39 protein-coding genes and 3 pseudogenes (1 of these 42 running past the window's edge) are annotated in these 42,157 nt (G+C 63.9%); 23 read left to right on the forward strand and 19 right to left on the reverse strand.

The window, feature by feature from the left end; translation table 11 throughout:
• The 5 genes from NL1_RS10810 to NL1_RS10830 form a co-directional block, all read left to right on the forward strand.
• Nucleotides 1-232: the 3' end of a GNAT family N-acetyltransferase gene (locus NL1_RS10810; RefSeq protein ID WP_084510471.1), read on the forward strand. It extends 428 nt beyond the left edge of the window; 232 of the gene's 660 nt are visible here — the last part of the coding sequence; its start codon lies beyond the left edge, outside the window; its stop codon occupies nt 230-232.
• Between the two features lie 287 nt (nt 233-519).
• Nucleotides 520-1,221, forward strand: a complete 702-nt coding sequence (locus NL1_RS36355) for a GNAT family N-acetyltransferase (RefSeq protein ID WP_067837317.1) — start codon at nt 520-522, stop codon at nt 1,219-1,221.
• 472 nt (nt 1,222-1,693) lie between these two features.
• On the forward strand, nt 1,694-2,248 hold the full coding sequence (locus NL1_RS38140; protein ID WP_162272712.1) for a hypothetical protein: 555 nt from the start codon (nt 1,694-1,696) through the stop codon (nt 2,246-2,248).
• A 163-nt stretch (nt 2,249-2,411) separates the two neighbouring features.
• On the forward strand, nt 2,412-3,980 hold the full coding sequence (locus NL1_RS10825) for an ISL3 family transposase (protein WP_245673181.1): 1,569 nt from the start codon (nt 2,412-2,414) through the stop codon (nt 3,978-3,980).
• A 47-nt stretch (nt 3,981-4,027) separates the two neighbouring features.
• Nucleotides 4,028-4,630, forward strand: coding sequence for a hypothetical protein (locus tag NL1_RS10830; protein WP_067837326.1), 603 nt, complete (start codon nt 4,028-4,030; stop codon nt 4,628-4,630).
• A gap of 4 nt (nt 4,631-4,634) precedes the next feature.
• Here the strand turns inward: NL1_RS10830 and NL1_RS10835 are convergent, their stop codons facing one another.
• Both NL1_RS10835 and NL1_RS10840 read right to left on the reverse strand, forming a co-directional pair.
• A complete protein-coding gene (locus NL1_RS10835; protein ID WP_067837328.1) occupies nt 4,635-5,816 on the reverse strand; it encodes a hypothetical protein in 1,182 nt (393 codons plus the stop codon).
• Nucleotides 5,803-6,765, reverse strand: coding sequence for a hypothetical protein (locus NL1_RS10840; protein ID WP_067837330.1), 963 nt, complete (start codon nt 6,763-6,765; stop codon nt 5,803-5,805). The genes NL1_RS10835 and NL1_RS10840 overlap by 14 nt, the downstream gene beginning before the upstream one ends.
• Before the next feature lie 219 nt (nt 6,766-6,984).
• Here NL1_RS10840 and NL1_RS10845 point away from each other — a divergent pair, with 219 nt between their 5' ends.
• From NL1_RS10845 to NL1_RS10860, 4 genes are read left to right on the forward strand one after another with little or no spacing between them, the layout of a single operon-like run.
• A complete protein-coding gene (locus NL1_RS10845) occupies nt 6,985-8,172 on the forward strand; it encodes an NAD(P)/FAD-dependent oxidoreductase (protein WP_067837333.1) in 1,188 nt (395 codons plus the stop codon).
• Entirely contained in the window at nt 8,169-9,272 is a 1,104-nt protein-coding gene (locus NL1_RS10850) for a DegT/DnrJ/EryC1/StrS family aminotransferase (protein ID WP_067837335.1), read from the forward strand. Before NL1_RS10845 ends, NL1_RS10850 begins: the two co-directional genes overlap by 4 nt.
• Nucleotides 9,273-9,285: 13 nt before the next feature.
• A complete protein-coding gene (locus NL1_RS10855) occupies nt 9,286-10,230 on the forward strand; it encodes an NAD-dependent epimerase/dehydratase family protein (protein WP_067837338.1) in 945 nt (314 codons plus the stop codon).
• Nucleotides 10,231-10,236: 6 nt separating this feature from the next.
• Nucleotides 10,237-11,844, forward strand: coding sequence for a carbamoyltransferase family protein (locus NL1_RS10860; protein ID WP_067837340.1), 1,608 nt, complete (start codon nt 10,237-10,239; stop codon nt 11,842-11,844).
• A gap of 38 nt (nt 11,845-11,882) precedes the next feature.
• Here the strand turns inward: NL1_RS10860 and NL1_RS10865 are convergent, their stop codons facing one another.
• Nucleotides 11,883-12,944, reverse strand: coding sequence for a dTDP-glucose 4,6-dehydratase (locus NL1_RS10865; protein WP_067837343.1), 1,062 nt, complete (start codon nt 12,942-12,944; stop codon nt 11,883-11,885).
• Nucleotides 12,945-13,118: 174 nt separating this feature from the next.
• Between NL1_RS10865 and NL1_RS39360 the strand changes: the two genes are divergently transcribed.
• Nucleotides 13,119-13,769: a hypothetical protein gene (locus NL1_RS39360; protein WP_245673182.1), complete on the forward strand. Its 651-nt coding sequence runs from the start codon at nt 13,119-13,121 to the stop codon at nt 13,767-13,769.
• Nucleotides 13,770-13,838: 69 nt separating this feature from the next.
• On the opposite strand, the pseudogene NL1_RS40160 reads toward NL1_RS39360, so the two are convergent.
• The 4 genes and pseudogenes from NL1_RS40160 to NL1_RS10880 all read right to left on the reverse strand — a co-directional run.
• Nucleotides 13,839-14,060, reverse strand: a pseudogene (locus tag NL1_RS40160) (type II toxin-antitoxin system ParD family antitoxin); the annotation flags it as partial.
• Nucleotides 14,061-14,099: 39 nt separating this feature from the next.
• A complete protein-coding gene (locus NL1_RS10875; RefSeq protein WP_067837348.1) occupies nt 14,100-14,540 on the reverse strand; it encodes an NUDIX hydrolase in 441 nt (146 codons plus the stop codon).
• A 15-nt stretch (nt 14,541-14,555) separates the two neighbouring features.
• Nucleotides 14,556-14,717, reverse strand: coding sequence for a DegT/DnrJ/EryC1/StrS family aminotransferase (locus NL1_RS37455; protein ID WP_156094794.1), 162 nt, complete (start codon nt 14,715-14,717; stop codon nt 14,556-14,558).
• A 154-nt stretch (nt 14,718-14,871) separates the two neighbouring features.
• Nucleotides 14,872-16,020 carry a helix-turn-helix domain-containing protein gene (locus tag NL1_RS10880; protein WP_067837351.1) on the reverse strand — a complete coding sequence of 383 codons (1,149 nt, stop codon included), beginning with the start codon at nt 16,018-16,020 and terminating at the stop codon, nt 14,872-14,874.
• Nucleotides 16,021-16,440: 420 nt separating this feature from the next.
• Between NL1_RS10880 and NL1_RS10885 the strand changes: the two genes are divergently transcribed.
• Both NL1_RS10885 and NL1_RS10890 read left to right on the forward strand, forming a co-directional pair.
• Nucleotides 16,441-16,875, forward strand: coding sequence for an NUDIX hydrolase (locus NL1_RS10885; RefSeq protein ID WP_067837354.1), 435 nt, complete (start codon nt 16,441-16,443; stop codon nt 16,873-16,875).
• A gap of 225 nt (nt 16,876-17,100) precedes the next feature.
• Entirely contained in the window at nt 17,101-17,775 is a 675-nt protein-coding gene (locus tag NL1_RS10890) for a nucleoside/nucleotide kinase family protein (protein ID WP_067837356.1), read from the forward strand.
• On the opposite strand, the gene NL1_RS10895 is transcribed toward NL1_RS10890, so the two are convergent.
• The 3 genes and pseudogenes from NL1_RS10895 to NL1_RS10900 all read right to left on the reverse strand — a co-directional run bounded on the left by NL1_RS10895 (nt 17,756) and on the right by NL1_RS10900 (nt 19,700).
• Nucleotides 17,756-18,637, reverse strand: coding sequence for a PfkB family carbohydrate kinase (locus NL1_RS10895; RefSeq protein ID WP_067837359.1), 882 nt, complete (start codon nt 18,635-18,637; stop codon nt 17,756-17,758). The two genes, NL1_RS10890 and NL1_RS10895, sit on opposite strands and share 20 nt — an antisense overlap.
• A gap of 102 nt (nt 18,638-18,739) precedes the next feature.
• Nucleotides 18,740-18,856: pseudogene (locus NL1_RS40165) on the reverse strand (NUDIX domain-containing protein); the annotation flags it as partial.
• A 313-nt stretch (nt 18,857-19,169) separates the two neighbouring features.
• Nucleotides 19,170-19,700 (reverse strand): tetratricopeptide repeat protein, encoded by a 531-nt coding sequence (locus NL1_RS10900; protein WP_067837363.1) that lies wholly within the window; start codon nt 19,698-19,700, stop codon nt 19,170-19,172.
• A 346-nt stretch (nt 19,701-20,046) separates the two neighbouring features.
• Here NL1_RS10900 and NL1_RS10905 point away from each other — a divergent pair, with 346 nt between their 5' ends.
• From NL1_RS10905 to NL1_RS38985, 3 genes are all read left to right on the forward strand, one after another.
• Nucleotides 20,047-20,763: a peptidase E gene (locus NL1_RS10905; RefSeq protein WP_067837426.1), complete on the forward strand. Its 717-nt coding sequence runs from the start codon at nt 20,047-20,049 to the stop codon at nt 20,761-20,763.
• Nucleotides 20,764-20,864: 101 nt separating this feature from the next.
• On the forward strand, nt 20,865-21,239 hold the full coding sequence (locus NL1_RS38980) for a class I tRNA ligase family protein (protein ID WP_281180812.1): 375 nt from the start codon (nt 20,865-20,867) through the stop codon (nt 21,237-21,239).
• Nucleotides 21,240-21,485: 246 nt separating this feature from the next.
• Complete coding sequence (locus tag NL1_RS38985; RefSeq protein WP_067837369.1) at nt 21,486-21,719, forward strand: hypothetical protein; 234 nt, start codon at nt 21,486-21,488, stop codon at nt 21,717-21,719.
• A gap of 161 nt (nt 21,720-21,880) precedes the next feature.
• Here the strand turns inward: NL1_RS38985 and NL1_RS36375 are convergent, their stop codons facing one another.
• Nucleotides 21,881-22,864, reverse strand: coding sequence for a GNAT family N-acetyltransferase (locus NL1_RS36375; RefSeq protein ID WP_084510476.1), 984 nt, complete (start codon nt 22,862-22,864; stop codon nt 21,881-21,883).
• 218 nt (nt 22,865-23,082) lie between these two features.
• Here NL1_RS36375 and NL1_RS40170 point away from each other — a divergent pair.
• Nucleotides 23,083-23,274: pseudogene (locus tag NL1_RS40170) on the forward strand (hypothetical protein); the annotation flags it as partial.
• 64 nt (nt 23,275-23,338) lie between these two features.
• On the opposite strand, the gene NL1_RS10930 reads toward NL1_RS40170, so the two are convergent.
• Entirely contained in the window at nt 23,339-24,481 is a 1,143-nt protein-coding gene (locus NL1_RS10930; protein WP_245673183.1) for a UDP-N-acetylglucosamine--N-acetylmuramyl-(pentapeptide) pyrophosphoryl-undecaprenol N-acetylglucosamine transferase, read from the reverse strand.
• A gap of 366 nt (nt 24,482-24,847) precedes the next feature.
• On the opposite strand from NL1_RS10930, the gene NL1_RS10935 reads away from it, so the two are divergent.
• Nucleotides 24,848-28,936 (forward strand): helix-turn-helix domain-containing protein, encoded by a 4,089-nt coding sequence (locus NL1_RS10935; RefSeq protein ID WP_084510477.1) that lies wholly within the window; start codon nt 24,848-24,850, stop codon nt 28,934-28,936.
• A 730-nt stretch (nt 28,937-29,666) separates the two neighbouring features.
• On the opposite strand, the gene NL1_RS10940 is transcribed toward NL1_RS10935, so the two are convergent.
• The 4 genes from NL1_RS10940 to NL1_RS10955 form a co-directional block, all read right to left on the reverse strand.
• The gene (locus NL1_RS10940; RefSeq protein ID WP_067837380.1) at nt 29,667-29,963 is read right to left on the reverse strand and encodes an HIT family protein; all 297 of its coding nucleotides are present in this window, start codon (nt 29,961-29,963) and stop codon (nt 29,667-29,669) included.
• 317 nt (nt 29,964-30,280) lie between these two features.
• Nucleotides 30,281-30,748 carry an SAM-dependent methyltransferase gene (locus NL1_RS10945; protein WP_067837383.1) on the reverse strand — a complete coding sequence of 156 codons (468 nt, stop codon included), beginning with the start codon at nt 30,746-30,748 and terminating at the stop codon, nt 30,281-30,283.
• 55 nt (nt 30,749-30,803) lie between these two features.
• On the reverse strand, nt 30,804-31,184 hold the full coding sequence (locus NL1_RS10950; RefSeq protein WP_067837386.1) for an inorganic diphosphatase: 381 nt from the start codon (nt 31,182-31,184) through the stop codon (nt 30,804-30,806).
• Nucleotides 31,185-31,212: 28 nt separating this feature from the next.
• Entirely contained in the window at nt 31,213-32,403 is a 1,191-nt protein-coding gene (locus NL1_RS10955) for an IS110 family RNA-guided transposase (RefSeq protein WP_067837389.1), read from the reverse strand.
• A 626-nt stretch (nt 32,404-33,029) separates the two neighbouring features.
• Here NL1_RS10955 and NL1_RS10960 point away from each other — a divergent pair.
• Nucleotides 33,030-33,443: a hypothetical protein gene (locus tag NL1_RS10960; RefSeq protein WP_067837391.1), complete on the forward strand. Its 414-nt coding sequence runs from the start codon at nt 33,030-33,032 to the stop codon at nt 33,441-33,443.
• 163 nt (nt 33,444-33,606) lie between these two features.
• Nucleotides 33,607-34,089 carry a class I SAM-dependent methyltransferase gene (locus NL1_RS10965; protein WP_067837394.1) on the forward strand — a complete coding sequence of 161 codons (483 nt, stop codon included), beginning with the start codon at nt 33,607-33,609 and terminating at the stop codon, nt 34,087-34,089.
• Nucleotides 34,090-34,520: 431 nt separating this feature from the next.
• Here NL1_RS10965 and NL1_RS37465 read toward each other — a convergent pair whose 3' ends face one another.
• From NL1_RS37465 to NL1_RS10975, 3 genes are all read right to left on the reverse strand, one after another.
• Nucleotides 34,521-35,930 carry a phthiocerol/phthiodiolone dimycocerosyl transferase family protein gene (locus NL1_RS37465; protein WP_156094796.1) on the reverse strand — a complete coding sequence of 470 codons (1,410 nt, stop codon included), beginning with the start codon at nt 35,928-35,930 and terminating at the stop codon, nt 34,521-34,523.
• A gap of 22 nt (nt 35,931-35,952) precedes the next feature.
• The gene (locus tag NL1_RS36385; RefSeq protein WP_084510479.1) at nt 35,953-37,578 is read right to left on the reverse strand and encodes an FAD-binding oxidoreductase; all 1,626 of its coding nucleotides are present in this window, start codon (nt 37,576-37,578) and stop codon (nt 35,953-35,955) included.
• A gap of 105 nt (nt 37,579-37,683) precedes the next feature.
• Nucleotides 37,684-38,664: a quinone oxidoreductase family protein gene (locus NL1_RS10975; protein WP_067837398.1), complete on the reverse strand. Its 981-nt coding sequence runs from the start codon at nt 38,662-38,664 to the stop codon at nt 37,684-37,686.
• 521 nt (nt 38,665-39,185) lie between these two features.
• Between NL1_RS10975 and NL1_RS10985 the strand changes: the two genes are divergently transcribed.
• The 4 genes from NL1_RS10985 to NL1_RS10995 form a co-directional block, all read left to right on the forward strand.
• Nucleotides 39,186-39,599, forward strand: a complete 414-nt coding sequence (locus tag NL1_RS10985; protein WP_218024389.1) for a VOC family protein — start codon at nt 39,186-39,188, stop codon at nt 39,597-39,599.
• A 74-nt stretch (nt 39,600-39,673) separates the two neighbouring features.
• Nucleotides 39,674-40,012: a thioesterase II family protein gene (locus NL1_RS40175; protein ID WP_373862547.1), complete on the forward strand. Its 339-nt coding sequence runs from the start codon at nt 39,674-39,676 to the stop codon at nt 40,010-40,012.
• Between the two features lie 7 nt (nt 40,013-40,019).
• Entirely contained in the window at nt 40,020-40,322 is a 303-nt protein-coding gene (locus NL1_RS10990) for a hypothetical protein (protein WP_156094798.1), read from the forward strand.
• Between the two features lie 192 nt (nt 40,323-40,514).
• The coding region (locus tag NL1_RS10995) for a beta-ketoacyl synthase N-terminal-like domain-containing protein (RefSeq protein ID WP_281180811.1) at nt 40,515-42,157 on the forward strand (1,643 nt) is incomplete at its 3' end.

Here is a 42,157-nt window from a genome sequence, read left to right on the forward strand (position 1 = left end):
CGGGCGGGCGCTGCTGACCGAAGCGCTCACCATCGCCGCAAACAGCGGTGCCCGAATCATCTACGGCCAGTTCCCCACCTACGCCACCGGTGTGGCGGCGTTCTACCGCCGCTGCGGGATGAACCTATGCGCACCCGGCTTACCAGTGGACCTGCGAGCCTGGGCCGACCTGCCCGCCGTCGTCGCCCCCTTACCCGAGGAAACCCTGTTCCACCGGGCGGTGACACAGTGAGCGCTCTATCGGTGCAGCCGCGCCGGGGGAGCGATACCTCGACCGGTGAGGGCTCGGTGTTGCAAAACATCCCACCGGCCGCATCACCAACCCTTGGCCGGCCAGCTTCCGCCAATTCCAGCGCCTGCTGCGTCGTCATGCTCCCGCGCGAACCTTCACCGCCCACCGCACCCGCCCCATCGCGGCCACCCCGAACTCCATCCCAGCACGACAACACCAACCCGAAAACCCCTCCGTTCACCGACGAACGGCGTGCTGACCCACCCCTCCACAGAAAGAGAAAGACCATGTCCATACACCACGACAACACCAGCCGCGCCCCAGCACGCCAGAACGCCGATCGCTGGCCAGCCGATCTGGCTGCGCGGCCGATCGTTCGCCGCGCCGAAGACGACGACGAGCTGATCGGCTTCCATGACCTGGCCGTGCTGGCAGGCGTCAGCGACCCGAACCTGCTGGTGCGCCAGCTACTCACCCACAGCCACGACCAGATCCTCGGCGCCAGCCTCGACGGCACCGACCCTGGCCGAGTCATACACGCCCTGCACAACGATGGCCTGCCCGCCACGGTGGCCAGGCGCACCATGGCGCTGGCGGCAGTGGTGGACGGGCAGCTGGTCGGCGGGCTCGTCGCCGGGCCGTCGGTACAGACGCTGCTCCAGCCCGCGGTGCAAGGCCGACGTGACACGCTCACCGCCGCACTGCTGCGCACGATCGAAATCCAAATCGTCGCGGTCAACGCCGAACACCGCCACCTCGGCGTCGGGACCGCACTGGTCCGCGCCGCCATCGACCAAGCCCGCCGCGCGAACGCCCACCTGGTGCACGGGCAGTTCGACACAGAACGAACCAACCTCGCGTCCTTCTTCCGCGGGTGCGGGTTCAGCGTGGACCTACCCACCGCGGGCCTGGACTTCGCCACACTCGCCGACATCGACCTGCAACTGACCACCACACCCGAACAACGGTACTTCTCCCTGACCTTCTAACACTGACCGAATTCCCTTGCAGGTGCGGCATACTGGCCCGCTGTGTCGATGACCTTGGCAGACCTCGCCGCACACGCCCGTCGCAGCGGTGCCGACACCGTGAGGCTGAGCATGCCCACGGTGCGGTACCGCAGCCTCAACATCAGCGAATACGACGCCGCCCTAGACTGGTGCGCGCAACTGACGATGAGCGTGGACGACCCCGCTGTGGTTTTGTCCGTCATGTCTGGGTTCTGGCCCAGTTTCCGTGATCAGGTCTGGAGCCGTGGCTCCGTGCGAGTACCTTGCTACAGCCCGTGGCTGCAGACAAAGCCCATGCCCCGGTTCGATCCGAGCCAGATTTTGGACACTCGACCAGCATGCGGTCAGCGGCATTCCAGCGTGTTCGAACTCGGAAGTTTCGGCTGCTGTGTTGTGGTGGTGCAAGCGGCTGACAGTGCGGGGCCTGGTCTGTCGGGCTCGTGTGTACGACGTGAAGCTGACTGCCAATTTCATGGATCTCACAGCTTTAGCGACAGGCAAGCACCAGAATCAGCTGATGCAGGTCAGTCTCGCTGCCGCTCTCGTGTCACTTGTAGGTGTTGCCCTTGGCGGTGGGCTCACATTCTTTTCCCAGCGGCAGACCCTGCGCTCGACGCGGGCACTTGAGGACCTACGGCAGAATCGACAACGTCTGGAAGCACGGCGTCTCGAGCGCATCGGTGCGATCGAAAAATTCCTGATCAGCGCTCAGGACGCCGAACGGGTGGCCGTCAACTGCCATGACAACGGTGAGAGTGGACCCGAGTGGCGCAAGGCCGCTGACCAGGCGACTGACAGCCTTTGGATCGGTCAGAAGAGAATCGAAGTGCTGTGTAGTCACGAGTTGCACAAGGCTGCAGAAGCTTTCGCAAGTGCTTCAGTGGACGCGATCTGGAAGAAGCCCCCGCACGTGAAGGTGTGGGACTTCCTGCAGCCGACTCGCGCGCGATTTCTGCAAACCGCCCGTGCCGAACTTGGAGAAGACGGAGCATCACCACAGCCCTGAGCGTCGGCGCCGAGTTCATCCTCTGCCGTTGCTGCAGGATGCAAAGCCAGCCAGCAACATCAGATAATCAGCATATCGTGCACTGTCGGACAGGATGATCGGTTGGAAATGCGGACCGCTGCTTGAGGTTTGATCATGGTTCGGGTGTTCTGATCTTGATTTGGTGGCTGTTCTGTTGCCGCATCTGGCAGGGGTGGCTGTTGAGGAGGTTGCAGAGGCCGGTGGGGTGGTGTGCATCCGGGCGTCCGCGCGGGCGGCGTCTGTGGCCTGCGTTCGTTGCGGGCACGCCGCGTCCAGGGTGCACAGCCGGTATGAACGCTGTCTGGCCGACGCGCCGGTGGGTGGACGGCTGTTGGTGGTGCGGCTGCGGGTACGGCGCTGGTTTTGCGATCAACCATCTTGCGGTGTAAGGACTTTCGCGGAGCAGGTCGAGGGGGTGACGGTCCGGCACGGGCGCCGAACGCCGCTACTGCGGGCGATGCTGGAGGGTATCGCGGTCGCGTTGGCGGGCCGGGCAGGTGCGCGGCTGGCCGCCAAGATCCATGCGCCGGTCGGCCGGTCTACTCTGCTGCGGCTGCTTGCGGCGTTGCCCGATCCTGCGGCGCAAACGCCTCGGGTGTTGGGGGTGGACGACTTCGCGTTGCTGCGCGGCCAGAACTACGGCACCGTGTTGATCGACTGTGAGACGGGCGCACCTGTGGAGTTGTTGCCAGGCAGGGACGCCCAGACTCTGGCGAATTGGCTGGACACCCACCCCGGGGTGGAAGTTGTATGCCGAGACCGCTCCGGGTCGTACGCGGAGGGAGTTCGCATTGGCGCTCCCGACGCGGTGCAGGTCGCGGACAGGTTTCACCTCTGGCAGAACGTGGGCAAGGCCGTCGAGCGTTGCGTGGCTCGCCACCGCGACTGCCTGCGCGCCACCGAGCCTGTGCCGGCCGACTCGACAATCTCTCAGCCTTCCAGCGAAGAGCCTGTCGGCAGGTTCGCCCAGCGCGCGCAAAGACACCACGCGAAAGTGCACGATCTACTCAGGCAGGGACATAGCATCCGCGGCATCGCTCGCGGCCTGGGCTGGGGTCAGCGCACAGTGCAGCGCTACGCCCACGCCGCCACATGGCAGGAATTGGTCGATGGCAAATGGAAAGGCCCGCGTCCCAGCAAACTCGACCCATTCAAACCCTACCTGGATCAACGCTGGGAATCGGGCTGCTCCAACGCTTTACAGCTCTACCGTGAGATCGCCGAACTGGGCTATCCTGGCAGCTACGGCCGGGTGCGCGCCTATCTGGAACAACGCCGCACCAGACCAGGCCTCATCGCCGCATCGCCACCGACTGTCCGACAGTTCACCAGGTGGCTCACCTGCCACCCCGACAAGCTCACCGAGGACGATCGGTCACGGTTGAAAGCCGTGCTGGATCAGTGCCCAGAGCTTCGAGCCGCTGCCGTGCACGTCCGTGCGTTCGGTGAAATGCTCACTATGTTGCAAGGCCAACTTTTGCCCGCATGGATTACGGCCGTCCGGGCCGATGACCTGCCCGGTCTGAGCTCCTTCGCCAACGGGCTCGAGTCCGACCTGAACGCCGTCAGCGCCGGTCTGACCATGCGCTGGAACTCCGGTCCGGTCGAGGGCCGGGTCAACCACATCAAAATGATCAAAAGGCAGATGTTCGGCAGGGCTGGCCTTGCACTGCTTCGCAAACGTGTCCTTCTCACTGCCGCGCAACGGTGACAATGCAGACCTGTGGCCCAGCGGCACAACACCTTTCGTCACGGAAAGTGAGCCAGAACCCAGAGATCGCGAACAAAGCCACCGCTGAAGTCGAAGACGCACGAGTATGTGTCGGCTGCATCGACTTCCTCACCATCCGACTCGGCCAGGAACTCGTCGCCGACAACGTGCTCGACTCCTACTCCCAAACCGCCGAGGAATTCTCCCCAGGCTTCGACGGCGACTGGCTCGATGACGACGTGCAGGAATTCGACGCGACACCGATCAACTATGTTGTCGTGGTCCTGCACGCCGAAGTGGTTCCGCCGCTACGGGGCCATCAGCTCGGAGCCTGGATGCTCACCGAGATCGCCTACCGGATGCTGTCCTCCCACGACGGACTGATCGTGCTATCCCCAACCCCCGACGATGCCGACCCCACCAGCCTCGCCGGTCAGCGGGCTACTCGCCGACTGTCGGGCTACTGGCGAAGCTGCGGCCTGGTCCCGATTCCCACGCATCCGGGCTTTCTCGCACAAGCCAGCGCCTACACCGCACTCGGCGCCGCCCGCCGTGCCCTCACCTCGGTCGCCGACCACCAAATCACGCTCACCGCTGCCGAACTCGCGCGCTGGTCGCAGCCTTTCGGTAGCCACGACGAGTGGAGCTGACAGATTACGGCGATGGGAATCGCACTGCGGTGAGGGATTCTGGCCCCCCGATGGTGGGGCCGTGCGGCCAGAGTTGTTGGAGCTCGGTGGGGGTGAGTGGGCTGCGGTAGGCGTTGTGCAGGACCGTTTCGATGGTGGTGGGTGCGGCAGTGGCGAGGTGGGTGAACCAGTCGATGCCTGCTGAGTATGCCCACATGTAGCTGCGTAGCTGCGGGTTTGTGCTGCGGTCGGTGAGGATGTCGGCGATGTGGTTGTCGCTCCACCATGGAATGCGTGCGTGAGCGCGCGCGGCGCAGTCCTCGATTGGTGCGCCGGCGTTGAGGGTGAGGTGGAGTTCGGCGCGCACGAGTTGGGTGTAGTGGTCCAGACGCACTCGGGTGATGAGTTGTTCGTCGTCGGGGGTGATGAACAGAGGCATGGCTTGGGCCCAGCCTTCGAGCAATACCTGTTGGGGGCCATGCACGGACAGCAGTCTCACCCACGGGACGTCCTCGGTGGAGCAGCGGGCGGCGATGCTGGCGCTTTGGAGGCCGTGGCCGAGAACTTCGTGCAGTGCGAACTGGCGGGCTTGGACTTTGGTGTAGCTGGCGTTGCGGATGTTGAGGCGAAGCCGGACGCGGTCACCGGCGCCGTCGAGCCAGTAGGCCCAGTAGGCGTCGATGTCGGCGGTTTCGATGGTGAGGTCGTAGGGTGCAGACGAGCCGGTGGCGGCGCGGACGGCGGCCTCGTATTCGATGGCGGCGTCGCGGATGGCATCGGGTGCGTCGGCCGCATGCAGAGGGCCTTCGGCTGCGGCGAGATCGGCCATGGTGTTCGCGCCCCATGCAACCCCGAGACGGTCGAGGCATTCGCGGGCGATCTCGCCTCGGGCGGTGATGTAGTCGGGTGGCCAGCCGTTCGCGGGGCATCCCTGGGTCACACGGATGTAGTCATCGAGCGCAGCTCGTTCGCCCATGAGTGCCCGCAGATAGGCCAGGTCGGCGTTGATGCGCTGGAGGACGGCGGGTTCGGTGGTGTCCTCGCGCAGTTGAGTGAGTCGCCGGAAGGTGGTGAGGCGATCGGCGGGATCGTGGTGTCGGGTTGCACGTGGGTGGAAGTCGAAGTCGATGACCGCGGGTGCACCTCGGTCGATCTCGTGCTGGTTCCATGCCCGAATAGCTGCCTCGACGGCGTCACGGGTGCTCACGCGTAACCTCCCAATGCAAGGTGACCGACTGATTCGGGCGAAGGTGGTCACGGGTGAGGGTAGCGACGACGTCGCGGCCGTCGTGATCCCAGATCAAGCCTTCAGCCGCGGAGTTCTCCGCGCCGTCGGGGTGTTCCTCGGTCGCCGAGCAGCTCAGCATCCTCCCGGCCCCCGCGTGACGCAGGTGAATGCTCAGTCGTCGGGTATGACGGTAGATCGACTGCCGCCAGTACAGGGCATCGACGAAACGACCACCTACGCAACAGTATCCGATCCTGGCGGCCTCACCTGGCTTGATCGATGGCGAGATTTGGCAGGCGAACTTGGCCAGATTCGGGGTGTCGTGGATGCGCTGAATCGCGACCTGCCGGGAGCTCGACGTCAGCGGTTCGATTCTCAGTCCACCGGCGGTGTACTCGAACCACAACTCGCGTGACATCCGCGTCAGCGGGCGGTCGGTGAGGTTCACCGTCTCGTAGCAGTAGAGCACCCGCGCCGCGCCATCGTCGCTGATCTGCAGATCGATGCGCAGATCGAGATCGACGACATGGCCCGCTAACGCTTCCAGTCCAGTCAGCTCAGAACTGTCGACTTCCCTGGTGACAGCGAGCTGGGGCATGGGCCTACCGCCACGACGTGCCAGCGATGGGGATGTGGCGTCGATGCCGAACATGTCGGATCCGTCTAGCCTTCGCGGCGGTGATGGGACCGTTTGCCCGGCTCGAGCCTGACGCAGAATCTCGGCGAAGCGCGCCTTCGCTGCGTCGTCAGCACGCGCGAAGGCTTCGTCGAGCACCCGCTGGTTGAGTGGCCGCAGGGTAATGGCTGCGCCCCGCTGGCTCCACTTGGTGACCGTGTTGTGGCCGACGCCGAGGTCGGCGGCGAACTCGCGTATTGATCGTCGGGTGGCGGTCTTGAGCGCGATGGCTTCCAAACCCGTCCATTCCACCGTGATCCCCCTTCCGCGGTTCCGGCCCCAAGTATGCCGCCAGGAGCGCACCGGTGTGACGGTAGTGATGTGCCAGAGGCTATTTCGTGGCGGCCCGTCGTAGGCAGAGTAGTCGCCACAGTATCTTCTCGCCCGCACAACCAAATCCGAGCCGTCGACACAATTCGGCGTCGAAACACGCTGTGCGGCAGGAGTTTACACGCAGGAAGGTGATCGAAGATGACACGCACGGTCGGATGCGTCGTCGCAGGCGGTGGGATCGCGGGGCTGATGACCGCCACTCGCCTCGCCGCTGCCGGCTGGCGGGTGGTGCTGCTCGAACGCGGCCTGCTCGGCTCCGGGGCGACAACCAGCAACCACGGCATGATCCACTCCGGCGCGCTCTACGCACGCTGGCACCCCGAGATCGTCACCGCCTGCAAGCAGGCGCAACTGGCCTATCAATCGTCGTTCCCCGAGTGCCTGGTCGCCACCGAATCCTGCTGGTATGTAGCGCATTCGCAGACCCTGTACACCTACAGAACGCTGTGGCGGCGCCACGACATCGTCCACCGAAACGTCGACACCCGGGAGATTCGCGAACTCGTCCGTGACGAGGGCCGCGATGTGCAGGCGTGCGCGGTCGGTGAGCTGGTGATCGACACCCACGCGCTGCTGGCCGAGCTCGCCAGGCGCTGCCTTGCCTTGGGCGTAGAGATTGCTGTCGCCTCAGGTGCGCAGCGCATCGTCGTCGAGAACGGTGTAGTCCAGGCGGTCGACACCGCCCAGGGCAGCATCTGTACCTCGAATGTCGTGGTGTGCGCGGGAATCGGCGCCAAGCAGCTGCTGGAGGAGTCCGGGTCGGTGATCGGCGGCCAGCTGCGTTCGCGGCTGGAGATGATGATGGCCTATCCCGGGCAACTGCGGCGCCCGATCGTCGGGTTGGAGTTCGGGTGGCCGGCGCTGGCCCCGGCCGCGGCGGCGGGAACGGTGCTGGCCTCGCGCTACGGCGGAGTGCAGCGGTGGGTGGATCGGCCGGGCCGCTGGCCCGTCCCGGCCGCCGAAGCTGCTGCATTGGACGGTGAGCTGGCGGATTGGCTGGTTCCGGGTTCGATCGACCATGGCGGCGGGGTGGCCTGGGTGTGCTCGAAAACCGAACACACAGGGGCGCAACGAGATCAGTGGGGCACGGCACCGAACTACGCGGTCGTCGACCATTCGGCGCAGGAAGGCATCACCGGGTTGTGGACCCTGCTGCCGGGCAAGATGACCCTGTCGCTGCATGCATCCCGCGATGTCACGGCCCGAATGACCGGCATCACACCGCCCCTGGCCTTGCCCGCCCAGCGTCGGCCACCCAGTGACGGTGTCGCCGAACTGGTCGCGGCGTCTCCCTGGGCGGCGCACCAGGAGGTGCAGGTGCGATGATCCCACCCTTCACCGCCGCGCTGCCCGACGACGAGATCGCTACGGTCCTGGCGGCTGTCGAGCAGATCTTGCGGTCCGGGAGGCTGGTCCTCGGCGAGCACACCGAAGAGTTCGAAGCCGCCGTCGCCGACATGGCCGGCTCCCGGAATGCGATCGCGGTCAACTCCGGGTCGACGGCATTGGAGATCATCTTCCGCGCCCTGGATGTCCGCGACCGCGTAGTGCTGGTCCCGGCGAACACGAACTACGCGACCGCCGCCGCAGCCGTGCATGCGGGGGCGCGGGTGCAGCTGTATGACTCGGGGCTGTACCCGGATGTCGCCGATGTCGAGCGGCGGCTCACCCCGGCGGTCGCCGCGGTGGTGGTCGTGCACATCGGCGGCCATCTGTGCCCGGAGCTGCCGCGCTTGGCCGGGCTGTGTGAGCGGGTGGGGGTGCCGTTGATCGAGGACGCCGCGCACGCGCACGGCTCCGAGCTGGCGGGGACCCCGGCCGGTGGATTCGGGTATGCCGCGGCGTGGTCGTTCTTCGCGACCAAGGTAGTCAGCACCGGTGGTGAGGGCGGTGCGATCACCACGAACGACCCGGACCTGAACAGGATGGCCCGCATGTACCGGGACCAAGGCAAAACCCGCGACGGCCGCCACGTCGTGGCCGGCAACAGCTGGCGGATGACCGAGATCGGCGCCGCGACCGGTCGGGCACAGCTCGAGCACCTCGGCCGCGATATCGCCGCCCGCCGCACGGTCATCGACCGCTATGCCGCCCAGCTGGACGGGCACGGCCTGACCTTCCCCACCGTCAGGGAAGGCTCGCAGGTCAGCGGCCACAAATGTGTGGCGCTGCTCGACCCCGGCATCGACCGGCAGCGGCTGCGGTGTGTGGCCGCCGAACAGGGAGTCGAGCTGGCGCGCGGGGTGTACGAGGCGCCGCTACATGCCCAGCCAGTGTTCGCCGACTTGAACATCGGCGACAGCTTCCCGGCAGCCGACGACTTCGCCGCCCGCCATATCTGCCTGCCGCTGTGGCGGGGCATGGAAATCGGCACCGTCGGCCGGGTCATCGACGCCGTCACGACCAGCATCCAATCCATCATGTGAGGAGTGAAATCCATTGGCCAACATCGTGATCGCGGGTGCATCCGGATTCATTGGAGTCAACCTGCTGCGCCGCATCCGCCGAGATCCCGCCTTCGAGCAGTACGAGAAGGCGGTGCTCGTCGACCCGCTCCAGTACGGGGTGCAGAAGATCCCGCCACGGATCCTTGCCGACGAACGCGTGTGCTTCGAGCAGAGCTCCATCTATGCGCCGGGGGTCGCGGCGCGGATCGTGGGTGCCGGGGATCTGGTGATCCACCTGGCCGCCGAGGTCAACACCGCCGACCGCCCGCAAGACGGGGTCGGTGATGACCCGATCGGTTACCTGCGCGCCCTGGCTGACGCAAGGATCGGGCGGCTGCTGTTCATGTCCAGTTCCGACATCTACGGCGTCAACGACTCCGATGACCTGGTCGAAACCGACCCCGTCCGCCCAACCACCATCTACTCAGCCGCGAAGGCAGCGTTCGAGGCATACCTGGCGGCATTCCATGCCAGTGAGGGTCTTCCGGTGGTCGTGTTCCGGCCGGTCACCATCTACGGCCCCGACCAGCAACCCGGCTGGCTGGTGCCTGTCGCGATCACCCGTGCCTTGGCCGGGCAGCGGATCAGCATCGTCGGGGACGGGTCGGCGCGACGGGACTGGATCCACGTCGACGACGTCTGCGAACTGCTCGTCGCGGCCGCACTCACCGACCGTGACGTGCACGGCGAGATATTCAACATCGGCACCGGGCAGGAGTGGACCGTGCTCAGCCTGGTCAGCCACGTCCTCGCCAAGGTCGGCCGCCCGGCCACCGACATCGACTTCGTGCCCGCCCGCCGCGGTGATCCGCCCCGCCAGATCACCACCGCAGCCAAAGCCCGCACGGTATTCGGCTGGTCGCCGTCGATCGGCCTGGCCGAGGGGCTGGACGCGACGATCACCGCCTACCAGCAGCACACCGGCCGGGTTGGGTGATTCGCGGTGTACATCCTGGGAGTTCACGGCACACTCGGGCGCGCCGATCACGACGCGGCGGCGGTGTTGATCCGCGACGGCGAAATCATCGCCGCCGCCGAAGAAGAACGGTTCGTGCGCTACAAGCATGCGGTCGGGTTGATGCCCGACCACGCCATCCGCTTCGTCCTCGCCGCAGGTGGAATCAGCATCCACGAGGTGAACGTGGTCGCGTTCCCGCGTGCCACTTGGCGCGGCTTCGAGGACCGCTTCGTCGCCTATCTGTGGTACCAGTTCGGGCACGCACCGCCGGTGGAGTACGTCGATCACCACCTCTCCCACGCCGCGTCGGCGTATCTGCCCTCGGGGTTCGACGACGCCCTGATCGTCACCGCCGACCAGGCCGGAGACGGGATCTGCTGCGCGGTGTTCCGCGGCCACGACACGACCATCATTCCGGTTGAGTCGGTGGGCTGGCCGGACTCGATCGGCCTGTACGCCGCCGCGATGACCCAATACCTGGGCGGGCGCAGCAACCACGACGAATACAAGGTGATGGGGCTGGCCGCGCACGGCACCCCGGACCGCACGCATCCGGTGCTGCTGGGCAGCGACGCCGGACGCCCGCACATCGACACCAGCTGGCTGCACACCGAGGTGTTCCACCGCCACCCCTTGTTTCACACCGACCAGCTACCGATGATCGCCGCCGATCAACTCCCCGGGCTGTCGCCGCGCAGACTGCCCGGTGGGCTGCACCGTGAGGACGCGGACCTGGCCGCGACTGTGCAAGCCAGCATCGAGACCACCTTCACCGCGCTCGTCGACCGGCACCGGGCTCCCACCGACACTCGGCTGTGCCTGGCCGGTGGCGTCGCGGAGAACTCCGTGCTCGCCGGAAAGCTCGCCGCATCCGGCCGGTTCACCGACATCTACGTCGCGCCCGCCTGCGGTGACGCCGGGACCGCGCTCGGTGCTGCTCTCGTCGTCGCCGCAGGTCATGGGTTCCGGCCCCGACGGCTGACCCACACTCAGTTCGGCCCGTCTTGGGGCGAGGATCGGATCGGGTCGATGCTCACCACGTGCGGGATCGAATTTCGGCGCACCGACGACCCTGCCGCCACCGCAGCCGAACTGCTCGCTCAGCAGCAGATCGTGGCCTGGTTCCAGGGCCGCATGGAGTTCGGGCCCCGCGCGCTCGGCGCGCGCTCACTGCTGGCCGATCCGTCCACCGTCGAGATGCGTCGCCGGGTCAACATGATCAAACGGCGTGAGCAGTTCCGCCCCTTCGGCCCGTCGGTGCTCTCGGAATACATCCCTGACCTGTTCGGACGGCGGATCGATGCGCCGTTCATGTCCTTCACCCTGCCAACTGCCAACAATGCTCCGATCGTCGCGGCCACCCACGTCGACGGCACCAGCCGCCCTCACACCGTGAATTCGGAGACCGGGCTCTACCGCCGTCTGATCGAGGGTTTCCACCAGCTCACCGGGACACCGGCGGTGCTGAACACATCCCTGAATTCCGGGTGGGAGCCGATCATCGCCGCACCCGAACAGGCTGTGGCGTTCCTGTTCTCCTCACCCGCCGACGCCGCGGTGATCGGCCACCACGTCATCACCAAGAAGCCCTGAGCCGCTGCGCGGAAGCCGACGCAGGATAGAACGCGGGGTTATCGGGCTTCGGTGGGGTGCTGGCTCCAGTCGAACCCGAGTTCACCTTTGTCTGCGAGGATGCGTTCCCACCAGTCGCGGTTGTCGCGGTACCAGCGGACGGTCTCGGCGATCTCCGGTTCGAACTGTCGCATCGGCTGCCACCCGAGCTCGGTTTCGAGTTTCTCGGGGTTGATCACGTAGCGGCGGTCGTGATTCGGGCGGTCCTCGATGTGGGTGATCCACTCGGCTGGATCCAGCCCCAGTTCGGTCACCACCATGCGGGCGATATCGAGGTTTGTGACTTCGTGGCGTGCCGAGATGTCGAAGATCGGCAGCAAGCCGGGGTCGGTCGCCGCCGCCTTCGGGATCTCGCCCAGCTCCGCGTGCAGCACCTGATGCACCGCATCGCAGTGGTCGAGCACGTGCAGCCAGTCCCGGCTCTGCAACCCGTCGCCGTAGACGGGGATCTTGCGGCCCCGCAGCACGTTCGTCACCGCCAGGGGGATCAGCTTCTCCGGCAACTGGTACGGGCCGAAGTTGTTGGCGCAGTGAGTCAACCGAATGTTCAATCGCGGGTAGGTCGCCATGTAGGCGCGCACCATCTGATCACCGGCGGCCTTCGCCGCCGAGTACGGGGTCTTGGCGTTGAGCGGGCTGCGCTCGGTGAACCACTTGTCCCCGGGCGGCAGCTCCCCGTACACCTCGATCGTCGACACATGCACGTGCGAGCGCACCGGCACCAGACGACTGCACTCGGCCATCACCTGCGCCCCGAGGGCGTTGGAGCGCATGAACGCCGACGGCCCCAGGATTGCGCGGTCGTTGTGGGACTCGGCCGCGAAATTCACGACGTAGTCCGGCTGATACCGCCGGTAGATCGCCTCCATCACCTCGAGGTCGGCGATATCGGCCTTTTCGAAGCTGATCCGGTCGATCACCGGATCCAGGTTGGCCATGTTCCCGGCGAACCCGATGTAGTCCACCGCCACCACCTGCGCATCCGGTTCCCGCTCGAGCAGGAAATGCACGTAGTTCGCGCCGATGAAACCTGCGGCGCCGGTGACGAGGTAGACGGCCATGACTGGCGAGCCTAGCGGACCCGCGCACGGGGGCGAATCCGCGCGGCGACCTCAGGTCCTTGCGTCGATGTCGTGGACGGGGGACCAGCAGCCGCCGCGCTGGAGTCGGCCTCGACCACGCCGTCCGCCGCGCTGCCGTGGGCCGCTCGCTCGCGGCCGTGACATGCTGCCAGCATGCCTACCTCGACCCCGGTCCAGGAGGAATTGACCGAGGTGCCTGCACGACTCGCCCTACCGCAGAACAGCATGCATGTGAACTCCTCCAAGAGGTCCTCTGCCGCCTCGAGCCGCGATCAGAGCAGCAAGGAACGATCCGCGGGACACAGCGAACTAGCGGGTGCGGGCGATCGGCGTCGCGCGGTGGCATTCGTGCGTACGCAGCCGGTGTCGGTTCCGGATGGGGTGCTGATAGCCATGCGAGACCGCAACTTTCGTGGCGACCGTCGGTCGCGGCAACCGTGGTTCGATCTGCACCCTGCCAGCTACGAACAGCTCGCCGCTGCCATCGCTGCGATCGATGACGTTCTCACCGGGGAGGGGTTCGAGCGCGGACCGTTCGGATTCGAACCGATCAGTGAAGACGAGCCGCTGCATATGCGGGCGTCGTGGGCGCGCGATCCGCTCACTGACCGGCACGACCTCTATCTTCCCGACGTCGATGGCATCGTCGGATCCGTCGACAACGCCTCGGTTTGGGGCTCGGGACTGATCCGCGTCGACGTGGACAAACAAGCCATCGAACTGACCTTCCGCGACACCGAGCCGGAAACCCTGGCCGCAATCGTGGCCGCCCACGTGCAAGCCGCCGACGCCCCCTATCGCTGAGACCCCCCCACCACATGCGGTGCCGATGCTGGCTATTGCTCGTCGGTCTGGTCTTGCTCGCGGCCAAAGGAAAGCGTCGAAATCGAACGGTGTCGGATCGCCGCTGTTCTCGCCGTCGGTCAGAGCGTCGCGCAGCAGCTGTTCGGCGTTCTCCTGCATCATCGGCGGCGGTGGTTCCATCGGAGCGGCGTCCGGATCCGGCCGGAAGTCGTCGATGCTGAAGTCGGGGCCCATAAGCCGCGACCAGCTTCTCGTAGAGGGCATCTGCCGCGCCACTCTCGAACAATTCATCTGCTCGCCCTCCCGCCGGATCAAGGTGATGGGACCGATTCAGTAGCTTGTTGGAGCTATCTCGAGCGACCCGAAGAAGGTTCCGAGAATCGCGTTGTCGGCGTAGGCCAGCTCGGTGGTTGCCACGTTGTCAGCGGTGAACCATCGCAGATCTTGGCCCTCGGTGAGGGTGATGTCGTCGAGGTCGAAATCGACGGCTGCAGTGAAGGTGTGCTCGATGCCGAAGTCGAGGTCGCGCGTGCACAGGTGCGTCACCGTGGTCGGGTCGAGCTGGATACCGAACCCGGTCGTGGTCCAGTGGAGCTCTTCGGTGATTTCGCGGACGATGCATTCGAGCGGGGTCTCTTCTGGCTCGATCATCCCGCCGAGCAGGCTCCACATGTTGGGGTAGAGGATCTCTGGCTTGTCGTCGCGCAGATACAGCAGCACCTGGTGGTGCGGGTTGGCCAGGATGATCTGCGTGCCTTCCTTTTTCGCCATGAGGCGGTTGTCCTTTCAGCGCTGGTAGGCGGTGGCGATCTTGCGGGCCGCCGCCGCGACGTCGTCGAGGTCGGTGTCGGTCATCGCGGGGTAGAGCGGCAGGCTGAGGATTCGGTCGGACACCGTCCGGGCGATCGGCGTCACCATCAGCGTCTCGGGATCGACGTCAGCGAACACAGGTGTCGCTCCCGAGTGGACGATACTGATTGTGGGCGCGCCGCACCGACACTGTGCGTGAGGCGCTATCGCAATTCATGGCCTGTGACGTGCACGAGGATGAACGTGAAGCCTATCCCCAAATGCACGCCCAGCGAGCGGGAACCGTCGACCACTAGCTGCGCTTGCCTGCGGAAGCAGCGACGAGCTGGCGCACTTCACCGACACGACGCGCGAGCCTGGCCGATCCGATGTCGCTGCTGAGTCGAGCCAGTATGTGCCGCGCGGCGTCGAGGTCACCGGTGCGGGCGTGGGCTTCGGCCAGCCAGGTTCGATACAGTGCCACTTCGCGCACAAGGTGGCTTGGGTACCGGTCTATGGCAGGGGAAAGCAGCTCCTCGGCCCGCGTGGGATCGCCCAGTTCGACGAAGCAACGGCCTGCCATCACCTCGATTTCGTTGCGGTTCAACCAGTACACCCAATCCGGTTCGGAACCACCACGTGAGCAAGATTCGAACGCGTCGTCCACGGCGTCGAGCGCGCGCCGCGTCGTGTCCTCATCGCCTGCCTTGGCGCTTGCCCAGGCGACCCTTTCCAGCAGCAACGCCTTGGCGGCGGGAGATGCGTTCTTGCTGCCGACCACCGCCGACCGGGCCAGCAGCACCGCATCGGCGGGCCTACCGATGTTGGCCAACTGGTAGGCGAGGCTGGAGAGCAACTGGCCCGCGAGCGGCTGGTTGTCAGCAGTCGCTGCCGCATGGTGGCCTTCGAGGTAGATACGTTGCGCCTCGGCATAGTGGCCCGCATCGGAGGTGACCCAACCGGCAAGCTGTGCCAGCTCTCCGACCGTGCTCAGCAATCGGCGTCCAACCTCGTCGGTATAGCTGCACTCGCGGACCACCATTTGGGCGTCAGCGAGTTCCTTGGACACCACCGGGAACAGCTCTCGTCCGCTGATCGCGTCATCGAGGCGACGCAACTCGATAACGCGCTCCTCGAGCTGAACAGCCAGTCCCGCGCCGATCATTCGTCCCGCCGCGGAATGCGCTACCGAAGGTGTGTCCGCGACAAGCCATCCGTGCGCGATTCGCACAGGATCGCCAACCGGTTCGGTCAGGATTGGGACGCTCACGTCCAAGGCCTGCGAATAGGCGCTGACGTGCTCGGATCTGACTGTCCGCTGCCCGGTCTCCAGCATGCCTAGCAGTGCCTTGCTGTAGTGGGTGCGCGCAGCCATCGCAGACAAGCTCAGGCCCGCCTCTTCGCGAGCTGCACGAAGCTGTGCACCCGAGATGGTGCCGTCGGATTCGCTGCTGGCGGCCACACGACCAGCCTAACGGCTTAAGCCAGCTGTGGACGTTTGTAGACGCCGAAGTGTTCTATCCGCGAAACATCTCCGCATAGCGTTGCTTTCAGTCCCGCCGTCGAAATGATGCGGTGCCCTCCTCGCCCCCGACGGCGGGTGCTTCTCACCTGCTAGCGAATTGGAACGGTTTGTTCGATGAAATGGGTCTTGATGTCCCGGTGACCCCCGCAACGTCTCGTCACCATTGCGAAAACATCTGGAACGCAGTCTATTTGACGATAGCGCCGGTAGCGTGGCGTCAGGGTGAACACATTGGGTCCGCTACCAGACTGCCTGGCTGGAGACGGCCGTACGTCCCGTCGGGGGCTGCGCTCGGTCTCTCAGCTCGTTCATTCCGCGCCATCTTGATCTCATGATCCGCAGAAAGGACTGCGCCTGGTGCCCGAGAAGGTCGTCAAGGAGAAGGTACTGGTCTACGTCGTTCGCGACGGCAAGCTGCTGGTGTTCCGGCACACCGACTACTCGTGGGAGGAAGTCGGGATCCAGGTGCCCGCCGGCAGCGTTCGCGCCGGGGAAACGCCCGAGGATGCGGCGCTGCGCGAAGCGCGGGAGGAGACCGGGTTGTCGGACTTCAAGGTCGTACGCAAGCTCGGAGAAGCCGAGTACGACATCAGCCCCTATCGGTTCGAGATCCAGCAACGGCACTTCTTCGAGCTGGAGTTGTGCCAGGACGCGCCGGACCGGTGGGCAAGCCAGGAAGACCACGACGGCGAGGCGGCGCCGACACGGTTCGAATGCTTCTGGATTCCGCTCGAAGCCGCCCACGTCCTGCAATCGGGACAGGGCGCTCTGCTCGGTCGCCTCGCCGACTGAGCCAGACCAAGCCACCGATTCCAGTTGGGAGTGAGCCCTGTGAACGGGGACAACCAGCACAGCCGCGGCATCACGTTCACCGCTGCAACGGTTCGCTCCCACCTCGCGCTCATCGGTGGCGCCGACCACCCGCAGTGAACGCCATTCTGCGCAACGCCGGTGCGAGGCGCGCGGTTGGTACCGTGGTTGCACCACTGATTCGGCTCGCGTGCAAAGGATTCCGTGATGCGTGCAGGTAGCGTAGTCTCCGTGACCGAGCTCGCGGTGTGGGTGTCGGCGCGCGTCCCCGGTGAGCGCCGCTATGTCTTGGGCATCGCCGGTCCACCGGCGGCGGGCAAGTCGACGCTGTCGCAGAATCTGGCTGCGTTCATTACCACCGCATGCGGGATTGGAGCGGAGATCGCTCCGATGGACGGGTTTCACAGGACTTCGGCCGAGTTGGACGCTGTCGGCGCACGGCACCGCAAGGGTGAGCCCGACACCTTCGATGTGGCCGGGTTCGTCAACCGGCTGAAGTTGCTGCGCGAATCACCGCTCGGCGCGCGTGTGGGCTGGCCGATCTATGACCGCGAACTGCATGATCCGGTCCCGGACGCAATCACTTTCACTGATGAGCGGATTGCGGTGGTTGAGGGGAACTACCTGCTGCTCGACGATCCTGGATGGGCAGAGGTCCGCAGCCATCTGGATGAGGTGTGGTACCTCGATGCCGAGGAAGGTGTGATCGAGCAGCGGCTGACCGATCGGCATCTGCTCGGGGGCAAGACCATCGAGCAGGCGCAGTCCAAGATCGCTGACAGCGATATGCCCAACGCCCGGTTGATTGCGCACACTCGCGACCGCGCCGGTGTCGTTCTGCGCGCAACGTCCGGGAGCTACCTCATCTGCGAAGTTCGCTGACGCTCTCGGCCCAGTGGCGGGTGCCGAAAGATTGGCACGACAGCGTGGCAATCTCGGAGCCGCGTGTGAGGGCACCGACGAAGTCACGGCTGTGGCCGTAGTCGTCGCAGAACGCGCCGTGGAGGATATCGCCGGCGCCGAGGGTATCGGCGCGGGTGACCGGGGTGACGTCGATGGCGCCGTGTCGGCCGTCCGCGGTGTACAGAATCGGTTCCGGTCCGCGTGTCACGGCCGCATGCTTCGGCCCGGCCGCTCGCAGGTGATCCAGCAGCGCTGCACTGTCACCGTCGAAGCCGGGCGGTGCGAAGGCGGACGAGCAGATCGCGACATCGACAAGCGGTAGGAGCTGGTCATGGACCGGCTTCCATCGGCCTGCATCAAGGACGACCGGCACCCCGATCCTGGTGGCATAACGTGCGACGCCGATCGCGAGATCGGGATGGTGGCCGTCGACGAGCACCACAGACGCCTGGTCGACGTACTGTGTGAACTCGGTAGCGAATGGGGCGTGGATCCGGGCGGCGTCGAGCCCGACGACGGTGCGGGACTGCGCTTCCAGCGCGACCACGATGGAGGACACCGGCGGTCGGTCGACGGTGTCGGGTGTTGCGTCGACGACGGTGACGCGGTGGCTGGTCAAGTCATTACGTACGAGGTCGGCGAGCTGGTGACGGCCAAGGGCGGTGATCAGCGTCGGCTCCTGGCCGGAGACGATCGCGTAGGCGACAGCAGCGTTGGCGGCTGGTCCACCGGCGCCCAGGAACTGGTCTTGGGCTTGGGTTTTGGTGTCCTCGCCGGGATAGTGGTCGACGGCGTAGGCGATGTCGAGGGTGGCCAGACCTACGAACAGTGCTGCGGTCACCGGATGTCTCTCCTTCGTGTCAATTGATCAGCAGGTGTTCGAGGTAGGCGGTCTGGTCGGAGTAGGTGCGCACGCTGATGACGGCCACGAACTCTCGGCCGATCACACCGGCCAGGCCAACGATCGTGGCGCTGGTCCCAAGTTGTCCGCGATCTCCCGGATAAGTGCAGTCTCGACCGCTTCACCCGGTTCGACGTGCCCGCCGGGTAGATAGATCCACTTTCTGCCGCGCTCTCGTGCCGGTGGAGCCGGGGCGGTCGATCTCGGCGCAGCCTTCGGCCAGCAGAGCGGCGGAAGGGCACACTATCGAAGAATTTGGTGTTGTACCGAAGCGTGAGCCTGTTCCAGGACGATCGTATCCCGTCCCCAGGCCATGTCACGGTGATGCCCTGCGGCCGTCCGAAAGCCTACCTAAAGCTGATGTTCAGAATCTGACCTATCGTCTACCCGGGTGATCTGTCGTACGGCAGGTCAGCGGGTCGAGTACCGACCGTACAATCGGGCCTCACGGTGTTCCGGACAGGCTAATTGTCTACTTCTTGTCTGGCGTCTGCTGTTGAGCTGTGATCAGCTGGCTCTGTTGGTGGATAAGGTCACCGCGGGTCCGCAGGGTCTCCTCGTGCTCCGGGCCGAGCAGTCGGTTGCGCGTGTCGAGCAGTTGCTGGAAGTCGGCGGCGGCGCCTTCGTGGTCTCCGGCGGATGCCCGGGTATCGGCCAGCATGTCCAGTGTTCGCAATGTGTCCGGGTTGTCGGGTCCGAGCACACGTGCTCGCCCGTCGTACACCTGCTGGTAATCGGCGATGGCTGCGGTGTAATCACCGATCATGGCGCGGGAGGTGGCCAGGTTGGAAAGCATGATCAGCGTTTCCTCGTGATCGGTACCGAGACTGCGTACTCGGGCGGCGTGTAGTTGCTCGTAGCTGGCGGCCGCGCCGGCGAAATCGCGGCAGTCGAACTGGAATTCGGCCAGGCGGCGCAGGCTGGTCAGGGTGTCACGATGGTCAGCCCCCAGTACGCGAGTCTGGTCGGCGATCAGCTGCTCGTAGTCCGAGACGATGCTCACCCTGTCCACGGTACGATCGGAAAGGCGATTTGCTCAGAGCTTTTCGGCGTGGAATGTCGAGGTTCCTGGCGTACTGCGGGCTGCCCGGCGCTTTCCCACCCGCCAGGCGTTGCTGGAAGCGTTCTTCCTACAAACGGATCGAGGCCCTAGTTCTGAGCGCCCGCGACCGCGACCCGGCCGGTATGGGGGTGATCGACAACCTCCAGCCGCCGCGCCCGAAGTCAGGCCGGTCGAGGTGTCCTCGCCGCGGTCGGTGTGTTCGGACGAGATCGAGGAGCACGTCGGAGTTGATAGCCTGCCTGAACCGGCTATTCCGACTTCGCTCGCACGACAGTAGGTGGACAACATGCCCGCGGATGGCCCCACGATCTTGGCAACTTCGATGGGATTCAACCGGGCTCGCGCCCCCTGGCAGCCTTCCCCGATCTTCCAGTACGCCTTCGAACTGGCGAGGGTGGCGTCGCGGCCCCGCTTGTGCTTCCTTTCCACGGGTACTGGTGACCGACCGACGAGCATCGAAGCGTTCCATGCCGCCTTCGCAACCAGCGGTGTCGCCACCAGCCACGTCAGCTTGTTCGACAAACCGAACATCTCTGACCTATCCGAGCACCTCAACAACCAGGATGTCGTCTGGATCGACCGGGGGAGCGTGGTCAATCTGCTCGCGGTGTGGCGCGCGCACGGCCTCGACCGGATTCTGCGGGACTGCTGGGAGCGCGGTGTTGTCCTGGGCGGTGAATCAGCAGGTTCGTTGTGCTGGTTCCAGGCCGGAACTACCGACTCCTACGGCGAGGTTCAACCGTTCGATAACGGCCTGGGATTCCTCCCGTTCGCCAATGCAGTGCACCACCGCGATCGCCGCGAGCAGTTCCACGAGTACCTCGCCTCTGGGCCCGTTTCGATCGGGTACGCTACCGATGCTGGTGCCGGACTGCATTTCTCGGGCACCGAACTCGTGGCTGCGGTCAGTGATCGGAAAGGTGCTGGCGCGTACAAGGTCTCACGCGGGCTGGACGGCGAGATCGTGGAAGATGCCCTGGTGGTCGATCAGCTCAGACGTTAGTCCTGGCGGCCGGATTACAGCTCCGACATCGTTGCGGCCGTGCCATTGCCAACGGCCCGCTGCCTCAACCAGAAGCCCTCACCACAGCGGATCGCTGGATCCTGTCGCGGCTCGACACCGTCATGGCCGACTCCGATGCCCTCTTCGAGGACTACCAGTTCGCCACGATCGCCGACCTGCTGTACCACTTCGCGTGGGACGAGGTGTTCGACGGGTATCTCGAACTGTCCAAGGCGACCTACGCCGGGGACGCCGCGGCGGACTCGGCACGTCGTGTCCTCGGCCACGTCCTTGACACGCTGTTGCGACTGCACTCCAGCAACGAGGTCACGTTCTCCCCGGTCGCCAACGCCGGAGCGGCGAACACCTCCAACTCGCCCAGCGCCGGACGACTGCTGCACCCCATCGTGCCGTTCGTGACCGAGAAGCTGTGGACCACACTCACCGGCCGGGAGTCCCTCGTCATCGCAACCTGACCCACCAGCGGCGGCTACCACGATCCGGCGGCCGAAACCGAAATCACCGGACTGCAGAACCTCGTTACCGAGGTTCGACGTTTCCGCTCCGACCAAGGTCTGCCCACAACCAAGTCCGTCCCAGCCGAACTCGAACTGTCCACCGCCCTCGGAAAACATGAGGCCGCAATCCGGCACCTGCTGCGGCTGGAACCAGCTACCCAAACTTTCACGGCCACCGCGACATTGCCTCTGGGTGAAGGTCGGGTGAGCCTGGACCTGACGCAAGCGATCGACGTCGACGCCGAACGGCGACGGTTGGAAAAGGACCTCGCGGCGGCGCAAAAGGAGCTCGACGGCGCAACAAAGAAGCTGGGCAACGACCAGTTCCTGGCCAAAGCACCCGCAAACGTCATCGACGGCATCCGTACTCGAGAGCGCAGCGCCCACCGCGACATCGAAAGGATCCAACACCAGCTCGACGCTCTGCCAATGTCATAGACCGACAAGGCGTCTCGCTATAGCCCGCGAAGCCGGATCGCTGCGGGCCGTGCCCGCAGCGATCCCGGGGTCGGCGAAAGCTTCGCCCCGCGGTTCGACATCCACATAGCGCGCACCCTCTAAGCGCCACATCTCTTCGGTCATCCACCGCCCGGCAATCTTCAGGTTGGAAGCCAGTACTGGCAGATTCCGTCGCTGGTGATCGCGTCGAGTTCACCGCCGCAGGCGGTGATGACGCGGCGGGAGGCGAGATTCTCAGCACGGCAGGTCATCCGGGCGCGGCTGATGCCGAGATCCTTTGCCAGGGGCAGTGTCTGGCGCAGGATCTCGGTGGCGACTCCTTGTCTGCGTCGGTCGGGGACGACGACGTAGCCGATATGGCCGCCCCAGTGCAGCAACTGCTCGGTGAGCTCGTGACGGATATCGCTGCTGCCGATGATCTGCCCCGACGTGTCCTCGGCCATCAGGAACGTGCTGGCCACCGCACCGGGATCGAGGTCGATGCCGCGGCGAGCCCTGTCGAGCCGATCCAGGTAGGCAGCCCAGGGGCCGTCGTAGTCCTTGGCGAAGGTGAAGCAGTCGGCGTGCAGGCGCTGGCGGACCGACAGAAACTGCTCCTCGTCGCCCGGCCCGAGCACCCGCAGCCGGAAACCCGCCGGGCTGCTGGTGCCGGAGATCAGTGGCAGCGACATCTCGATCTCGGTGGTGCCGGGGTCGTCTAGTGCTTGCCTGCGTCGACCGGTCTCGGTGAACCCGAGACGGGTGTACAGCACACGAGCAGGTTGATTGCCCTCAACGACCCACAGGTGCAGCTGACGATGCGTGCCTGCGCGCGCCCAGTCGACGACGGCGCCGACGAGTGCATCCGAGACACCGGTGCCGCGGGCGCTGGGATGGACCCACAGCGACACCAGAGAGGGCTGCCCGTTGTCGAGGAGCCCGCCGGCCGAACCGATTAGCGCATCGTTTGCCTCGGCGACGAACAGCACCTGCCGGTCCATCCAGCCCCGCCACTGCCCCTCGCTCCACGCCGAGGCGACCTCGAACCCCGAACCGAAGACACCGACCCGGGCTTCCCGCAACGCTTCCAACCGCACAGCCCGCACGAGCTGCCAATCATCGGCAGCCGCCCTGTATACCCTCATCGCCTGAGCCTGGCCAGCGCCGCTCAGCAGCGCAACGCATTATCGCCTGGCCCTCCAACGGCGCCGCCACCATTCGCTCGCACCTACTTCACCTGCCAACACCACGAGCTGGACCTGCCGGCTGCAGCGCTACCGCACGAACACGGTGAGACAATTCGGGATCACCTCACCGAGGTGCTCCACGAAAGGGCCTTGATGCACCGATCGGCGACCAACTCATGAGCCACGCCGGGCCGCTCCATCCGCGCGACCCAGACGCCTGGCAGCAGTACCTCGCCGAAGGCAATGCACGCCAGCCCCGTAAGCGAGTCGGCGCCGACGCCCTCACCCTCGATCATGACCACTCCATCCTGCTCGTCGATCCCGCCTACAAACCCGACTGGGACCTTCCCGGTGGAATGGCCGAAGCAAACGAACCACCCAACACCGCAGTCCGCCATGAACACCTTGAGGAACTCCACCTCCCCTGCCGGGTCAGCGCTGGGCCGCAGGAACCGCTCCTGCGGCCTGGGCTACCACCTCGGTCAGCGCCACCGCGGCGTCCGGACGACCAAGCTTGCGCGCCCGCGCCGCAATCGTCTCCCGCCGAACGGGATCAGCCAGCAGCGGCTCTACCGCAGCGCGCACTGCCTCCGTTGTGATCCCCTCGCTCACCGCGACCGCTGCACCCGCCTCCGACAGCAGCCTGGCCGCCTTGGCCTGCTCGCCCCCGGCCGAGGACGCCAACGGCAACAGCACCGCAGCCCGGCCGACCGCGGTCAGCTCGGCGAGGGTTCCCGCGCCGCTGCGGCTGATCACCACATCGGCCAACGCCAGTACATCGGCCACCAGATCACCCGAGACGAACCCGCACAGGTGATAGCGGGCGGCCAGCTCGGCGGGCAGGCCAGCAGCGGCCACCGCTAGTGCCTCTACGTTGGAGGGCCCGGCCTGATGAATCATGTTGGCGCGAGCCAACAGCCACCGCAGCAACTCGGCGACCACGCTGTTGATCTCCTGCGAGCCTTGGGCGCCGCCGGTGACATAGACCGTCGGCAAACCCGGATCGAACCCAGTCCCGAGCTGTGTTCGCGCCCGTGCGGGGTCCCCGCCGAGAATCGACGCGCGCACCGGGTTTCCGGTGACGATCGCGCGAGCGCGTAGACGCGGGCTCAGGAGCGTGATGCTGGCTTCGGCGGTTAACGCGATCCTGGCCGCGCCCTTGGCCAATACTCGGTTCGCCAGCCCAAGACCGACCGTCTGTTCGTGCACGACCAGCGAGACGCGCAGTAGCCGTGCCGCCAGGCCCACCGGCAGCGCTACGAACCCACCGGTGGCCAGCACCACATCGGGTTTGAACCCAGCCACCGCCCGCACAGCCTGCACCGCACCCACCGGGACACGACCGAGATCGGTGAGGTTCGCGCGATTGAGAATGGCCAGCGGATTACGGTCACGGCGAAGCTTGCCCACCTGCACCGAAGCAAACTCAATACCTTCAGCTTCGGCGGTTCGCTGCTCGAGCGACCCAGCCTGACCAATCCACAACAACTCGACAGGACCGGCCAGCTCACGCAGCTGGCGTGCCACTGCCAGCGCAGGAAACACATGACCACCGGTTCCGCCGCCGGTGAGCACGACCCGAAGCTCGTCAGTCACGCCCGTGATCGTAGGGGCATCGCCATGTCATTGGACGCGACGGGCTGAGATCGAACCACATCAATCCGATGAGCGCCCCGTCCGGCGTCGAACGCCGCCTGAGCGGGGGCGTTGGCCGCTGGGGCCAGCGCAGGATATGTGGCATGACAGTGCGCTCACGGTCGATGCTTGACGGTAATGCGCCAGACCATGTAGAGCGACAGAACAGTGGTGACAGCAACCAGAGTCCAGATCGACGAAAGTAGGCTGAAGGATCGCGCGAATCGGTACCACGAGATTGGACTTCAGGAACTCCGGTTCTGGAAACGGTTGAGTTCCTGGATATTTGCCGCCTAGGATCGTCTCGTGCAAACGTTGGCGGAATTGCTCGTCGCTGCGCGCTCATCGGCGGGCCTGACAATCTCAGAGCTTGCGCAGCACCTGGGAGTTAGCCAACAGACTGTTGGACGTTGGGAACGGGGTGTTAATCGACCGAAACGTGACTCCCTGATCGCGGCGGCCACAATACTTGACGCGAGCGTCGACGAGTTGCTCGTCGCTGCCGGATACCGTGCAGTCAGCGACTCCGGCAACTCGGACGGGCTGCCTGTCCGCCCACTGACGGCATCGCTACCGTTCAACCGGCTCACGCCGGAGAAGTTCGAGATGGCCTGTATCTCCCTACAGGATCACCGACACCCCGGTGGACACACCGCGCGATACGGAGCCTCTGGTGAGACCCAGGACGGAATCGATTTGCTCACCACAATTGATGGCCTCCGATACGCGACCGGACAGTGCAAACGCCACAAGCAGTTCGGTCCAGCAGATGTCAGGGATGCGGTGGCGGCGGTAGTTGAACCAGGCAGGATCAACTACCTGTTTCTGTCGCGGGAAGTAGCAACCGCCGATGCCCGCGCCGAGATGGAAAGCCACCCGAACTGGTTGTTGTGGGATGGCGAGACGATGTCCCGCTATGTACGCGAGAAGATGTCCTCCGATGAGTCGATCCGATTCGTCGACACTTACTTTCCGAATCACCGAGAGCCCTTCCTCGGCGTTGCGCTCCCTGGCCCATGGCAAACGATTGCTGAGTTCTACGCCGGAACCTCCGGAGACCAAGCGTTTACCCATGACTGGCAGCTCGTCGGACGCGACACCGAATTGTCGACGTTGGAACACGCGATCCGCGAGGGCGACTTCCCTGTGTCGCTGTTGTTCGGCCGCGGTGGAATCGGCAAGACCCGACTCCTCCGGTCAATCGCCCAGATATTTGACTCCGACGGGTGGTTCGTTCGGATGCTGGGCAAAGACGCCCTGCTCGATGATCGCGCGTACGAGACGATCCCGCGCGCCGACGCTGTGCTGGTTCTCGTCGACGATGCTCATGAACGCCCGAATTGCGGCGACATCGTCGCGAAGCTCACCGCTCGGAACAGCAGAGTCAAGATCCTGATTGCCTCTCGGCCCTATGGGAAGGCGGAACTGGATCGGCACTTGAGACATGCCGGTTTGCTCCAGTCGGATCTAGTCGACGTTTCGCTGGGCGACCTTGTCGACACCGCATCGTACGAGCTGGCCACTGCAGCCCTGGGGCCAGAGCTGCAGACCCATGCGGATCGACTCGCAGCTTTGACTCGAGATTGTCCTCTGGTGACCACGGTGGGTGGGTATCTCATCCGTTCCGGCAAGCTCCACCCCGCTAGCCTCGAACAGGACGACCGTATCCGCGAGACAATACTTCTCGCTTTCAGGGACGCCGTTCTCGCACCTTCTGCACACGGTGACCGCGAGACACGCAGGGCTGTCCTGGATGCTGTCGCGTCACTCCAGCCATTCCGCAGTGGCGATCCCGCGTTCCGCAAGACCATCGCGACGCTGGTCGGGGTTCCCTACAGCCGAGTCAGCCATCACCTGCGAAGTCTTGAGGACTCCGGTCTCCTCCTGCGGCGACGCGAGTCGATCCGCATCGTTCCCGACCTGCTTGGCGACGTGATTTTGGCCGACGTCTGCTTCGACCGCCAGTCAGAAGTGGACTCTGGCTACCTGTCGGAGGTACTCGCCGCGGCGGAGAGCGACGACGCGCGCGTACACCTGTTCCTCAATGTGTCACGGGTGGACTGGCAAGTCGACCACCGTATGGCCGATGCCGTGACTCGGTGCTGGGACGTGGTCAGAGAAGGCCTGCAGCACGGTGATATCGCCACCTACCTGCGCACGGTCAAGACGGTGAATCGGGTGGCTGCGTTCCAGTCAACCCACGCGCTGGCACTGGTTCGGTGGATACTCGACCATCCCGTCGTAGACGAATCCACAGACGAAGCAAGAGTATTCACACCGACATGGCAGCACGTGCTCGACGAAATCGCGACCACAGCACATCTGGCCTCGTACACCCCCGAAGCCCTCCGCGACGCCTGCGAATTGCTGTGGAACCAAGCTCAGGCCGCCGCACAGAACTCGACGGAGACGCGTTCCAACAACCCACTGCGGATTCTGCAAGAGATCTCCGCATTTGCACCGAAGAAGCCGATCCTCGTCAACGAGGCGATGATCGTCCTCGCTGAATCCTGGGCGACACAAAGCCCGCCCTTGTCTCCGCTCACACCGATCGAGCCGCTGGTCGCTACTGAAGGCAGTTCACACCAGTACCGCGACTACACGCTGACCTTGACCGGGTTCGCGCTCAACCGCGACGTGGTGCGCCCCGTGCGGCGCCGCGCCATCGCGCTGGCCCTGCAAGAAATCCAGCGCGACGATCACCGCCGCGCGATCGCTGCGACGACGTTCATAGAGTTGGCTTTGCGTTACCCGACTGGTGATGTCAGCCGACAAGTCGACGCTTCCGAGCGAGAAGGATGGGAACCAGATTTCCTGGACACCATTTCGGAACTGAACGAAGTCCTTTGTTCAACCGTGCTCGATCCGGTGGTGTACCTGGGCATTCGCGACGCGTTGTCGTGGCACGCCAACTACGGCACCGGGCCGGTTCATACCGCGGCAGTGGCTGCGATCGTAGCTCTGCCCGATACTCTCGCCGATCAGGTCGCGCTTTGGATGCACGACAGTTGGGGACGGCTGATCCGACGAGCCGGCATCGGCTTCGAGGAAAACCAACGCATAGTCGCAGACCAAGTCGCGCGCGTATCGGCACGTGTCATCGAAGAGCTGGACGATGAGGCGATCACCCGACTGCTTGAAGGACGCGCACAACGACAGCAAGCGGCCTTCGGCAGGCCGGTAGTGTCTCGCAACAGACTGCTCGAAGTTCTCGTGATGGGAAGACCCACGCTGGCAACAGCTATCGTTGATCGGGTACTGAGCCATCCTGGCTCTGTATTGAGTGTTTTCGTCGTGGCCATCGTCGACTTGGTAGGGCGAACATGCCCCACCGACTTGATGGCCACCACTCAACGACTCCTCGACAGTACCGATCCCACGATCCGCAACAACGCCGCTGTCGGCCTGGCGAGAAGGGCTCGCGTCAACGAGCCAATCCACCATGGCGAACTCGACCTGCTGTTCGACTTCGCCGTAGACCACGATGTTGCGGTTCGTCTCGCTGTTGTCGAAGCAGCGGTCAGGCTCGCCGACACACACCACGACGACGCCACCGCTCTGCTGGTTCGCATCCCGTTCTCAGATTCGCCAGCCATCGCTCAGGACATACTCATGTACCTTGAGGCAGGCCATGCCCTCACCTGGGCTTCGCTGTCTCGTGCACAGCAGTCGACGATATGGGAAGGAATCCGCAGCCTTTCTAAGCTCGATGACCATGCTGTACTCGCGTTCCTTCGGCAGCGCTCCTCGGAGGACCCGGCGACAGTAATCGGGCTACTTCGGCAGCGAATCGAGGAGTCGGAGTCAACTCATCCAGAGGCGTCACGGCGGCCCGTTCCAATCTCCTGGACTGAACCACTGGCGGTCCGCGAGCACCCGCACTTCCGAGAACACCTGCATGAAATACTCATATGGATCAGCCAGGGAAGTTCCTGGCAACGCGAGCGCATGGGTGGTGCGCTATTCGCAACTGCCGCAGCGACTTACGATCAGCCAGTGCTGTCGTTGCTCCAAGAGCTCCTGTCGATGGGTAGCGACGCCTACGCCCGATCGGTCGCCGTGGCGATTCGACACGCACCCAGGGATCTGATCTTGCGGGAGGTCAGCTTCGTGACGGAAGTCTTGACGACAGCCAACCAGTTCGGGCAAGAGCGGCTTGAACTGATACAGCAGGCCTTAGCCTCGTCAGCGTTGACAGGGTCTCGACAGGGGGTGGCAGGAGAGCCATTCCCCGAGGACATCCAGCTTCGCGATGAATGTGCCGCGATCGCCGACCGCTTCCAGGCCATATCACCGGTGACGGCGGCGTTCTATCATGCATTAAGTGAGCGTGGCGCACAGGCGGTAGAGCGCGATAGACATCGCTACCAACAAGTAGACAACCGCGCGTGGTAACCACAATTTCCCGATGTCACCACCCCGCCGAGATGGTAGTGGAGCTGCCCGACGCGGCGCGTGCCCCGCAGTAGATCGACCAGCGCAGTTTGTCCCGGGCTGACACCGGAAGCCCCTGGACGAACTGCTCTTGCTCGACACACCGGTCGGCCCAGCGGCCACGGAAAACATCCGGCTCTTCGCCGGACTGATCACCCTCGCTTTGTGGAACACCGGTATCAACGCCGATAGCGTCGCTCGTCGCACCACGGGGGCGCGTTGTCGGCGTCGATGAGCACCGCCACCTCGCCACGCTCGTACAGCGGAGAACTGATCTGGGTGCTGAATCCTTTCGGGGAACCGGATCGCTCAGTAGCCGCTTACCCATGGTGACGAGTAGGCGTCCGGCGACTCTTTGCAAACGGCCGCGGTGAGTCGATGCTCGATGGTCCCCGGGCGCCATTGCCGCACAATACCGTCCGCATCTGGGCGCGACCGGTGTCTTCCAGCGGTGCGGTTGGGGGCGGTTCGACGAGGTCATACGCACCCGTCCATCGAAGCGTCCGACGCCTCGGGCCGGGCCATGGTTGTTGCTGCGGCGGCTTTGTCGAGTGCGTCGTCGCGGTGGGGGAACAGTCGTCGGATGCCGCCGCGTGGGTTGGGGAGGTCGTCGTGCCAGCGGGGGATGATGTGGATGTGGATGTGGATGTGGATGTGGATGTGGGCGATGCTGCGTCCGGCGGCGTCGCCGTCATTGATTCCGATGGTGGTAGCCGTCAGGCTGGAACTGGTCGTGGAGGAGTTGGCGCGCGGATCGCGCGACGGCGCGCAGGTCGTGCATCTCCGGGCTGGTGAGGTCGAAGAACGACGGAATATGGCGGAAGGGGGCGAGTTCGAGGTGGCCCGGTTGTGCGGGGAAGTTGTCCCAGCGGGCATACCACCGGCGGCTGCGGGTGATGACGGTGTTCAGGTTTGGATCGTCGGGGCGGCAGAAGATGCACGAAACGGGCAGGATCAGATCGCTGCTGCGGGGAAGCTTCGATGACAACGTCGGGCATGGTCGAGGTCTCCTTTCATGGCACTTGTATCAGGAGTGCTTGTGGCAGAACGGTTTTCGGCGTGGTGCCATCGCGGGGCTAGGTGTTCGTGTGGGATTTCGGCGTGGTTGGGCTGGTGCTGGTCTATCGGGGCGAGTCGGGCCACAGCCAGGGCGGCAGGGTGTGCCGGAGTACCGCGTCATCGTCGGCGAGCTCGCCGTTCGGACCGCGGTAGCGGGGATGGTCGACCATCAGTGCACGGCCTCCTCGTGCGAGCAACCTCGTCAGCCGTCGCAGCGCTGGTCTGTTCGTCATTCGGTCGCTGGGCTTATCGGGTGGGGATGCGTGCGAGCGCGCCGCAAGCCGGTAGGGGTGTCGCCTGGCCGATCTCGGTGGCCGGGGGCCTCCACTGGTTGATCGCTACGAGGCCGGGGTCGACGAACTCCAATCCGTCGAACAATGCGCGGATCTGCTGGCGGGAACGTGGTGTGTAGGGCACTGCGCCGGATCGGTTGTAGTGCTCGCACATTCGCACGTAGTCGGGGTGGTCGTCGGTGCCGTCCCACAGGCCCAGGTAGCTGCCCGCGGGCAGGGCAGCCGTGGTGGTGTGCACGATCTTCGCGGCGTCGGAGTAGCTGCGTGCGTAACCGAGGACTCCCATGAACAGCACCGCGACGGGTTGGGAGAAGTCCAGGACGTTGGCTGCGTCGGCGAGCATCTGTTCGGTGTCGTGGTAGTCGGCGTCGAGGATGCTGACGACTCCTTCGGGGGGGGGTGTCCCTATGGTTTTCGTCAAGGACGTCGGCCGGGTTCTGCGCGGCGGGGTTCGAGAATTCAGAGGCTCGGTGGGTTCAGGGCCTGATGATGATGTAGTGCCCCGCAGTCTCTTGGAACTCGACGGCGGCCGCGATGGCGGCATCGTCGAGGGCGGCGCTGTTGTCGGGGACGACGATGAGCTTGTCGTCATCGTCGTGGAGCCGGTGGATGATCGCGACGCAGGTCCCGCGTGCTGAGGTCATCGGTTCGGCAGGGCCCAGGTAGTAGGCGTCGAGTTCCTCGCCGTCGGGCGCGAGTGTGCCGGGGACGTAGCCGTAGTTGGCCAGGTAGAGGAATCCGCAGGTGGGGTGGTGGCTTCCATAGGGTCGGTCGATGGTGAGATCCACTGTTCGGCCGAGGAATTGCCGCGCCAGTCTCAGCGATCCGGATTCCTCGATCGGGTCTGGGCCGGTCATGATCGCAGACTATCGGGCGGCCGGAGCGTCATGCGGCTGCCTGCGGAGCCCGGTAACGCTGTTTGGTTTTGAGCATGGCGAACAGGACGTCGCAGCGTCGCCGAGCCAGGCAGATGAGGGCAGCGTTGTGTTTCTTGCCCTCGGCTCTCTTGCGGTCGTAGTAGGCGCGGCTGGCTGGATCGTGCAGCGCGGCGAACGCGGACAGAAACAGCGCCCGTTTGAGTTTGTGGTTGCCGGATCGGGCGGGGTGTTCACCGCGGATGGAGCTGCCGGAGCGGTGGGTGATCGGGGCGATGCCCGCATAGGAGGCGAGGTGGCCGGCGGTGGCGAAGGTGGTGCCGTCGCCGACTTCGAGCAGGATGCGGGTGCCGGTCCTGACACCGATGCCGGGCATCGAGGTCAGGACCTCGGCAAGAGGGTGATCGGAGAACATCTTCTCGATATCGGCGGCAATCTGCTGACGTTGCAGCAGAACAGATTTCAACGAGTCCGCCAGTTTCGGGAGCACGGTTTCCGCGGCTTTCGTTCCGGGAACGGTGACGGTTTGCGCGGGCAGCGCGGCCAGAATCTCATCGACCAGTCGCGCGCCCATGCGTGGGGCGTGTTTGGCGGCGATGGCGGTGAGTTTGCGTCGGCCGGAGGCCCGGATCCCTTCGGGACCGCCGCAGCGCGAGAGGATTTCGAGCACCGCTGGGTGCGCGATGCGGGGGCCGAGCACGCGTTCGAGAGCGGGGTGGATGCCGGTGAGCAGGCCGCGGATCCGATTGCTGGTGCGGGTCGCTTCACTGGCGAGGTCGTCGTCGAACCCGGCCAGGACACCGAGTTCGGTCAGGGTGTCGTCACCGATGTCGACGCGGCGCAGCGTGTGGGGCATGGTGCGGGCCGCGTCGGCGATGATGTGGGCGTCGCGGGCGTCGGTCTTGGCCTGACCTGGGTAGAGATCGGCGATGCGGCGCATCGCCAATCCGGGCAGGTAGGCCACGTCATGTCCGCAGGCGCGGGCCACGGTCACCGGTAACGCGCCGATCGTGTTCGGCTGGTCGACCACGATCAGCAGTGGCCCGTGGGCGGCGAGCTTGTCGAATACCGCCCGCAGCCGGGACTCGTCGTTCGGCAGTGCCTTGTCGAACACGCGCTTGCCGTTCGGGTCGAGCCCGACCGCGTGGTGTTCGCCTTTTCCCACGTCAACGCCGCAGAACACGGCATAAGGTTGTGTCACCTTGCTCGGTCCTCATCGCATCGAAACGCTCAGCGGACGGCCGCCGGATCTGGCGTCAACGCCCGGCACCCACGTTACGAAGAGACCTACCAGCGGCCCTGTCCCCATCAGCGGTCCGTCGACGCCACCAGGACCCGGCGACACCACCCCCCGGATCATTGAAAAGACAGGGGCAAGAAGTCATACCGGGCCTGGCGACCGTGGGCCCGGTTCCGGGCCCACGAAAAAGGTAACGGGGGGGGAGCGTGGATCGCGCAAGCCGATAGCCCCAGCCGTGACCACAAGAGCGCTCGTCACCGCCAGCCATGCGAGAGGCGCCAGCACAACCACTCGGCTACCCGCGTCGTGCAGCTCGCCCGCGTCGGCGACCTCACGAGTCGGCATCGCCCCGAACGCCCACCCGGACGCCAAAACGAGCGCCGCGCAGGCGCTCCCGATGGTCCACCATCGTATGACGCTCGCCCTGAGCGTCCGCCGCCCGAACGCGGCGCGCGCACGAGGAAATCCGTCGAAGGTGCGGTGGCGGCGACCCGCGCCCGCTTACTGATTCGGTAGATGTGACGAGACGAGAGGCGAGCAAAGGAGGATGATCGACGTGCAAGCGCGGATTGGGAGGGGCGTGTCATATGGCCGACTGGGGGTGGGTCAATGACCTGGGGGCGACGCCCGGAGCCGTTGGAGGAATTGTCGGCGGCATTGCCGCGCTGGTAGTTGCTTTCATCACCGGGTGGTTCAGTGCTCGAACGCATCACAAGCTCCCCCATGAGCGGCTGCAAATACTCGTCGAGATTGCAAAGGAGATCCCCGATGACGTGGACCGTGACCAGGTTCTGAGGCGGCAGATGAGTGAAGAGTTGGCTGCTCTAGGGCGCTATAGCCCTCCTGAGCATGTGTCTCTCTGGCTTGTTTGGATCGGCAATGTAGTGATCGCGTTGCTAATCCTGCTTGCGTTCAATTCGGTAGTTTCCTGGTGGTTCCCCGTTGCGGGACTAGTGGTGGGGGCGGGTCTTCTCCTCTACTACGCCATGGCGGACCGATAACCGCAGTCGGACCGGTGTTGCACCTGGTCAATCTCCCCACTGATGTACAGCGAGACTCGAAACCGCTGCTGACGACCCGACCTCGGAAGTCGATCAGGGCGGTTTTTTCATGCCCTAGACGGGCCGCGGGGGCCTCGTCGTACGGCAGGAAGGCGGCCTCGTCATGACCGAGCCGAGCACCCTCACCCATCTCGAAGTCGAGCACGCCCGGATCATCCACGGCGAAGCCCTGGCGGCCATGCGCGGGCTCGCAGCGCGCCAGTTCGACGCGCTGATCACCGACCCGCCCTATTGCAGCGGCGGCACCACCACGACCGAGCGAACCAGCCGAACCGCGCCGCAGAAGTACGTCAGCACCGATTCCGCCTCGGGCCACGCCATGCCCGACTTCGACGGCGATCAGCGCGACCAGCGCAGCTACACGCTGTGGTGCACGCTGTGGCTCGGCGAAGTCCTCCGCTTGGTGCGCTCCGGTGGCCAGGCGCTTGTCTTCACGGACTGGCGACAACTGCCCGCCCTCAGCGATGCCCTGCAGGCCGCAGGTGGCGCTGGCGTGGAGTCACCGTGTGGGCGAAGACGAACGCGCGCCCACAGCCTGGATTCGGGAACGAATGCGAGTACGTGCTGTGGGCATCGCACGGCGTGATTGACCGCGACCACCAACCCCCATGCCTGCCGGGCGTATACCGCGTCGGGTCGCCCAAAGGTAAAGACCGCCAGCACATCACCGCCAAGCCGGTCGACCTGATGCGGCACCTGGTGCGGGGACCGTGCGCGATGATCTTCGAGTGGGTGACGTTGTCGGGGTTGTAGCGGCCGCCGCCGAATTCGCGCATTCACCGACTCTGGATGGCCACGGGTCGAGACACACTCCCGCCGCTATCCCAGCGAGGTCGGCCAGAATCTACACATAGTCCGTGCCAGCAAGATAGATTGAGGTGAGCGTGTATCACGTACTCACGCCTTGAGCAGCGGAATGCGCCCTCACCAAAGCGACGACCCCCTAACCCGATCGTGACCCGTCCGATCTGATCTTCCCGATGAGGGGCGCCGAGTACGCCCGTCCGTGGTCTTGTGTCATCGCCGCGAACCCACTCCGCCCATCACAGATTCCTCAAGCATTGCGATTGCATCATCTATCAGTTCCTTTGCGTGCACCGCCGAAATCACATTGTAGACATGAGACAGATTGCACTGGAGAACACCGTGGCTGATGTTGGTCGTTAGTAACAGCGTTACGTGTACAGACGGAGCGCCGACAAACTGGGCCCCGTCCAACGTCCAGTCACCGATCGCATCGGGAAAAGTAAACTCCTTCATGCTGGACACACAGATGCTGCCCGGGCCATTCCGAATAACATGGGAGACTGCACGCTCACTGTCCTTTAACGATTGCGGGCAGGTGCGATTCATTACGAATAGTCGATTCAGGTGCTCACCGGCACGGCGTCGGATCTTCACCTCACGATTGATCTGCCGGGCCGCATCCCACATGCTTCGCTGGTCGCCCACACGCACCATCGCCGAGACAGACGCGGCGTAGCACCCGACGACTGAGGGCGCGATAGCGGGCACCATGTCTGCGCGGCAATTTACGGGAGAGCTGATATTTAGCCAGATCTTCGCAGCAGGCGACAGCACCCTCCCGGTCGCGACCGCAAGAGCCCCGGCAAGCGCGCTGTGAACGGTGACTCCTTCTTCTCGGCAACGCACGTACAGCAGCTCCAGGGGCTCGGATCGAATCTGCCGTGAAATAAAGCCCGTCTCACGAACGGAGATCTCTTCCGGCCTGTCTATCACCATGCGTGACGGTGGGCGAAATCGCGAAATTGCTTGATTTACCGTCTTGAACAGACGTTCTCGCGCAGATCCCCATAGACCGAGATGTGTTCGCGGCAGCCAATTATCGCTCCCGGATTTCCGATCGAGATCACGGCTTGGAGACGGGGTAGGCCTATCTCCGATTTGAAACTGGTGTGTGAGTTCCACCAAACGACGGAGCAGCATGAACGCCGTTGTCCCGTCAGCGATGATGTGTGAAACCGTCAGGATGATATCGTGCCATTGTTCGCCCTTTGCGGAACCTTCGGAACTCATATGCACCATTCTGAGAAGGGGGCCTGACTTCCAGTCGATGAACTCACGCAACTCCACGTCATTGACTTCACGTTCCCATGCTGTGGAGTCGTGGCTAGCAACGATCACCTTGCGAACCGGGATAGATCTTCCGGGTATCTCAAGAAACCTTGGATTCGTTCCGTCTGATTCTGCAGCTATCGCCGTACGGAGGAGCCAGTTTTCCTGTTGCAGGTGATCGAGCGCCGCCCGCAGAGCGCCCTCATGGATATCTCCGGTGACTCTGATCCTCGGAATGACATTGTGCGGAAAGATCTGATTAATTATCCAGCACCATCGCTCCATTGCCGTCAGATCTCGCTGTATCTGCACACCAGCTGACACCGCGTCAACAGGTGTCACGTCATTCACTCCATCTCCAGCATTCCGCATGTCAACCAACGGAAACGCCAAGTTGCCGCCTGAAAATATTGTGGGGATCCCATTTTCGCTTGACTGACTGCAGACGAGTGTAATTGTCTTTGTGGTAGAGGGTGTTCCATTGCACTCCGGACTTGTTGACTGCCGGATTAGCCAAATCGGTGTCAGGCCAATTCATGTAGCATCCGTCCGTTCGGTCGTTCGGTGCCGGAACGCCCCCGGATTCCGCGAACAACTCCCTATAGAATTCGTTCATCCAGTCGATCCGTGCCGAATCTTCTACTTGGTTGGCCCAGTACATCCCGCCGCCGAACAGCATGCTGGAGTCCCTTTGTGCAATGGCCGTGTCGGTGGCTTGAACACCATTCAACGCGCCTCCCCAAGTCAGCAGGATGGTGGTCACCCCGGAGAACTTATATCGTTCTCCGAGCAGGTAGTCGTACAGTACGTTAGATTGGTGGGGTGTTAGTGAATCTTTGAAATACGCGCCACCGCTGGTCTTCGACCGAAGTTGCGATGCCGGGATGTTGTATGAATCCCCGATATCCCGCTGATTGACCGTCGTGTACTGCCAAGGAATCTTGTCCTCGGTTCGCACACTACCGGCTGGAAGATTCGCTGTGATTGATGAATTGAAATCGGCGAGCAGGTCGGAGCTAGATGGATTGGTGGGATCGAGCTGTGCGATGAGCATGACCCGACCCAGGTCTCGACCGAAGACAACCAGTGATCCCCACAGTGGTCCAGTTTTCGTAGTGGCGGCACTATTCTTCTTGGACCATTTGGAGAAATTTTCGACGAGGAGAGCCAGGTTCTCTCGCGTAAGAGTCTCCGACTTCCATGCAGTTGTTACTCGAGTAAAGGCAGTGGGCCGCTTCGGTAGTAGTGCGGACGGGGGCCCCACCGCATCACGCGTCCGTAGCAGATACCGTGTTGCGACACCAAAATTGCCGCCTCCGGCTCCGGTGTGTGCCCACCATAGGTCTCGATTTGGATCGTTGGGCTCGCGTGTTGCAAACACTGTGCGCGCTTTTCGATCGGAGCCCACTGCGACAACTTCAACTCCGTACAGGTGATCTGCGACTAAGCCGTGCAAGCGGGACAGCGGACCGAAACCGCCACCGGCCAGGTGGCCACCGATCCCGACTGACGGACAACCGCCGCCAGGAACGGTTACGCCCCATCCGAGGTCCAGTTTCTTGTACAGTGCGCCGAGGGTGGTTCCGGTGCCGACGGAAAAGGCATTGTGGTGCGGATCGAAGTAGACATCATCCATCTGACTGACGTCGATCACGGTCTGCACATCGGCTGCGTCTGCGGCGCCATCGAGGCCGTGTCCGCCTGAACGGATCGCCAACCTCTTATTTTCGGATACGGCGTCGCTGACTGCCTTCATTACCTGGGCGGTGTTGTATGCGATGACCACACTGTCGGGTTTTCCAATGATCCGACGATTGTAGCCACGCAGTAACATATCTTGGTACCGGGGATCTGTCGGTGTAATGGAAACATAGTGTTGCGGTGGGGCCGGTTCAGGAGTCGTATCGCCCTTCGAGCACCCGGTCGCAGAAGCGAGTGCCCCGCCGGCCATGGTTGCGCCAGTCGCAAACAAGATGCCTCGACGCGAAATATTTCTCATTGAAATCTCTTCGTTCCCGGATGTGGCCAGTAATGGGGCGTTGACCAGCGACCCTAGCAATACAAATAACTACTCACAATTATCGAGGAGGGCCCTCGCTGCTCGCTACGGAATGAGAATGGACTTACCTTTGGCGGCTCTGTTCTCGATTGCGGAATGAACAGCAGCGGCTTCCCAAAGCGGGGCGGAGAGTCCCTTGAGTGGGTGCAGGCTTCCGTTGAGATGATGCTGGAAAGCCTTGTCTCGGAGGCCGAGCCCGTAGGCCGGATCTACGTGCCGGCGCGGTCCGAAGGACGTTACCGTGAATCCCTTCATGTAGATATCCAGCGGAGAGAACTCGGGAAGCTCCCCGCTGGCGGTGCCGTAGAGAACCATCTTTCCAGTGCCGATCGCAAGTAGGTCGAGAGCTTTTCGGCTCGTATCGCCTCCGACAGCTTCGAAGACGACATCGACCTTTCCGTACTCCTTGCGAATCTGCTCGTGCCAGCTTTCCTCGGAGTAGTTCACAACGGTGTCGGCTCCAAGTTGCTTCGCCGCTGCAAGCTTGTCTTCGGTGCTCGCCGCCGCGACGACCTTGGCTCCGGCATTTTTCGCGAGCTGGACGATAACACTGCCGACACCACCCCCAGCGGCCTCGACGAGAACGATTTCACTGCCCGAAAGATTCGCAGACTCCACGATTCCCACCGCGGTGGCACCCTGACCATGAAGGGCGAGAGCGGTATGTTCGTCTATACCGTCTGGGAGCGGGTACACGGCCGCCGCAGGCACGACGGCGAGTTCTGCGTACCCGCCGGCAGTGGGCAACCCCGAGACAACACGGCGGCCGACGAGGGAAGGATCGGCGTTCGCTCCGACTTCTACGACTGTGCCCGCCACTTCGAAACCCGGCCCGAATGGCAACGGAGGGCTCGGGAACCACGCATGCTTTTTCATCACGCCCGAACGCATTTGAATATCGGCGTAGCTTACGCCTGCTGCTGCGACTTTGATAAGGACACTGTCAGCGGTCAGTTGAGGATCAGGAACTTCCTCCAGAGAAAGGACGTCCGGCGTGCCAAAGGCATGGAATCGGATCGCTCGCATTGCTGGTGTTTCTCCCCTGTGGTCGATCGAATAATATTATCCGCCAAGATACCTGGCGGCGACGCCAACGCACGAGATGGCAGGATGTTGGTGCCGAACCACACTGTACTCATAGACCGTGGGCACGCAACTCTACCGAGAGCAGTTGTGAAGCAGAACTGTAGCGGTCAAGTGGACGGGTTGAACGTTGAAGCGGCCCCGACGAATGGACAGCATTCGGCTGGCTACCCAGAGGGTCTGGCCCCTTCTGAATGCTCGGAAACAGCGCGCTCTTGGTTGTTTGTAGCAGCGGCATACTTTCCGCAAATATCGGAATCCGCGGATGAGCTGCGGATGGGCCAGGATGGGCATCCTGAACGGTCTGTTCCTCTTGACGCTGGCGGAGTTGGCGCATAGCCTGGCGAAGCGGACGGCGCGAGATGTCATGCACTGCAGCGAGTTTCGAGATTCGTGGCTTAGCTCCTCGCAGATAGTTTGCGTGGGGTTTGCTGAGTATGGTTGAAGGGGGCATGCTGATGTCGGTGGCACTGAAACATATCTTCATATTCGCCAAGGACACGTGGGAAGCGGCGCGATTCTTCGGGACGTTGTTGGGTCTACCGGATCCGCAGGTGCGCGGCGAGGTCCTGTCAATCGAGCTGGATCGCGCATATACGGTATATTTGGCCCGAGTGAGATGGGGCTTGTCCGTTCTTCCGCAGCACTATGCGTTCGAAGTGTCCAATGACAACTTCGACTCTATGTATGATCGGATCCAGGATCAAGGCTTGACACACTGGGGAGGCCGGCACCGGGAGAATCTGCAGTCGTTTGGTTCTGATGCGACCGGTAGGCAGGTGTTCCTATTCGACTCGAATGGTCATATCGTGGAAGTCTTCGCAGCCGCGGAACAGGATCTTGACACGGTTTCGTATTCGGCGAGAGCTTTCCATTGAGTCGTGATTGGGATCCGGTGTTCGCAAGATGGGTGCCGAAGTTGCGGCCGGGTCCACCTGGTTGCCCGGTCTTGGTGCGCTATCCACATGCGGGAGGGTCGGCGAGTGCGTACGCCAGTCTAGCGCGTGAACTCGCTCCGGGCTTCGAAGTCGTGGCTGTGCAGTATCCAGGGCGGCAGGACCGTCACCGCGAGCAATTGGTCGATGATGTCGGGATTTTGGCCCGCGCTGTGGTCGGGGCTCTGGAACCGGTGCTGCACCGGCCGATTGCTTTATTTGGTCACAGCACGGGCGCATTACTACTGTTCGAGACAGCGCTAATACTCGGCGCAGAAAGGCAAGAAAGTCGTCGGTCATCTGTTTATCTCGCAGAGCCCCGACAATCCAGAAACAGGAGGGTGTCCACGCCCTGAGCACGCAATGCTGGTCGAGGAATTGCGGCGCGCGGGTGGCACGCCAGCGGCTTGGTTGCGTGGTCCTGAGTTGCTTTCGATGGAGCTGCCCGTGGTCGCCAACGATTATCACGCTGTGGAGAAGTACGACTATGTCCCGTACGGCTTGGTCGTAGTGGACGCTACGATCCCGATAGGGGATATCGACCCCTATACCACCGTCTCCGAAGCGGGTATGTCGGAACACGCGCAGGAGGAGAAGCCAAGCTCCATCTCTTCGTGGGTGATATTTTCTATCTCGAATCCAACAAGGCCCAGGTTGCTCAAGTGATCTCCGATGAAATGCGCGCAGTGGCGCAACGTCTTTCAACGTAGCCCCGGGGTCTTCTTCGGACAGGCGACTCGCCGATCCGCCAGTTAAGGAAGTCGTATGCCCAGTTCCGCCGATTGGTGTCGTGGTAGTGAAAATGCCGGTTTTACGGAGGGTGTCGCCGTAGTCGGACTGTCATGCAGATTCCCAGGGGTGGAGAACCCCGGCGAGTTCTGGAGAATGCTGGTCGAAAGCAGAGGCACCGCCGGGCTCCGGCATTCCCTGGAATCCATAGATGCCTTCGACGCCGAGTTCTTCGGCATGACTGCGGCGGAGGCTGTCGCCGCCGATCCGCAGCAGCGACTCGTTCTGGAGCTCGGGTGGGAGGTGCTAGAGGACGGCGGAATCCGGCCCGAGGATCTCCACGCTTCCCGGGTGGGCGTATTCGTGGGATCGATGTGGGATGACTATGGCGAGCTGACCAAGCGGCAGGGTATCGGCGGTATCGGTCCCGAAACCGCCGCCGGTGTGCAGCGGGGAATGATCGCCAACCGGCTCTCGCACTTCCTGTCGGTGCACGGGCCGAGCGTGACGATCGATACCGGTCAGTCCTCCTCGCTCGCGGCCACCCACATGGCGTATCGGAGTATTCGCAGTGGTGAAACGGATATTGCCATAGCGGTCGGCATCAACCTGGCCTTTGAAACGTCCAACTCCGACATCCTCGCTGAATGGGGAGCTCTGTCACCCGATGGCTGCTGCTACACCTTCGATGCGCGCGCCAATGGATTCGTTCGAGGCGAGGGTGGCGGTGCCGTTCTGTTGAAATCACTTCCGCGCGCGCTCGCGGACGGTGACCACATCTATTGTGTCATCAGTGGGAGCGGGATGGGCCATGGTAGTGCGGATCGAATTACCACGCCCAGTGTTCAATCGCAGGCGAAGCTGCTGCGGGAAACATACGAAGAATCAGGGATTGATCCCGCATCAGTCCAATACCTGGAACTCCACGGCCCGGGAACGCGGGTCGGGGACCCGATCGAAGCCGAAGCAGCCGGTGCCGTGCTCGGTGCCGTGTCGAACCGCACCGAAGAATTGATTGTCGGAAGCGTAAAGACGAATATCGGACACCTCGAAGGTGCCGCCGGTATCGCGGGTTTGATCAAAGCTGTTCTCTGCATGGAAAATCGGTGGATACCGGCAACTCTGAACTATTCCACGCCGAACCCCGATATTCCGCTCACCGACTTGCGGATGCGGGTTCAGGAGGAACCGAGCGAGTGGCCGAACCCGGCACGGCCGCTGGTCGCAGGCGTGAGCTCATTCGGGATGGGTGGTTCGAATTGTCATATCATCCTGTCGGAGCTGCCGTCCGGTGAGCGACTCCGCCTGGAATCGGATGAGCCCGCCGACCACAACGTATCGGCGGATCGATCGCACGAACTTCCGGTGTGGGTAGTGTCGGCGAAATCGGCTGCCGCACTGCGTGATCAAGCAGACCGGCTACTCGATCATATGCGAAATTGTCCCGAATTCCGACCGTCGAAGGTGGGACGGGCGTTGCTGGAGTCGCGTGCGTTGTTCGATCACCGTGCGGTAATCGTCGGCCGGGACCGGGAGGCGTTGCTGACTGGGCTGGAGCGGGTGGCCGCTGGGCAGGCCGCCGGTGTGCTGCGTGGGGAGGCGGCTGGGTTCGGTGTTGCTGTCGGTGCCGTCGGTGGTGTGGGTTCCGGTGTGGGTCTGGTCTTTTCGGGTCAGGGTTCGCAGCGGGTGGGTATGGGTTTGGGCCTGTGCGTGTTCCCGCCGTTTGCCGCGACACTGGATCGGGTTTGTGCCGTCTTGGATCCATTGGTGGG

This window comes from Nocardia lijiangensis NBRC 108240 (assembly GCF_001613045.1).
In the GTDB taxonomy this organism is placed as follows: domain Bacteria; phylum Actinomycetota; class Actinomycetes; order Mycobacteriales; family Mycobacteriaceae; genus Nocardia; species Nocardia lijiangensis.

Bases quoted from the DNA above. Each gene is read 5' to 3' on its own strand.
- NL1_RS36355 (WP_067837317.1), top strand. From the start codon at position 520: ATGTCCATACACCACGACAACACCAGCCGCGCCCCAGCACGCCAGAAC.
- NL1_RS10865 (WP_067837343.1), bottom strand. From the start codon at position 12,944: ATGGCCGTCTACCTCGTCACCGGCGCCGCAGGTTTCATCGGCGCGAAC.
- NL1_RS10960 (WP_067837391.1), top strand. From the start codon at position 33,030: ATGGCCGACTGGGGGTGGGTCAATGACCTGGGGGCGACGCCCGGAGCC.
- NL1_RS10850 (WP_067837335.1), top strand. From the start codon at position 8,169: ATGATCCCACCCTTCACCGCCGCGCTGCCCGACGACGAGATCGCTACG.
- NL1_RS10950 (WP_067837386.1), bottom strand. From the start codon at position 31,184: ATGACCGGCCCAGACCCGATCGAGGAATCCGGATCGCTGAGACTGGCG.
- NL1_RS36385 (WP_084510479.1), bottom strand. From the start codon at position 37,578: ATGAGAAATATTTCGCGTCGAGGCATCTTGTTTGCGACTGGCGCAACC.
- NL1_RS10890 (WP_067837356.1), top strand. From the start codon at position 17,101: ATGCGTGCAGGTAGCGTAGTCTCCGTGACCGAGCTCGCGGTGTGGGTG.
- NL1_RS39360 (WP_245673182.1), top strand. From the start codon at position 13,119: ATGCCTACCTCGACCCCGGTCCAGGAGGAATTGACCGAGGTGCCTGCA.
- NL1_RS10965 (WP_067837394.1), top strand. From the start codon at position 33,607: ATGACCGAGCCGAGCACCCTCACCCATCTCGAAGTCGAGCACGCCCGG.
- NL1_RS36375 (WP_084510476.1), bottom strand. From the start codon at position 22,864: ATGAGGGTATACAGGGCGGCTGCCGATGATTGGCAGCTCGTGCGGGCT.
- NL1_RS10875 (WP_067837348.1), bottom strand. From the start codon at position 14,540: ATGGCGAAAAAGGAAGGCACGCAGATCATCCTGGCCAACCCGCACCAC.
- NL1_RS10905 (WP_067837426.1), top strand. From the start codon at position 20,047: ATGCCCGCGGATGGCCCCACGATCTTGGCAACTTCGATGGGATTCAAC.
- NL1_RS10975 (WP_067837398.1), bottom strand. From the start codon at position 38,664: ATGCGAGCGATCCGATTCCATGCCTTTGGCACGCCGGACGTCCTTTCT.
- NL1_RS10990 (WP_156094798.1), top strand. From the start codon at position 40,020: ATGCTGGTCGAGGAATTGCGGCGCGCGGGTGGCACGCCAGCGGCTTGG.
- NL1_RS10845 (WP_067837333.1), top strand. From the start codon at position 6,985: ATGACACGCACGGTCGGATGCGTCGTCGCAGGCGGTGGGATCGCGGGG.